The sequence below is a fragment of the Lactobacillus sp. N54.MGS-719 genome (assembly GCF_000980505.1).
GTDB lineage: Bacteria > Bacillota > Bacilli > Lactobacillales > Lactobacillaceae > Lactobacillus > Lactobacillus amylovorus.
Genome location: NZ_LARO01000011.1, coordinates 1 through 46,870, shown reverse-complemented (window position 1 = coordinate 46,870; position 46,870 = coordinate 1). Strand labels below are relative to the sequence as shown.

At 38.0% G+C, this 46,870-nt stretch carries 45 protein-coding genes, 1 tRNA gene and 4 pseudogenes; 31 read left to right on the top strand and 19 right to left on the bottom strand.

Going from position 1 to position 46,870, the window contains the following annotated elements:
• Positions 1-177, bottom strand: a pseudogene (locus tag WS44_RS09880) (transposase); the annotation flags it as partial.
• Between WS44_RS09880 and WS44_RS03570 the strand changes: the two are divergent.
• On the top strand, positions 106-633 hold the full coding sequence (locus tag WS44_RS03570; RefSeq protein ID WP_166484915.1) for a mucus-binding protein: 528 nt from the start codon (positions 106-108) through the stop codon (positions 631-633). The pseudogene WS44_RS09880 and the gene WS44_RS03570 overlap by 72 nt on opposite strands.
• A gap of 103 nt (positions 634-736) precedes the next feature.
• Positions 737-997 (top strand): bacteriocin immunity protein, encoded by a 261-nt coding sequence (locus tag WS44_RS03565; RefSeq protein ID WP_046433162.1) that lies wholly within the window; start codon positions 737-739, stop codon positions 995-997.
• Between the two features lie 255 nt (positions 998-1,252).
• On the opposite strand, the gene WS44_RS03560 is transcribed toward WS44_RS03565, so the two are convergent.
• The 5 genes from WS44_RS03560 to WS44_RS03540 form a co-directional block, all read right to left on the bottom strand.
• Positions 1,253-1,798, bottom strand: a complete 546-nt coding sequence (locus tag WS44_RS03560) for an isochorismatase family cysteine hydrolase (protein WP_046433159.1) — start codon at positions 1,796-1,798, stop codon at positions 1,253-1,255.
• A 9-nt stretch (positions 1,799-1,807) separates the two neighbouring features.
• A complete protein-coding gene (locus WS44_RS03555; RefSeq protein ID WP_014566105.1) occupies positions 1,808-3,241 on the bottom strand; it encodes a nicotinate phosphoribosyltransferase in 1,434 nt (477 codons plus the stop codon).
• A 117-nt stretch (positions 3,242-3,358) separates the two neighbouring features.
• Positions 3,359-4,063 carry an NUDIX domain-containing protein gene (locus tag WS44_RS03550; protein WP_013438497.1) on the bottom strand — a complete coding sequence of 235 codons (705 nt, stop codon included), beginning with the start codon at positions 4,061-4,063 and terminating at the stop codon, positions 3,359-3,361.
• Positions 4,064-4,135: 72 nt separating this feature from the next.
• Complete coding sequence (locus WS44_RS03545; protein WP_013438496.1) at positions 4,136-4,453, bottom strand: PspC domain-containing protein; 318 nt, start codon at positions 4,451-4,453, stop codon at positions 4,136-4,138.
• Between the two features lie 161 nt (positions 4,454-4,614).
• A tRNA-Leu gene (locus WS44_RS03540) sits at positions 4,615-4,698 on the bottom strand.
• A gap of 88 nt (positions 4,699-4,786) precedes the next feature.
• On the opposite strand from WS44_RS03540, the gene WS44_RS03535 reads away from it, so the two are divergent.
• From WS44_RS03535 to WS44_RS03515, 5 genes are all read left to right on the top strand, one after another.
• A complete protein-coding gene (locus WS44_RS03535; protein WP_046433156.1) occupies positions 4,787-6,085 on the top strand; it encodes a serine hydrolase in 1,299 nt (432 codons plus the stop codon).
• A 1-nt stretch (position 6,086) separates the two neighbouring features.
• A complete protein-coding gene (locus tag WS44_RS03530) occupies positions 6,087-6,935 on the top strand; it encodes an NAD(P)H-hydrate dehydratase (RefSeq protein ID WP_013438494.1) in 849 nt (282 codons plus the stop codon).
• A 132-nt stretch (positions 6,936-7,067) separates the two neighbouring features.
• A complete protein-coding gene (locus WS44_RS03525) occupies positions 7,068-7,742 on the top strand; it encodes a L,D-transpeptidase (protein ID WP_013642341.1) in 675 nt (224 codons plus the stop codon).
• A gap of 303 nt (positions 7,743-8,045) precedes the next feature.
• Complete coding sequence (argS, locus tag WS44_RS03520) at positions 8,046-9,731, top strand: arginine--tRNA ligase (protein ID WP_013438492.1); 1,686 nt, start codon at positions 8,046-8,048, stop codon at positions 9,729-9,731.
• Positions 9,732-9,840: 109 nt separating this feature from the next.
• Positions 9,841-10,758, top strand: coding sequence for a class II fructose-bisphosphate aldolase (locus WS44_RS03515; protein WP_013438491.1), 918 nt, complete (start codon positions 9,841-9,843; stop codon positions 10,756-10,758).
• A gap of 60 nt (positions 10,759-10,818) precedes the next feature.
• Here WS44_RS03515 and WS44_RS03510 read toward each other — a convergent pair.
• A pseudogene (locus WS44_RS03510) lies at positions 10,819-11,469 on the bottom strand (Crp/Fnr family transcriptional regulator).
• Between the two features lie 155 nt (positions 11,470-11,624).
• On the opposite strand from WS44_RS03510, the gene WS44_RS03505 reads away from it, so the two are divergent.
• From WS44_RS03505 to WS44_RS03490, 4 genes and pseudogenes are all read left to right on the top strand, one after another.
• The gene (locus tag WS44_RS03505) at positions 11,625-12,179 is read left to right on the top strand and encodes a hypothetical protein (protein WP_046433150.1); all 555 of its coding nucleotides are present in this window, start codon (positions 11,625-11,627) and stop codon (positions 12,177-12,179) included.
• Between the two features lie 144 nt (positions 12,180-12,323).
• Positions 12,324-12,527, top strand: coding sequence for a hypothetical protein (locus WS44_RS03500; protein WP_046433147.1), 204 nt, complete (start codon positions 12,324-12,326; stop codon positions 12,525-12,527).
• A 9-nt stretch (positions 12,528-12,536) separates the two neighbouring features.
• A pseudogene (locus WS44_RS03495) lies at positions 12,537-13,169 on the top strand (GyrI-like domain-containing protein).
• Positions 13,162-14,538, top strand: coding sequence for an MFS transporter (locus tag WS44_RS03490; protein WP_014566101.1), 1,377 nt, complete (start codon positions 13,162-13,164; stop codon positions 14,536-14,538). The pseudogene WS44_RS03495 and the gene WS44_RS03490 overlap by 8 nt, the downstream one beginning before the upstream one ends.
• Positions 14,539-14,601: 63 nt before the next feature.
• Here the strand turns inward: WS44_RS03490 and WS44_RS03485 are convergent.
• Positions 14,602-14,874: pseudogene (locus WS44_RS03485) on the bottom strand (IS30 family transposase); the annotation flags it as partial.
• A 99-nt stretch (positions 14,875-14,973) separates the two neighbouring features.
• A complete protein-coding gene (locus tag WS44_RS03480; RefSeq protein ID WP_013438476.1) occupies positions 14,974-15,726 on the bottom strand; it encodes an MIP/aquaporin family protein in 753 nt (250 codons plus the stop codon).
• Between the two features lie 193 nt (positions 15,727-15,919).
• On the opposite strand from WS44_RS03480, the gene WS44_RS03475 reads away from it, so the two are divergent.
• The gene (locus WS44_RS03475; protein ID WP_046433141.1) at positions 15,920-16,969 is read left to right on the top strand and encodes an alpha-hydroxy-acid oxidizing protein; all 1,050 of its coding nucleotides are present in this window, start codon (positions 15,920-15,922) and stop codon (positions 16,967-16,969) included.
• Between the two features lie 59 nt (positions 16,970-17,028).
• Here WS44_RS03475 and WS44_RS03470 read toward each other — a convergent pair whose 3' ends face one another.
• A complete protein-coding gene (locus tag WS44_RS03470; RefSeq protein WP_046433138.1) occupies positions 17,029-17,886 on the bottom strand; it encodes an RluA family pseudouridine synthase in 858 nt (285 codons plus the stop codon).
• A gap of 90 nt (positions 17,887-17,976) precedes the next feature.
• Between WS44_RS03470 and WS44_RS03465 the strand changes: the two genes are divergently transcribed.
• Genes WS44_RS03465 through WS44_RS03445 form a run of 5 tightly spaced genes read left to right on the top strand, consistent with a single transcriptional unit; the run spans position 17,977 to position 25,071 of the window.
• Positions 17,977-20,034, top strand: coding sequence for a PBP1A family penicillin-binding protein (locus WS44_RS03465; RefSeq protein ID WP_046433136.1), 2,058 nt, complete (start codon positions 17,977-17,979; stop codon positions 20,032-20,034).
• 17 nt (positions 20,035-20,051) lie between these two features.
• On the top strand, positions 20,052-20,402 hold the full coding sequence (locus tag WS44_RS03460; protein ID WP_013438472.1) for a YlbF family regulator: 351 nt from the start codon (positions 20,052-20,054) through the stop codon (positions 20,400-20,402).
• A gap of 8 nt (positions 20,403-20,410) precedes the next feature.
• The gene (locus WS44_RS03455; RefSeq protein ID WP_046433133.1) at positions 20,411-21,625 is read left to right on the top strand and encodes a DNA repair exonuclease; all 1,215 of its coding nucleotides are present in this window, start codon (positions 20,411-20,413) and stop codon (positions 21,623-21,625) included.
• Positions 21,606-24,101, top strand: coding sequence for an AAA family ATPase (locus WS44_RS03450; protein ID WP_046433131.1), 2,496 nt, complete (start codon positions 21,606-21,608; stop codon positions 24,099-24,101). Before WS44_RS03455 ends, WS44_RS03450 begins: the two co-directional genes overlap by 20 nt.
• Positions 24,094-25,071 (top strand): HD domain-containing protein, encoded by a 978-nt coding sequence (locus tag WS44_RS03445; protein WP_046433129.1) that lies wholly within the window; start codon positions 24,094-24,096, stop codon positions 25,069-25,071. Before WS44_RS03450 ends, WS44_RS03445 begins: the two co-directional genes overlap by 8 nt.
• Positions 25,072-25,151: 80 nt before the next feature.
• Here WS44_RS03445 and WS44_RS03440 read toward each other — a convergent pair whose 3' ends face one another.
• The 3 genes from WS44_RS03440 to WS44_RS03430 form a co-directional block, all read right to left on the bottom strand.
• Positions 25,152-26,057 carry a peptidylprolyl isomerase PrsA gene (locus WS44_RS03440; RefSeq protein WP_013438468.1) on the bottom strand — a complete coding sequence of 302 codons (906 nt, stop codon included), beginning with the start codon at positions 26,055-26,057 and terminating at the stop codon, positions 25,152-25,154.
• A 117-nt stretch (positions 26,058-26,174) separates the two neighbouring features.
• Positions 26,175-26,531: a hypothetical protein gene (locus WS44_RS03435; RefSeq protein WP_046433127.1), complete on the bottom strand. Its 357-nt coding sequence runs from the start codon at positions 26,529-26,531 to the stop codon at positions 26,175-26,177.
• A gap of 11 nt (positions 26,532-26,542) precedes the next feature.
• A complete protein-coding gene (locus tag WS44_RS03430; protein ID WP_013438466.1) occupies positions 26,543-26,974 on the bottom strand; it encodes an HIT family protein in 432 nt (143 codons plus the stop codon).
• 91 nt (positions 26,975-27,065) lie between these two features.
• Between WS44_RS03430 and WS44_RS03425 the strand changes: the two genes are divergently transcribed.
• From WS44_RS03425 to murC, 8 genes are all read left to right on the top strand, one after another.
• Positions 27,066-27,809, top strand: coding sequence for an ABC transporter ATP-binding protein (locus WS44_RS03425; protein ID WP_014566095.1), 744 nt, complete (start codon positions 27,066-27,068; stop codon positions 27,807-27,809).
• Complete coding sequence (locus WS44_RS03420) at positions 27,802-29,034, top strand: ABC transporter permease (protein WP_046433124.1); 1,233 nt, start codon at positions 27,802-27,804, stop codon at positions 29,032-29,034. The genes WS44_RS03425 and WS44_RS03420 overlap by 8 nt, the downstream gene beginning before the upstream one ends.
• A gap of 11 nt (positions 29,035-29,045) precedes the next feature.
• Positions 29,046-29,702, top strand: a complete 657-nt coding sequence (gene trmB / locus WS44_RS03415; RefSeq protein ID WP_046433122.1) for a tRNA (guanosine(46)-N7)-methyltransferase TrmB — start codon at positions 29,046-29,048, stop codon at positions 29,700-29,702.
• Positions 29,703-29,767: 65 nt separating this feature from the next.
• A complete protein-coding gene (locus WS44_RS03410) occupies positions 29,768-30,088 on the top strand; it encodes a thioredoxin family protein (protein WP_013438462.1) in 321 nt (106 codons plus the stop codon).
• 19 nt (positions 30,089-30,107) lie between these two features.
• Positions 30,108-30,755: a YtpR family tRNA-binding protein gene (gene ytpR, locus WS44_RS03405; RefSeq protein ID WP_013438461.1), complete on the top strand. Its 648-nt coding sequence runs from the start codon at positions 30,108-30,110 to the stop codon at positions 30,753-30,755.
• A gap of 125 nt (positions 30,756-30,880) precedes the next feature.
• On the top strand, positions 30,881-31,132 hold the full coding sequence (locus WS44_RS03400) for a hypothetical protein (protein WP_046433119.1): 252 nt from the start codon (positions 30,881-30,883) through the stop codon (positions 31,130-31,132).
• A 165-nt stretch (positions 31,133-31,297) separates the two neighbouring features.
• Positions 31,298-33,199 (top strand): SLAP domain-containing protein, encoded by a 1,902-nt coding sequence (locus WS44_RS03395; RefSeq protein ID WP_046433115.1) that lies wholly within the window; start codon positions 31,298-31,300, stop codon positions 33,197-33,199.
• A 51-nt stretch (positions 33,200-33,250) separates the two neighbouring features.
• Positions 33,251-34,564 (top strand): UDP-N-acetylmuramate--L-alanine ligase, encoded by a 1,314-nt coding sequence (gene murC, locus WS44_RS03390; RefSeq protein WP_022087258.1) that lies wholly within the window; start codon positions 33,251-33,253, stop codon positions 34,562-34,564.
• 56 nt (positions 34,565-34,620) lie between these two features.
• Here the strand turns inward: murC and WS44_RS03385 are convergent, their stop codons facing one another.
• The 3 genes from WS44_RS03385 to WS44_RS03375 form a co-directional block, all read right to left on the bottom strand.
• Positions 34,621-35,955 carry an MATE family efflux transporter gene (locus WS44_RS03385; protein WP_013642326.1) on the bottom strand — a complete coding sequence of 445 codons (1,335 nt, stop codon included), beginning with the start codon at positions 35,953-35,955 and terminating at the stop codon, positions 34,621-34,623.
• Between the two features lie 107 nt (positions 35,956-36,062).
• Positions 36,063-37,040, bottom strand: a complete 978-nt coding sequence (locus WS44_RS03380) for an SLAP domain-containing protein (protein WP_046433113.1) — start codon at positions 37,038-37,040, stop codon at positions 36,063-36,065.
• A 98-nt stretch (positions 37,041-37,138) separates the two neighbouring features.
• Positions 37,139-38,653 carry a M1 family metallopeptidase gene (locus tag WS44_RS03375; RefSeq protein ID WP_046433111.1) on the bottom strand — a complete coding sequence of 505 codons (1,515 nt, stop codon included), beginning with the start codon at positions 38,651-38,653 and terminating at the stop codon, positions 37,139-37,141.
• 132 nt (positions 38,654-38,785) lie between these two features.
• Between WS44_RS03375 and WS44_RS03370 the strand changes: the two genes are divergently transcribed.
• On the top strand, positions 38,786-39,763 hold the full coding sequence (locus tag WS44_RS03370; protein WP_013642323.1) for a class III bacteriocin: 978 nt from the start codon (positions 38,786-38,788) through the stop codon (positions 39,761-39,763).
• Positions 39,764-39,842: 79 nt separating this feature from the next.
• Here the strand turns inward: WS44_RS03370 and WS44_RS09875 are convergent, their stop codons facing one another.
• On the bottom strand, positions 39,843-40,001 hold the full coding sequence (locus WS44_RS09875; RefSeq protein ID WP_022087252.1) for a hypothetical protein: 159 nt from the start codon (positions 39,999-40,001) through the stop codon (positions 39,843-39,845).
• A 160-nt stretch (positions 40,002-40,161) separates the two neighbouring features.
• On the opposite strand from WS44_RS09875, the gene WS44_RS03365 reads away from it, so the two are divergent.
• The 5 genes from WS44_RS03365 to purK all read left to right on the top strand — a co-directional run bounded on the left by WS44_RS03365 (position 40,162) and on the right by purK (position 44,894).
• On the top strand, positions 40,162-40,476 hold the full coding sequence (locus WS44_RS03365) for a type II toxin-antitoxin system RelB/DinJ family antitoxin (protein WP_013642322.1): 315 nt from the start codon (positions 40,162-40,164) through the stop codon (positions 40,474-40,476).
• A gap of 17 nt (positions 40,477-40,493) precedes the next feature.
• Entirely contained in the window at positions 40,494-41,375 is an 882-nt protein-coding gene (locus tag WS44_RS03360) for an SPFH domain-containing protein (RefSeq protein WP_013438451.1), read from the top strand.
• Positions 41,376-41,595: 220 nt separating this feature from the next.
• On the top strand, positions 41,596-43,257 hold the full coding sequence (locus WS44_RS03355; protein ID WP_046433106.1) for a formate--tetrahydrofolate ligase: 1,662 nt from the start codon (positions 41,596-41,598) through the stop codon (positions 43,255-43,257).
• Between the two features lie 10 nt (positions 43,258-43,267).
• Entirely contained in the window at positions 43,268-43,753 is a 486-nt protein-coding gene (gene purE / locus WS44_RS03350; RefSeq protein ID WP_022087251.1) for a 5-(carboxyamino)imidazole ribonucleotide mutase, read from the top strand.
• Positions 43,719-44,894, top strand: a complete 1,176-nt coding sequence (gene purK, locus WS44_RS03345) for a 5-(carboxyamino)imidazole ribonucleotide synthase (protein ID WP_046433101.1) — start codon at positions 43,719-43,721, stop codon at positions 44,892-44,894. The genes purE and purK overlap by 35 nt, the downstream gene beginning before the upstream one ends.
• Before the next feature lie 14 nt (positions 44,895-44,908).
• On the opposite strand, the gene WS44_RS03340 is transcribed toward purK, so the two are convergent.
• Together WS44_RS03340 and WS44_RS03335 are read right to left on the bottom strand one after the other, a co-directional pair.
• Entirely contained in the window at positions 44,909-45,766 is an 858-nt protein-coding gene (locus tag WS44_RS03340) for an IS982 family transposase (RefSeq protein ID WP_046433098.1), read from the bottom strand.
• A 297-nt stretch (positions 45,767-46,063) separates the two neighbouring features.
• Positions 46,064-46,870: LysR family transcriptional regulator (locus WS44_RS03335; RefSeq protein WP_046433095.1), on the bottom strand; the 807-nt coding region annotated here is incomplete at its 5' end.

Below are 46,870 nucleotides of genomic sequence, written 5' to 3'. Positions count from 1 at the left end.
ATTACGCATGACGTGTACCAAGCAGCGTTGAAAATGCGCTTTAGGATAGGACTGGCAGATAGCCTCTTTCATGCCAACTACTCCGTCAGACAAGAAGAGCTCTACCTGTTCAAGGCCGCGACTCTTGAAGCCTTTGAGCATTTCGCTCCAAATCTCAATATTTTCAGTAGGCGCAATACAGCAGCTGCCTCAGAGCTTAAGCCTAAAAAAGATCAAAACGATCAAGTTGCAATTATTAACTTTATCGATTTGGACAACAATGGTAAGCAATTAACCTCATCTGGTCCACTTACTGGTAAACCAGGTGAAAGCATTAATGATTTGTACAGTACTGAAATTCCATTGAAGGCAATTGCTCAAACTGGTTATCACGTCGTCTTCAACGGTTTTGATGGTGATGGTCAAATTCAAAAATTTAACAACAATGATTTAATGACACAAGTCTTCACCGTTGGTTTGAGTAAATCAGCTAAGAGTGAAACCAAGGCTAAGGCACCTGAAAAGCAATCTGATGTGGATCTTGATGCAGTCAGAGAAGCAACTATTAATAATAAAGATACTGCTGCTATGGCATTGGGTATCGCTGCAACGATTATTAGCTTGATCGGTTTAATCGGTAAAGAGAATAAGTAAAGATTTAGTTAAAAGGGGACAGGAAAAGTCTCCTTTTTAGTAATAATTAGTGTAAGCGAATACAATTAAAAGGTATAATGTATTTAGAAAGAGGGTCATGATTATGGCTGAAGATGAAGAAAGAATTATCAGAAATAAAATTGAAGAGATTGTTAATCACGATCAAGAAGTTAAGAATAATCCTGAGTTGATGGATATTTTTAGAGTTGCCTATGGCAGGAGGGATGCAGGCAAGCCAATGCAAGTAGTAGCTTTAGCACTTGATAAATCATTGGCTGGCTACATTACTAGTCATGGTCCAGGCGAGACCCCAGACAGCGTCCTAGACTTGCATAAAGAAATGCAGAAGTTGTCGGGAATTTAGATAAATATTAATTACGTGGACTACTTGTTTATAAAGATTCGCGTGAATGCGGATCTTTTTTGTATAAAAATGGCTAATGAAACAAAAATGCAAGTATAAATTTACACTGCTATGCGCTTACATAATTGAAAAATCAATACAAAGCAAAATCTCACTTGTGAAACATAGCCATAAAGCCCGTCATATCGAGCTTTTTGACAAAATAAAACAAAAATCCACACATAGTGTGGATTTTTCGGGTTAGTTATTCACAATTTAGACCAACTTAGCACCTAATGAATTCTTGAAATGATCCAGTGCCCATTGTTGCCCATATTTAGTGAAGGTAGCAACTGCATCGGTTGGAATCGTAATATGATAATTTAGATTATAAGCTGCAATGGCGGTGTGCAAGACACAAATATCGGTGCAATCACCCGTTAGCCAAAGATCGCCAATTTTTCTTTCTCTTAAGTAATTATCTAGATTGGTGTTTTGGAAAGAAGAATAACGATTCTTGTTGAACTTGTAAACTTTGTCGCTATCTTTGTGGACATCATACCAAGTTTTGATTTTGCCATACAATTCTTGTCCAGAAGTGCCAATAATATTGTGTGGTGGGAAAAGTTTGTATTCGGGACTAAATTTATCGTGAGTGTGACCATCTGTAGGGAAGATCACATAATCACCATTTTGATAAAACTCATCAGCTAATTCTAGAATGTGACCCTCAATTGCTTGCCCAGGTTTACCACAAGTTAGTGCACCGTCATCAGCGATGAAATCATTAGTGTAGTCGATAATCAGTAGTGCTTTAGTCATAATTTACCTCTATATGTTTCTGTATTCTGAAATCAGTTTTTGTTGTAAGTCGGCTAAATTCTTTGTCAAAAAGACAGGATAACGATCAGGGTTAACTAGACGCTTAGTAGCTGTTGGTAATTCTGCGATTTTTTGATGAGCGAATTTTTGAATGGCAAAAGTGTCAGTTTCAATATCTTTTTCATGATCAGGAGTTAAAATTTCACTCAAAAGTGGTTTAGCTACAAAGTCTTTTAATTCAACTTTGTCGCAAGTGGCATATACATCCGCATTGACTGCAGAAATAGTGTCACCGATTTGTTCATCATTTAATGCAATGACATCAGCAAAAGCCTTATTAGGTTCATTTTTCTTATAGAGACGGTAAACTTGCTTATTGCCTGGCAAAGTAATCTTTTCACGACTGTTACTAATCTTGATCTTAGGTTTCCATTTACCGTTGTTCTCAAGTTCAGACATTTTGTAGACACCGCTTAAAACTGGGCTAGATGAACTCGTAATCAAACGTTCACCGATACCAAAGTTATCAAGTGGTGCGCCATCTTCAAGTAAAGCTTTAACGATGTGAGCGTCTAAAGCATTGGATGCAGTGATCTTAGCGTTAGGGAAGCCTGCATCGTCTAACATCTTTCTAGCCTTTTTGGCTAATTGAGTAATATCACCAGAGTCAATTCTGATGCCAACTGGTTCATGACCAGCAGCACGTAATTCTTTGAATACTTTGATAGCGTTTGGAACACCAGAATTTACCACATCGTAGGTATCAACTAATAATGCGGCTGTGTCAGGATAAATTTTGGCCCAAGCTCTAAATGCAGTTAATTCATCCGGAAAACTTTCAATCCAAGCATGAGCCATTGTGCCAGCTGCTGGTACATGGAAAAGTTTAGCGGCTAAAACGTTAGAGGTGCTGCTGCAACCACCAATGATTGCGGCACGAGCACCGTAGGTTGCAGCGTCAGGACCTTGAGCACGGCGAGCACCAAATTCCATGACTGCACGACCATCAGCTGCATTTGTAATTTGCCACGCTTTAGTAGCAATTAGTGATTGATGGTTAATAATGTTTAATACTAATGTTTCCAGTAATTGAACTTCCATTAATGGACCAGAAATAGAAAGAATTGGTTCTTGTGGCATAACTGGTGTACCTTCAGGGATAGCTTTAACGGTACATTGATTTTTAGCATGTTCAAGATAATCGAGAAAGTCAGCGGAGAAGTGTTTCAATGAGCGTAAGTAGGCGATGTCATCGGCAGTAAAGTGCCAGTGCTTGATTTCATCTAGTGCTTGCATTAAACCAGCACTAACTACGAAACTACCATGGTCAGGAACGTTACGGTAGAAGACATCAAACCGTGCTTGCTTATTATGTGGCAGAGTTTGAAAATAGCCGTTGGCCATTGAAAATTCGTACATATCTGTTAAAAGTTCATGATACATTTTTCTTATTTGCTCCCTATTCTTTTAAGTATAATTTACTTTAATTACTTTAAAAATAAAAGTATAATCAACTTTTATTAGTGTCGATTGTAGCACGTTATTTAGCGAGTGCAAGTTTTAACGCAATTTAAAGATCTTAGGTGGTCGGCCAGAACGCTTAGTAGAAGCTGTTCCTACTTCTTCAAAAATGTTTTTATGGGTTTTCTTAAAGTTAGAATTATCAATTTTGTCGACTGTAGTTTTTAAGAAAATAGCGTAAACTTCGCGTGCTTGTCGCAGAGTAAATGTTGGTCCTAAGATTTGAAGTACTGTTGGTTGGTAATCTAGCTTGTTCTTAATTCGCTTGATAGCTGCAATTACGATTAGATGGTGATCAAAGGCAAGTTTAGATTGTTCGGTTAAGGTTAGATCAATATCATTGTTTTTTAAATAAAAATGTTGGTCCTTAAAATTAAATGTGAACCATCTTGCTTCTGTTGCACCATAGCCAGGCTTAAGTTGTGGCATAGCGGGCAAAAAAGTCATATAAGCTAAAGCTAGTGCACGTTCACCACTAACTCGATTAGGGTCAGTAAAAGTAGCCAACTGTTCAGTGGCACCATGAGGGATGGACATGCCAATTTTATCTTTAATCAGTCGGATACAAGCAGCATCTGCACTTTCATTTCTACGTAACAGAGTTTCAGGCAATGCCCATTTATTCTTAAAAGGTTCATTAGCTCGTTTAATTAACAAAATTTGAGGCAAATGAGTGTTAGGATTGAAACTCCAAATGATATTCGTAATCGTAATTAAAGGACGAGCAACAATTTCTTCATCCAAATAAATCACCTCGAAAAAAGATCATTCAAATACGTAACTACGTAAATTGAATGATCAAATTTTTATTAAAAATTAGTTTTTATTATCTTGATTATCGTTTGAATCTTCATCATGATTATCTGACTTAGTAAAGTCACCGTTCATTGTGTTAGGCCGACCTATTTGATAATCAGTTTCATGCTTTTCGACTCTAGGTGAAACTTCATTGGCTTCAGGCATTACCATTGCTGCAATAATATAAAGTGCAGTGCCCGGGAAGAAACCAGTGAAGATAATTAAAGCAGCACCAATGATTCTTACCCAAGTCGGATCTACATTGAAGTAGTTAGCAATTCCACCAAAAACACCAGCTAAAATTTTGTCTTGTGATTTAGTTAATCTTTTTTGCATAATAATAGCCTCATTTCTAATCTCGCTATTGGTTACTTGTAATTATACAGCATAAGGGATGCGAAAGGCATTTGGAGGATTAAAATATAAAGCTTTGTGTAAGAAATATTATTTATCTTTTTGTAAAATAAAAGGTCTAGCATTTACTAGACCTACCTTTATGCCCGCTAAAGGATTCGAACCTTCACTCAGTCACCTGAACAGCGACCTGAACGCTGCGCGTCTGCCAATTCCGCCAAGCGGGCATTTTTCTCATGTACATGAATAATCATACCAAATATTTGGTAAAATGTAAGCATAAATATACTTTATTATGCAAAAGGATGGAATTTCATGTTTTTTAGTAAAAAGATAAAACGAACTTTTATTAGTTTTGTTGCTGCGATTTCGTTGATTTCATGTGGGGCGGTTTTCACAACGCCAGTACATGCCGACGCTACTAGCAGCTACCAAGCTGATCAACTTAATTTGAACGTTAAGTCTGCTATTGCTATCGATAGCGATTCCGGTCAAATTTTATACGCCAAAAATGCAGATAAAACCTTACCAATTGCTTCAATGACCAAATTGGTCACTGTTTATTTAACTTTACAAGCAATTAAGAATAAGAAGTTATCATGGGACCAAAAAGTAAAGCCAACCGCTCCAATCGTGAAGGTGGCTAACAACACTGAATATTCAAATGTACCACTTAAAATGGGACATTCTTACACTATCAGACAACTTTACCAGGCAACGTTAATTGAATCAGCTAACGGTGCCGCAATGCTTTTGGGTCAAACCATTGCCGGCTCACAAAAAGCTTTCATTAATCAAATGCGTGCGCAAGTTAAAAAGTGGGGCATTGAAGATGCCAAAATCTACACCGCTTGTGGTTTACCTAATGGTAATTTAGGCAAGGATGCTTACCCTGGCGTTAACAAGAACGATGAAAACACTATGTCAGCCAAAGACATGGCAATTATCGGACAAAACTTGATCAAGGATTTCCCAGAAGTTTTGGACACAACTAAGATTGCCCACTTAAACTTTAAGGATGGCAATAAAGTTACTAAGATGGCTAACTTCAACTGGATGCTTAAGGGTCTTTCTCAATATGACGAAGCATACCCAGTTGATGGTTTAAAGACTGGTACCACTGATGCTGCAGGTGCTTGCTTTATCGGTACAGTTGAACACAGTGGTGCGCGTTTGATCACTGTAGTTATGGGTGCACGTCACCAAGACGGTACCGATCCATCACGTTTTATCCAAACTAAGAAGTTGATGAACTTTATTTTCAACAAGTATCGTCCAATTACGATGACTGCTGGCAGTCAAATGAATGGTGCGAAGTCAATTAAGGTTACTGACGGTGACAACGCAACTACTAACTTGGGCTTGAAGAACAGAATTACTATTTGGGATCCAGCAGATGACAAGACTTTAGTAGCTAGCTTAGATAAAAAGACTGTTGAAGCACCAATTACCAAAGATCAAACAATCGGCAATTACCAATTCAAGTCTGGCAATGAAAAGATTGTTTCTTTGTCAAACCCTAACGGCATGAATGTTAAAGCAAAAGCCTTATCAGCTAATGGTAAAGTCAACTTCTTTGTAAGAATTTGGCGCTGGCTTTTCGGAGGCAGATAAAATGACAGAAATTACTGAAGCGATATTAAAAAAGGTTATTACGAAGAGATCAAGTGATACGCATAAGGGCGATTATGGTCGAATCCTTTTAATTGGCGGTGGCGAAAACTATGGTGGCGCCATTATTATGTCGACTTCAGGAGCGGTCAATAGTGGTGCAGGACTTACCGCTGTCGCAACCCATCCGGTCAATTTAACTGCGCTTCATGCACGTTTGCCTGAAGCAATGTTTATCGATTGGCGGGATGCCAAGCTGGCTAATTTGATTAAAAATATGGACGTCGTGGTTTGTGGACCTGGGCTTGGCATGTCCGATTTAGCCAAGCAAATTATGGTTATTCTGAGAAGATGTACTTCAGAAAAACAAACGGTAGTCCTAGATGCCAGTGCGCTTGACTTGATTAGTCAAGATAAATCGCTTTTACCAACGAATGCAGGTCATTTAATTCTTACGCCCCACCAAATGGAATGGCAGAGACTGAGTCAAATTAGAATTCCATTTCAAACAGATAGTGCCAATATTGATGCTTTGAACCAACTAATTCCAGATAGTAATGCGATGTTGGTTTTAAAATCAAATCATACCCATATCTATGATGGCAAAGGTCAAGTTTTCGTTAACCCTTTGGGCAATCCAGGTATGGCAACTGGCGGCATGGGCGATACGCTTGCCGGTATTATCGGCGGCTTTGTAGCTCAATTTGGTCCAAGCGTCGACACTGTTCTGGCAGCTGTTTACATTCATTCTCTAGCTGGCGATTTAATTAATAAGGATAACTACGTTGTTAAACCAACTGAGGTTTCTAAAGTATTGCCTAAATTAATGAAAAAGTATTCAGAATTATCGTAAACATGTTAAAATTTTAAGTATAGTAAAATAGCATCCCGATTCAGGGATGTTTTTTAGCGTAACGCTTTAATATGCGCGAAGCATTAATTATAATAGTTAAGATTATTTTTAAAAAAGAAGATTAACACGTTTATGAAGAAAAACATTATTATTGGAGTGGCCAGTATCGTATTGGCTTTTGGAGCAATTATCGGTTTAGCTAACGGTTGCGCACCAAAGTCTGATATCTCTCAAGAAGCAGCTACCATTCAAAGTAAGACGACTAAACCAAAGAAAAAAGCTAAGAAAAAGGCTAAACAAAATACAGAAATTTTTCGTCCATATAAAGATCCTAAGGATTTAAGAAAAGAAGGCACTTGGCGTCAAAAGAGTGAGACTAAGAAACATCCTAAGATTAGTCCAACAGAAAAAGATTTAACTTTACGTGTCTCACTTGAAGGCAATCGTACTTACTTGTTAAGAAAAGGTAAGGTAATTTACACCATGCTTTCTACTGGCGGTATTTTCAAGAAGGGTAAATCTCTCACGCCAACGGGTACTTACAGTATTCAAGGCGGACGCGGCGATAGTTTCTTCAATTATAATTTAGGAGAAGGGGCTAACAACTGGACAAGCTGGAGTCCTGATAATGTTTACTTATTCCACTCTGTACCTACTAAAGGTGATGGCAGCTACAATTTAAAGGAAGCTGCTAAATTAGGTAGAACGCAAGGCTCTCACGGCTGTATTCGTTTAAGTGTTCCTGACTCTAAGTGGATTATGGATAATATTCCTAATGGTACTAAAGTAGTCATCAAGAATCATTAAAAAATTAGCCAGATATGCAAATGGTCATATCTGCTTTTTTCGTTAAAATTTGTGGCACGCCTTTATCATTCCTGTTATAATCATCTTTGCTAGTAGGTTAAGAGTAGTAGTTATTTTTCTGTTTTAGCGAGTCCAAGTTGGTGGAAGTTGGATATCAGAGAATAATGAAGGCGTGTTTAACTGATTAAAATAATGATTTAAATAAGCGGATACTTTGTATCAATTTGAGTGGTACCGCGGGTTAGTAACTCGTCTCTTTCTAGATAATAGAAAGAGGCTTTTTTATTTGAAAAGAGGAAGAAAATGGACTTTAAAAACGAAGTAGTTGATTTAGTTTCAAGCCAAGTTGATTTGCCTAAAGAAAAAATTGCTGCATTAATTGAACGTCCAAAGAATGCTAAGATGGGTGACTATGCTTTTCCAGCATTTATTTTGGCTAAGACTATGCACAAGAATCCTGCAATTATTGCCAAGGATATTGCTGAAAACTTAAGCAGTGATGACTTTGCCAGCATCCAAGCTGTTGGTCCTTACGTTAACTTTGCCATTGACCATGAAAAGCTTGTTTCATCAACTTTGAAGGATGTTTTAGCTGAAAAGGAACACTACGGTGATCAAAAGTTAGGTGAAGGCAACGTTCCAATTGATATGTCATCTCCTAACATTGCTAAGCCAATGTCAATGGGGCACCTTCGTTCTACTGTAATTGGTAACTCAATTGCCAAGACGATGGAAAAAGTAGGTTATACTCCAATCAAGATTAACTACCTTGGTGACTACGGTACTCAATTTGGTAAGTTAATTGCTGCTTACAAGCACTGGGGTAACGAAGAAGACGTTAAGAAAGACCCAATTATGAGTCTTTTCCACTACTACGTAAGATTCCACAAAGAAGCAGAAGATAATCCAGAACTTGACGATGAAGGTCGTGAATGGTTCAAGAAGCTTGAAGATGGCGATCCAGAAGCCGTTAGATTATGGAAATGGTTCCGTGAAGTTTCACTTAAGGACTTCAAGCGCATTTACAACGAATTGGGCGTAACTTTTGATTCATACAATGGTGAAGCATTCTTTAACGACAAGATGCAACCAGTTATTGATGAATTGAAGGAAAAAGGTCTTTTACACGAATCTCAAGGTGCACAAGTTGTTGACATGGGACCTGACGAAAACCCAGCAATTATCGTTAAGTCAGATGGTACTTCAATTTACTTAACTCGTGATTTAGCTGCTGCTGAATGGAGAATGAAGGAATACAACTTCGTTAAGATGCTTTACGTTGTTGGTAACGAACAAGCGCAACACTTTGTTGAACTTAAGACTGTGCTTAAGAAGATGGGTTACGACTGGGCAGACGAAATCCACCACGTTCCATTTGGTTTGATTACTCAAGGCGGTAAGAAATTATCAACCAGAAAGGGTAACGTTGTCTTCCTTGATCAAGTATTGAAGGATGCAGTTTCTCTTGCTAAGAAGCAAATTCAAGAAAAAAACCCAGATTTGGCTAACCAAGACCAAGTAGCTCATGATGTTGGTGTAGGTGCCGTTGTTTTCCACGACTTGAAGAATGATCGTCTTGATAACTTCGACTTTAACTTGGAAGAAGTCGTTCGTTTCGAAGGCGATACTGGTCCTTACGTTCAATACACCAATGCTCGTGCTCAAAGTGTATTGCGTAAAGCTGCCGCGATGGGCGAAAAGCCAAGTGACACTGATTTAGCTCTTAATGATGATTGGGCATTTGCCGTAGCTAAGGATTTAGCAGACTTCCCAAGAATTGTGGCTAGAGCTAGTGAAAAGTTTGAACCATCAGTAATTGCTAAATATTCTCTTGATTTAGCTAAGAAATTTAACAAGTACTACGCAAACGTGAAGATTTTAACTAAGGACGATAAAATTGGTGCTCGTCTTGCCTTAGTTCAAGCTACATCAATCGTCTTGACTGAATCACTCAGACTTTTAGGCGTAAATGCTCCTAAGGAAATGTAAGCAAAATCGTGAAAATTTAAAAAATAGCGCTTACATTTTGTGAAAAATTGTTCATAATAGAATTATTAAGGTACAATATGCTTGTAAGATATTTAGGAGGTATTTTTTTATGGCTTATTTTGACAACGGTAATCAAATCTTTAAGGATGCTCGTAGAAACCACTATGCTGTAGGTGCTTACAACACTAACAACTTGGAATGGACTCGTGCAGAATTGCGTGCTGCAGAAGAAACTAGAACTCCATTGTTGATCCAAGTATCAACTGGTGCTGCTAAGTACATGGGTGGTTACAAGTTCGTTAAGGACATGGTAGCTGACCAAATGGATTCAATGAACATCTCAGTTCCAGTTATTTTGAACTTGGACCACGGTGACTTTGAATCAGCTAAGGAATGTATCGCACTTGGTTACTCATCAGTTATGTTTGATGGTCACAAGCTTGATACTGAAGAAAACTTGGCTAAGACTAAGGAAATCATCAAGTTAGCTCACGAACGTGGTATTTCAGTTGAAGCTGAAATTGGTAAGATTGGTGAAAACCAAGGTGCTGACGGCGGTGAATTAGCATCAGTTGAAGACGCTAAGACTTTCGTTGCTGCTGGTGTTGACAAGCTTGCTTGTGGTATTGGTAACATCCACGGTGTATACCCAGAAGGCTGGAAGGGCTTGAACTTCGACCGTCTTAAGGAAATTGCTGAAGCAGTTCCAGAAGAACCACTTGTATTGCACGGTGGTTCAGGTATTCCTGAAGACCAAGTTAAGAAGGCTATTTCACTTGGTATCGCTAAGGTTAACATCAACACTGAATTCCAATTAGCATTCCAAAAGGCTACTCGTGAATACATCGAAGCTGGCAAGGACTTAGACAAGGGCAACAAGGGTTATGACCCACGTAAGTTGTTATTGCCAGGTACTGAAGCTATTACCGACGCTATGAAGGAAATGATTGGCTGGTTAGGTACCAAGACTATTGATGACGAACTTAAGGATGCATCATTCGACCGTTCATCATTAAACGAAGAATAATCATTTGATTATTAATTAAAATAAAGCTCAGCTTTTGCTGGGCTTTATTTTTTGCATAATTTATCTTTTCACATTAATCCAGCGACCATGAACTTCAATTTTGCCATCTTTTTCTAGTTCTTTTAACTTACGACTGAATGTCTTCGGCGTAATTCCTAAATAACTGGCTAAGTCCTTTTTCTTTAGTTCTAATTTTACTTCATTTTTGCCTTGCTCATTGGCAAGGTCATTCAAGTAAGCTAATATCCGTTCTTTGGCATCCAAGGTGTTTCTAAGCACCGAATTATGTTCAATTGCGACTAACTTTTTACCGAAATTATTTAAAAGCTTCAATGACAAATCTGGTGTTTTCTGCAAAAGTTTTTGAAAATCTGCGCGGTTAATTGAGCAAACCCAGGTGTCCTCCACAGCTTCAACAAAGTTTTCATTTTCGCTTTGTTTGAATAAATGTTGTTGTCCTTCAATGTCACCTTTTTGAAGTATACCTAGCACGACTTCCATGCCATCTTTTGATAGGTTGTAGACTTTTGCCTTTCCCTGATCGATGACAATCATGCCATCTTTACTATCATCAGGTTATCTAATAATACTTCCTTTAGGAAATTTCTGTTGGTGTTCAGAGACGGCTACTAATTTTTTCTTTAAATCTACGGGTAAATCTGTAAAAAGGGTTGCTTTGCTTAAACAAGCGACAGGGGAATGTTTTGTCATAAAAATCATCTTTTCTAATTTTCTTGATTTAAATCAATTTTGTCATAATAACTTCTTATTATAATTAATTGCGACAAGCCTTAAGACAACGAATTGTAACTCAAAGGTTGTATGATGATTTTGAAAACATCAGAGTATAGAAAGGATTCATCAAGATGAAAAAATATATTGCACACATTACCCCATTAAATGCAGATAAGATTGGCTGCGAAGCTCACGGTACAGCTGAATTTACTGAAGATGGCGATAAGCTTCATGTTAAAGTAGAAATGTTTGATACTCCTAAGAATATTGAACACTGGGAACACTTCCATGGCTTTCCTGATGGTAAGGAAGCCAATGTTCCAACCATGGCTCAAGACAAGAATCATGATGGCTTTATTGATTTGCCAGAAACTGAAGAAGTATCAGGTACAACTATGGTGCCATTAGACGATGCACCACAAGATATGAACATCCCTCACGATGGTTATCCTGTTGCAGACGAAAACGGTCATTACGAATACGAAATCGATATTCCATTGGAAAAATTACAAGCTAAGTTCAAGGATGCCTTTGGTACTGAAGATCTTCAATTAGATAAACGTGTAGTTTATGTACATGGTGTACCAAAAGACCTTGAATTACCTGACACCGTTGGTGGTTGTGTAATGAGCTACGATGCTCATACAACTTTGCCAATTGCTGCAGGTAAGATTGAAGAAGCTTAATAAATATAATCCTATTCATAAGTTACTGTAATTTCTGAATAGGATTTTTTCATGCATAAATTTGTATAAATTGAGCCGACCATCAAAGAAGTATAGAATTAGATGTATCTTAATGAAAGTATTAGAAAGTGTAGCAACATAGATATGAGTAAATACGATCAATTGTGGCAATATATTAAAGACAACAAAACTGGCGACTTTGAGCTTTCATTTGATGAAATCGAAAAAGCAGCAGGACTGCCAATCGACCATTCATTTTTGCATTATAAGAAAGAACTGCCTGACTATGGTTTTGAGGTAAAAAAGATTTCACTCAAGAACAAGACAGTTAAGTTTTATCAATTATAAAGGCAGGACATGGCATACGATTTTAAAAAAGAAGAAAAGTAGTTTTATCGTCCAGGCAAAAAGCCTGAATTAATTGATGTTCCACAGATGTAATATATTGCTGTTCAAGGTCAAGGCGATCCAAATCAAGAGGGCGGAGAATACAAGCATGATCTTGTATAGTTTAGCCTATACAATTAAAATGAGTAAAAAGGGCTCACATCAGATTAAAGATTATTTTGACTTCGTGGTTCCACCGCTTGAAGGATTTTGGTGGCAAGATGGCGTTAAAGACATTGATTATGCTCATAAAGAAAGATTCAATTTTATTTCCTGCATTCGGATGCCTGAGTTTGTGACAGATGAAGTTTTGGCTTGGGCTAAAAAAGAAGCTGCAATTAAAAAAGGCTTGGATTTCTCACCAGTAAAATTACTTGTTTTGACAGAAGGAAAATGCGTATGCATCATGGTAGTTATGATGATGAGCCTGCTACTATCGCTAAGATGCATCAATTCATTGCTAAAAATGATTTGGGATTAGACTTTTCAGATCAGCGTCGTCATCATGAAATCTATTTATCAAATCCTCAACGTACAAAGTTAGAAAATTTAAAAACGATTATTCGCTTGCCAGTTAAAGAAAAGAAGATGAAAAATGACTAAAAAAGTTACGCCACGTTTGGTGATGGCGATTTTATCGGCAGGGATGCTCTCATTTTTGGGAATCCTTGATGAAACGGCAACGACAGTTACTTTTCCAATCTTGACTAGAGACTTTGCAATTACTACCGATCAAGTTCAATGGGTTAATACCCTGGTGTTGCTAGTGATTGCAACGATTGTGCCAATTAGTTCACAGATAAGGTTGAGAATTCCTACCAAAAAAATATTTATTCTAGGAGTTTCATTATTTATATTGGGCTTACTGATTGATATCGTTACTCCATGGTTTGATCTTTTGTTAGTAGGTCGAGCCTTGCAAGGAATTGGTACCGGTATAGGCTTGCCGCTGATGTATAACATTATCTTGGCTGAGGTGCCAAAAGAAAAGCTGGGCTTCATGATGGGGATTGGAACGATGATTACCGCTTGTGCCGTAGCCTTTGGTCCGGTGTTTGGTGGTATCGTGACTGATGCGCTTAATTGGCGCTGGATTTTTATCATTTCACTGTTTCTGATAGTAATTAGTTTACTAACAGGAATCTATTCAATTCGCCAGATCAATCCTTTGCAGAAGGTGAAGATCAAGTACGGTCAATGGCTGTCTCTTGCTGTTGCTTTAGTTTGCTTAATGCTAGGCTTTACTCGAATTGCCAAATATTCATTCCTGTCAGTTCCAGTTTTAGGCTTTTTAGTTTTAGGAATCATCAGCTTATTAATTTGGCTAAAAATATCTTGGTCCGATAAGGAAGCCTTGATTAGTCCTCAATTATTTAAAAATTTGCGTTTTAGCATGCAACTAATTGCCTATTGTTTTGCTAAAATTGCGACTTTGGCCTTAGGCTTCATCTTTCCAATCTATGTGCAAGCCGTTAATCATGGATCCGTTTCTCTGGCTGGTTGGATTACATTTCCAGGTGCGGTGATAAACGCCTTGATGGCAGCCTTAGCAGGAAAGCTGCTCGATAAAAAAGGTGCGCGTTTGCCGATCATTATTGGCGTAATTGCCAGTCTAACTAGTTTGATTTTGATGAATATATTAGCACCACTCAGCAGTATTGCCATTGTATTATTGTATGTTCTTTATTATGGCGGTTATGGGATGTGTTTTGGCAGTCTGATGACCAGTGGATTGATTACTTTGAGCAAAGCCAACCATGCCCAAGGCAATGCGATCTTCAATACTTTGCAGCAATTTTCTGGAGCACTCGGAACTGCATTAGCTGGGACTTTGATTGCGATTGCACAAAATAATCATGTAGGTAATGGTACGGCAATAGGTTCTAAGTGGACGTTTATGGTGCTGCTTGTGCTGATAATTGTTAATTTAGTCCTTGCACTAGTATTTGTACCGAAGAAGAAAAGTAAATAGTAAAAGGTTAAATTTATGACTTTAAAAAATGCCTGAATTGTCAATTTAAGTGCAACAGTTAGGTTATGAAGAGATATATTGCTTGAAGAGTTCTTCTGCCGTGTGATATTGGAGGATTCGGCGATGCTTGTGGTTAATGGCATTAGTTGCTTGTTGAACATAAGTAGCTATCTTGTCTTTCATGCTTTTACCCTTAGGGAAGAATTGACGCAAAAGACCGTTGCAGTTTTCATTTGTGCCTCTTTCCCAAGGAGAATACGGATGAGCAAAGTAGATCTGGCAATTCTTAATTTTTGTCATATCCGCAAACTCAGAACTGTTGTCAAAAGTAAGAGATAGTTGTATCAACAAGAACAGGCTAAAGCGACTAAAGAAGCTAAATAAAAAGATCGATGATCTTCGTTAAAAAACGGTGATCATCGATCTTTTGTTTTTCTATAATCCAAATGCAATCTTGTATAACAATGCACCGCAGATACCACCAGCAATTGGAGCAACTACTGGTACCCAACCGTAGTCCCAGTGAGCAGAACCCTTATGAGGCAATGGGCAAAGTGCATAAACGATACGTGGACCTAAGTCTCTTGCAGGGTTTAATGCAGGACCGGTAGGACCACCAACAGCCATAACCAATGCGGTGATTAAGAAACCAACACCGAGGTTGGCAATATCTTCTGATTGCTTGAAGAACATGCCACGGTATAAACCAACGGCTACAAACAAAAGAATTGCTGTACCAACAAATTCAGTGATAAAACCGTTTAACTTACTGTTGGCAGTATCACCAGTCGCAAAGCTGGCAAAAACAGCGTCATCACTAGCAGTTCTCTTAATGTATGGCCAGTAAACAGCCACTAATATAAGTTGGCCTACGATTGCACCAAGCATTTGAACCAAGATATATGGTAGAACTTGATCCCAAGGGAATGCACCTGCACATGCTTGTGCAAGGGTTACGGCCGGATTCAAGTGGTTACCTGAAATTGAACCGAATAACATCGCAGGAAGCATGACACCAAAACCAAAGCCAAATGCGATTAAAAGCCACCCACCATTGGCTTGTCCATCGCGGCTATTACCTCCAGTATCACGCAATACTGAGTTGGCAACTGAACCGTTACCTAAAACTACTAAAATAATCGTACCGAAAAATTCGGCCAAATACTTTATCATCCAAGTATGTTCCATAATAGATACTTTTTACTCCTCTAAAAAAAATAAGTGAAAAATACACACAAGATTGAATTATACACTATATTGAGAAAATAGATATGATTATTTTAAAAATTTCAAATATTTTGCTCAAAAACAGATCTTTCTTACTTTTTTGTTTTTTCTAGTAGAATAATTAGTAAGGAATTTTTTAGAAAAGGCGTAAAGAATGAGCGAAGAAAATAAAAATGATGTAGTAACTGGCGCTTCCGAAACTATTGATGCTAGTTCGGGTTCTTCAATGTTAGAACATGAAGAACCTAAAAAAGAAGAAGCCACTAGTCCATGGCCTGGTCCAAAGGGTATGATCCCAGTAACCAGTGGTAAAGCCGACGATGCTAATGTCCATAACCGTGTCTTCTTAGACAATATCTTGGTGGAAATGCGTGTAATCGATTCTGTTGAACCGGATTTGACTACAACAATTTTGGGTAGAAAATATGCATCCCCATTAATGCCGGCTGCAGTTTCGCACTTGAATAAAGTGTTAAGTGATAAAACGAGAAAGCCAATGCAAGAAAAAGCAATGGCCGCTCGCAACATGGATTTGCTTAACTGGATTGGTATGGAAACCAACGAAGAATATGGTGAAATTGTCAGTCAAGGCGGGGACACAATTCGCATTATCAAGCCTTTTGCTGATCATCACAAGATTTTAGATGAAATTAAATTTGCGGAAGATCATGGTGCCGTTGCCGTAGGTATCGACATCGACCATATTGCCGGAAAAAACGGCAAATATGACGTTGTTGACGGTATCCCTTTAGGTTCAATTACAATGGCTGATTTAAAGCATTATGCAGAGAGTACCAAGCTACCGTTTATTGCTAAAGGCGTGTTGTCTGTGACCGATGCTTTGAAGACCCGTCAAGCGGGATGCAAGGCAATTGTAGTTTCACACCACCATGGTCGCGTACCTTTTGGTGTTCCACCTCTAGCAGTTTTGCCTGAAATTAAAAAAGCACTTGTTGGTAGTGGCATGGAAATTTATGTTGATGGTTCTTTGATGACAGGTTATGATGCATATAAAGCTTTAGCCATGGGTGCTGATGCTGTATTGATTGGTCGCGGAATTTTGTCAGAACTTCTTCAAAACGGTACTAAGGCAGTAGAAGATAAGCTCAAGCAAATGAATGAGCAATTGGCAGAAATGATGATGTACACTGGCGTTAAGGATACAAAGTCATTTGATCCTGATGTTTTGTATTATCAAAAATAAAATAATATCGATAAATAAGAACAGTAAAAGAAAAGGAGATTGCACTTGCAATCTCTTTTTTACAGCTCAATCTTTTCAGCAGGCAATTTAACCTGTAATTTTTCAAAAGAAAACGGCTTAATCAATGAAATTTCGTAAGCATCAAGAGCTAGATTTTCTCTAGCAAAATCTGGATTGTATAAAGGATCACCAACGATCGGACAACCGATTGCTGACAAATGAACTCGAATCTGGTGAGTTCTTCCTGTTTCAAGCGTTAATTTAACTAGGGCAGTATTGTTATCATATTTTTTAAGTAATTCATAGTGGGTTACAGCCCTTAGACCATCGCTGCGAGCCATTCTTTTTCTTTGATCATCAGGATCCTGACCAATAGGAAGATCAATAGTACCGTTTTTCTTTAATTTATCCGCATGAATAACTTTAGCCAAATATTCACGATGAAAAGTTTTATTAGTGAGTTCTCGATTCAAAATAGGAACAACTGCCGGATTTTTAGCCACCAAAAGCAGACCGCCTGTAAGCATATCGAGTCGATGTACGATGTACGGACTGCTAGCTAAATAAGTAGCACAATCATTCAATGCTGTATCAGTTTCATTTAAGTTAGGGTGAGTTTTCTGCCCCTTCTTTTTATTAATGATCAATAAATTATCGTCTTCGTAGATAACGTCAGGCATTCGTCTACTTGCAGGGTAAGTTTGCTGCATTGAATCAATTTGATCAAGCACGATATCAATTTTGTCACCTGGCTTAACCAATTCATTGAAGTAGCGGTATTTACCATTAATGGTTACATTTTGCTCGATTCTTAAATAATGGCGCCATTTTCTAGGGATAAGTAATTTACGCAGGACCTCGTTAACTGGTAATGGATCAAGATTTTTTGGATAAAAAAGTGTAAAATTATAAACCATAAATATTTCCTAAGTCTGCTTCAATTCTAAACGTGTGTTTTAGTAATTATGATACAATTTTCTTGTTTCTAAAAAGGAGCAATGTATTTAATGAATAATGACCAACCAAAAAGAAGTGGCTTTAAGGATGCATGGCATCGATTTGATAGTCGCTTCTTTATCGGACGCTGGATTATTTTAATCCTACTCACTTTAATACTTTTAACTTGTACATATTATACAATTAAAGTTAAAACTTCGAACATCTCGAATTTAAAGGCGTCACTTTCAACTACAACAACTATTTACGATTATAAGGGCAAAAAAGCAGGTTCCTTATATTCGCAAAAGGGTTCGTTTGTAGAATATGATAAAATTTCGCCAAATATTCAAAATGCGGTCATTTCAACAGAAGACCGTACTTTTTGGACGAACCCTGGTTTTAGTGTTAAAGGTATGGTTCGTGCCGCCATTAGTTTGGTTATTCACCATGGTCAAGTTACCGGTGGTGGTTCCACATTAACGCAGCAGCTGGCTAAGAATTCACTACTTACTCAGCAGCAGACCTTTTCACGAAAATTAGAAGAATTGTTCTTTGCAATTGAGATCAACCATGTTTATTCCAAAAAAGACATTTTGACGATGTACTTGAATAACGCCTATTTTGGTAACGGTGTCTGGGGCGTGCAAGATGCTAGTCGTAGATATTTTGGTAAAAATGCTAGTGATGTAACTGTCAGTGAAGCTGCCACTTTGGCAGGGATGCTGCGGAATCCTAGTTTCTACAACCCTGTAGACCATATGGCTAATGCACTGTCACGTCGTAATTTGGTTTTGAGCTTAATGGCTGATAATGGCAAAATTACTTTAGCTCAAGCCAAAGCTTATTCAAAAGAAGGCTTAACTTTAAAGAATACCTTTAAGAATAAGGATGGCTACCGTTACCCATACTTCTTTGATGCTGTTGTAGATGAAGCAATTAGTAAGTACGGCTTAACAGAAGAGCAAGTAATGAATAAGGGCCTCAAGATTTACACTACCCTTAACCAAAATTACCAAAGCAAGATGCAAGATACCTTTGAACAAAGCTGGCTTTTCCCACAAAATGGTTCAGATGGTACCGAAGCCCAAGGTGCCAGTGTGGCAATGGATCCTAATACTGGTGCCGTACGTGCAGTTGTTGGGGGACGTGGACAACACGTCTTCCGTGGCTACAACCGTGCAACGCAAATGAAGCGTCAGCCTGGTTCATCGATCAAGCCGCTTGCTGTTTACGCACCAGCTCTTCAAAATGGTTATCATTATGATTCAGAGCTTTCCAACAAACTGCAGAAATTTGGTAAGAACGGTTATGAGCCACACAACGTTGATAATGGCTACTCTGATAAGATTCCAATGTACCAAGCCTTAGCTCAAAGTAAGAATGTTCCTGCTGTATGGCTGCTTGATAAGATTGGGGTTAACAAGGGTGTTCAATCTGTTGAAAACTTTGGTATTAAGGTGCCAAAGAGCGATCGCAATCTTGCTTTAGCCCTTGGTGGTCTTTCATCTGGTGTATCACCATTACAAATGGCCCACGCATATTCTGCCTTTGCCAATAAGGGTAATTTGCCTAACAATTCTTACTTTATTACTAGAATTACAGATGCCAGTGGTAATGTTTTAGCAGAAAATGGCAATCCGGGCACACACCGTATTATTTCTGAAAATACGGCAAAAGAAATGACTACGATGATGCTGGGCGTATTTACTAACGGTACAGGTCAATCTGCTCAACCAAGTGGCTACCGTGTTGCTGGTAAAACTGGTTCAACTGAAGTGCCTAACTCATATGGTTTTGGTACTAAGGACCAGTGGATTGTTGGTTATACTCCTGACATCGTTGTCGCAACTTGGGTTGGTTTTGACCGAACCAGTAGACAGCATTATATGCAAGGAATTTCCGAAACAGGAATTACTAGACTATATAAAGCCGAAATGGAAGGCATTCTACCGTATACCGCTCAGACTCAATTTACCGAAAAAGCACCTAACCAGATTGTGAAAGATAATGGTTCAAACTTTGATTGGACCGGCGGATTAGGGCAAAAAATTCAAGATGGTATAGGTTCTGCAGGACAGAAGATTAATGAATGGTATAATAGTGTGAAAGGCTTATTTGGCCAATAAAATTTAGGAGGACCATGATGGTTAACGTTTACGATTCAGCTAACAAATTAGCAGAAGATTTGACACAAACTGATCAATACAAGGCTTTACAAAAGGCTATTAAGGATGTAGAAGAAAACGACGAAAGCTCAGCTATGTTCAAGAAGATGGATGAACTTCAAGCTAAGATTTTGCGTGCTCAACAAGCTGGTCAACCTCTTGCTGCTGAAGATCAACAAGCTTACAAGGACTTGAACGACCAAGTACAAAAGAACGATTTGATCGTTAACATGCTTAAGTCAGAACAAGCTTTATACGACTTGCTTAACGACATCCAAAAGACTTACTCAAAGCCAATTAATGATCTTTATGAAGACCTTAGAAACTAGAACTCGCGATGAAATTTATTCACTTTGCGGATGCGCATTTAGATAGTCCATTTCGTGGGCTATCTTTTTTGCCATCTAAGGAATTTAACCAAATATATCAAGCGGCCGATCAATCATTAACGAGAATTGTTGATTTGGCTTTAAAACAAAATGTTGATTTAGTCTTAATCGCTGGAGATACTTTTGATAGCAACACGCCATCTCCAAGAGCACAGCTATTTTTTGCCGAACAGATAAAAAGGCTGACTGATCAAAAAATTCAAGTGGTGATGATTTTCGGTAACCACGACCACATGAAAAAAGCAGATCTACTAGTTACTGAAACACCTTATTTCAAATTATTGGGTAATGGTGAAAAAGTGGAGAAAGCCACTTTTGCGACAAAAGCTGGTTTTACTTACGATGTAATCGGCTTTTCATATTTGAATAACCATATTACGCGTGACATGATACCTGATTTTCCTGCAAAGGGACAAAATTATACTTTTGGATTAATGCACGCACAAGAAAAAGCACAAACTAATAATGTTTATGCACCATTTACTACTAGTGAAGTGCAGAACCTTAATTACGATTATTTTGCCTTAGGCCATATTCACGCACGCAATAACTTGTCAGAAAATCCATGGATTGTTTATCCAGGTAACATTCAGGGGCGTCACATCAACGAAATGGGCACTAAAGGTTGCTATCTTGGCGAGATCGATGAACAAACTAAGAAGACAAGCATTGAGTTTAAACAAACTAGTCCAATTATTTGGCAAGCTGTCGAAATCAATTTGGAAGGTGAAATCGATAAAGCTGGTTTGCAGACAAAAATCATTGAAGTCCTTAATCAAATTAAGCAAAAGACTTACTTTAGTTTAACCATCAAGGGTGCACAATATTTGACTGAAGAAGAGCGAGAACTGACTGCAGATACTGATTTTTGGCAGACAATCTCGCAAAATTTGCCATTTGCTTCTCAGCTAGTTGACGTTCGTTATGAAACCAATACCAGTTTGGAATTAAATGAGAATGATCAAAAGGCCTTTGAAAAAGCCAAGGCGGAAATTTTTGATGTAGATGAGTTCAATCAAATCGTAAACGACTGGAAGAAAAAAGATCCAGAAGCAGCTGCACTAGCAGAAGATCCTAAATTTATTGAGGCTGTTAAGCAATTAACCGAAGTAAAGCTAATGAGTAAATTGAAAGGAATTAAAGATGAGACTGAAACAAATTAAAATGATCAATTTTGGCCAGTTTTCTGACAAGTCTTTTGATTTACCTAGCAAAGAAATAAACGTCTTCTTTGGTGCTAATGAGGCGGGAAAGAGTACGACGGTAGCTTTTATTAAGCAGATCATGTTTGGCTTTCATTTGCGCAGTAATTCGTCTCCGTTTTTTGAAGATTATACGCCGTTAGCTCATGTGAGTCCGATGGGTGGCAGTCTTGTCTTTGAAGCGGACGATGGCGAATATGAATTAGAGCGCTTGTATGCCAAAGGCGATAAGACTAAGCGTGGTATTTTAACCGTTAAAAAAGATGGGCAAGTAGTGCCCGAGAGTCTCTTTTTCGATCAAATTCAAAAAATCGATGGTTCGTTTTATGCCGACAGCTTTATCTTTAATCAAGAAATGCTGGGTCAGGTAAGCAGCTTGAGTCAAGAAGACTTGCTTGAACGTATTTATTACTTGGGTGCAGCCAATAGTGGTAAATTGCTTGAAATGCGTGATGGCTTTGAAAAAGAAGCTGGCAAGTTGTTTAAGAAGACGGGTAAAAAGCCAGAAGTAAATCGTCTGCTTAAGCAAATGGAAGACGATCGTGACAATCTGGCTCAAACACAAGCAGAGTTTGGTGATTATGAAGAACTTGATCGTGATTTAACTGCTAAAAGTGACGAGTTAAAGAGTAAGCAACAAGCTTTAGAAAAGCTGCAAAAAAGGGCGCAAGAGTTGCGTGACCTGCAAAAAGAATTAGGCAATTACCAAACTTTGCTAGATTTGCAAAAGCAAGTTAAGGATACGCAGTTTGATAGTGAAAATTATCAAAAAGCGCAAGATATCATGGCGCAAGGTCGCAATTTGCAAAAGACGATTAAGTCTTTGAAAGAGCAATTAGCTGATCTGAATGATAATAATCAGGCTGATTTGTCAGCTAGCAAAAAGCTTGTCCAACAAAAGCCGCAACTACTTCAATGGCAAGCAGAATACAAATCATGTTTGCAAAAAGCTGATGAACTCAAACAAGAAAAAGAACAAATTCTTGCTTTATCTCCTGATACCAAGCAAGTACTAGACTTGACGCCAGAGCAAATCAAACAGCTGCAAGCAGATTATTTAGCTTTGCCTAGACAAGAAAATCGAGTTGAAGCTGCTCCTAATTCCAATGATAAACTCTGGTATGTGATTGGTGCTGTCCTAGCAGTCCTTGGTTTGATCTTACTGGTTATGATGGGAACAGTTGGCGTGATCGCCTTAATTACCGGCCTAATCTTTCTTGGTGCAGGCTACGTTAAAGGCAATAACGCCAATAAACAAAATGCCGCTATTTTGGAAAAGCAAAAACTGGTCGCACAAAAGCGCCAGAGATTTGGGCAACAATATGGCTTGAATCCTGATAATTTGGATATTAATAATCTGGTGGCTAATGCCAACCAGTATCACTTAAAAGAAAACGCTGAGAAGGCAAATAATGAACAACTGAGCCAGATTAATCAAGAAGTCGCCCAATTAGCCGCAAATGTGCAAAATACGCTGAAAAAGCCAATTGAGGATGATTTTAGCTCCGTTTTAAGTGGAATTGATGAACTGGAAGAAAAGATTGACCACAGTCAAGAAATTGGTCAACGAAGAATGACGATTTCGTCTGCTTTAAAGCAAGACCAGCAAGATTTGAAAGAATTGGGTTTGCAACTTCAAACTTTGTTTGCTCAAGCTAATGTCAAAAATATGGCCGATTATGATGCTGTGTACAAAGATTCATTAGAGCAAGCCAAAATTAGGATGCAGGTTGAAGCACTTAAGAAGAGCTTAAACGATGATTTAACTCAATTGACAAAGACTAATCCAGCTGAATTAGAGCAGCAATTGCATGAATTGAATGATCAAATAGCTGCAGCTAATAATGAAGTCAGCGATTTACAACAACAAAACGCACAAGTACAGGTTAAGTTGAATAATTTGGCTGATTCAACTGCAGTATTTGAAGCGAGACAGGATTTGGCCAATACCGAAACTAATTTTGAAAGCAGTAGTAAGGAATATTTGGCTAACTTGCTTGCAGCTAAATGGATTGGTCGCTCACTTGATTTAGCTTCAAATGAACGTTTTCCAAAGATGCTCAAAGCAGCTAAAGAATATTTGGCTTTGCTTACAGGTGGACGTTACGTTGATCTTGAACTCGGCAAGAAATTAACGGTCATCAGAAAAGATGGTAAAAAGCGTGATGTTAAGTACTTGTCTCGCGGTACGGCTGAACAACTCTACTTTGCTTTAAAGTTAGCCTTTGTCGAACAAATTAAAGATGAAATCAACTTGCCAATCTTAATCGATGATTCGTTTGTTAACTTTGATGACAACCGAATTAAATATATTGAACAGTTGTTGAAGAAGATTAGTGAAAATAATCAAGTGCTGATTTTTACAGCGCAAGAAAACCTAGTCGATAAATTAGGAATCCAGCCTTTAACTTTTACGAAAGGAACTGAAAATGCTTAAACGACTCTTAGATTATAATGATGGCGAAGAAATGGATATTGTCGTTTTGATTAAAAAATCGCAATTGCGAAGAAATAAAAAGAATAAGCTTTTTTTAGCAATGCAATTCGGCGATGGATCAGGCGAGATTCGGGGCAACTTTTGGGATGCAACCAATCAAGATGCGGCTACCTTTAGTACAGGTACGATTGTAGAATTGAACGGTAAAAGAGAAGAATACCAAGGCCGTCCTCAAATTCGCATTTATAGTTTAAGGGTGGTTGGACCACAAGAAGGCTATGAGTTAGATCAATTCGTTAAGTCAGCTCCAGAACCGATTAATGATATGCATGTCGAAATTAATCAATTTGTTGATCAGATTCAAAATAAAACTTGGAAGACGATTGTTCAATATTTGTTAAAAAAGTGGGGTAGACGCTTCTTTGATTATCCTGCAGGAAAGAGTAACCACCATGCAGTGCGCGGTGGACTTGCTTTTCATACTTTGTCGATGCTTAAGGATGCGAAGGGTTTAGCTGATAATTATGAACAGATCAACCGTTCACTGCTTTATGCTGGATGCATCTTGCACGATATGGGCAAAGTGCTTGAACTAACAGGCCCAGCTGCAACGCAATACACTACCGAAGGTAATTTAGTTGGTCACTTGGTACTTATCGATGAACAAATTATGCTAGCTGCCCAAGACCTTAAGATTGACCTTGAATCAGAGGACTTGCTTTTACTTAGACACATGGTTTTGTCCCACCATGGCCGCTTGGAATATGGTTCACCTAAGTTGCCAGCTCTTCTGGAAGCAGAAATTTTGCACCGCATCGATGATATGGATGCCATGGTTTATGCAGTCACGAATGCTTTGCAGCATACTGGTAAAGGAACGTTTACTGAGCCACTGCTTAGTCAAGATGGCAGAAGATATTATCGTCCAAAATATGATCCAGCTTTAGATCATGCCAAGCATTTGGAATAAGAATAGACAAAAATAAGAGGTTAACTTCAAAAAGCTAACCTCTTGTTTTTTTGCTAATATTTACTAACTAAATATTTTTATTACTTAGTAGCACTAGTAGTTGAAACGTATGATGCTAATACGTCCTTCAAGTCGCTATCCTTGATTGAAACATCAGCACGCTTCAAAACAGTTGAGATAACGTCCTTCATAGTTGCTTGGTCTTGAGCCATTGATGCGTAAATTTCGTCATCGATAGCCTTCTTGTGATCAGCAAACTTACCCTTAGCTGGGTGGCTGATCATCTTAATTACGTGGTAACCAGATTGTGACTTAACTGGAGTTGAAGTTACTTCACCAGTCTTAAGCTTAAATGCAGCTGTCTTGAATGATGAGTCAAGAGTATTGTCAGTTGAGTCAAATGCAGGAAGCTTACCAGCCTTGTTCTTAGTAGCAGTATCAAGTGAGTACTTCTTAGCTAAGCTCTTGAAGCTCTTGCCATCTTTCAATTGTTTGATGATGCTTTGAGCAGTTGACTTCTTAGCAACCAAAATGTGTTGTACAGTTACCTTAGGTTGGTAGCTCTTCCAAGCTTGTTGTTCTTGCTTCTTAGAAATCTTCTTAATGTGCTTTAATGCTTGTTCAGAAAGAAGGTTAGTCTTTAAGTTTTCCTTGAAGCTTGAAGCAGTCATACCGTTTTGTTGTAAAACAGCACTAAATTGTGAGCCGTATTGCTTCTTGTAGTTGTTGTATTGCTTGTCAACTTTCTTTGATGAAACGTACTTGCCGTATTGTTGTTCCAAAGCACGGTTGATAATCATGTTAGCCAAAGTTGATTTACCAGCTTGTGACTTCTTCATTTCATCGTAATATTGTTGTTGAGTAATCTTACCACCCTTGTAGGAAGCAACAGTAGAATTACTACCACCGTTAGAACAAGCAGCAGTTGATAATGCAACACCAGCTACAGCTACGACTGCAGCAATTTTTTTCATATAACTCTTCATATAATTAAATCTCCACATCCTTAAATAAGTAACTGTCAACTAATATACCATAAAAATGACCAAATCGTTTTTAAATAGCGAATATTCATAGAAAAATCAAAATTTCTTTAAATTTTCTTAGGCCTTTTCGTCGTTTTGATCGTCTGAACCAGTAAATGAGTTCAAATCTTGGTTAACTTCTTCACCTTTTTGCTTCATGCGATCAACTGTAGGTTGAATATGTCTAGAATATTTTTCAACATCATCACTGATATCGCTAATAGTGCGTTGTGCTGCAGGCAATTGTTCGCTTAATTCACGACTAGCTTGCTTGACATTTTGCAATGCAGTAGCAAAACGATTGCTTTCGTGTTTTAAGGCATCGAATTCAACTTTCAATGGTTTGCCAGGACGATTGCCATCGCTGTCCTTCATGCATGAAAAAACAAAGCCAAAAGCAGCGCCAAAAACTGTTCCTAATAAAAAGCGTTTCATTTGTTTACTCCTTAAAATTGGGCTTTAATCTTATCAGCAACTTCGTTGTATTTTGCTTCGTCGTATTTGTCAGCGTTGTTGCGAGTCATGAGCTTCAAACCATCGCCTTCAAAACGAGGGATAAAGTGAATGTGTGAATGCATAACTACTTGGTTAGCAGACTTACCGTTGTTAGTGGTGATGTTCATACCTGTAACGTTAGGAAAGGCCTTCTTGATTGCATTGGCAATTTCAGGAATGTATTGCAAGTATTGTTGTGCATCTTCTTTGGTGTAGTCAAACAAGTTAACGATATGCTTCTTTGGCACCATTAAAGTATGACCTGGGTTTACTTGTGAGATATCCAAGAAAGCCTTAACGTCGTCGTTTTCAAAAACGGTGTAACTAGGAATTTCACCGCGAATAATTTTACAGAATAAACAATCATCTACTAATTTTTCCATAATATATACCTCTTGTGTTTGAACTTTAGTTTCTTATTAAGTTCATGCTATCATACTATATGTAGAAATTCAGTAAAGAAAGATAGGAAAAATGACATTAAAAATTGAACATTTAACTGGAGGCTACACAGGTGTCCCGGTTATTAAAGATATAAATTTAGAAATTAAACCAGGTGAAGCTCTGGGCTTAATTGGTTTAAATGGGGCCGGTAAATCAACCACAATTAAGCATATTTTAGGTTTGCTTAGACCGCAAAAAGGTAAGATCACTTTAAACGACGTAGTTTTGACGCAACAACCAACGAAGTTTAAGCGTGAAGTGGCTTATATTCCTGAAACACCAATTTTGTATCCAGAATTGACATTAAAAGAGCATTTGGAATTGACCATGCTTAGCTACAAATTGGATGAAAAGAAGGCTTGGGAAAGAGCACATGAACTGCTTAAGATGTTTAGACTTGATGACAAGCTGGAATGGTTGCCAATCCACTTTTCAAAAGGGATGCGCCAAAAGGTAATGATCGTTTCTGCTTTTTTAGCAGATACAAGTTTGCTCGTGATCGATGAGCCATTTACAGGACTTGATCCTTTAGCCGTTGCTAACTTAATTGATTTAATTAAAAAGGCAATTGCTAACGGCAAAATGGTGCTCATGACTACTCACGTTTTAGCCGATGCACAACAAGCCATTTCAAATTATGCTGTTTTAAACAACGGTACGATTGAAGTTATCGGTAGTTTACAAGACATTCGTGAACACTACGGCTTAAAGCCTGATGATCCATTTGACAAGTTGTACTTGGCTTTGAATAGAGAGGATCATGGCAATGCGTGAGTTAGCTAAAAAGAGATTGAATGAAAATCTCAAGCAATCGGTTAAGTATTTAACGCTTGTTTTCAATGACTTCTTTATTTTGGCTTTGATCTTTTTAGTTGGTGCATTGATGTTCTGGTATGCCGAAGCAATGAAAACTATGCCAACTAATTTGTGGTTTTATAAGCCACTGACAGGATTCATCTTATGGCTGCCTCTTTTAACGGGACGATTCGTTACTTTGATTAAAGAAGCAGATATGCAGTTTCTGTTCACGCAAGATGAGCAGATGAATGAATATTTGAAGCCTATGCACAGATATAGCTTGGTTTTACCATTCATTTTAGAAATCTTGCTTGCAGGTATTGTCTTCCCATTCGCTACAGTTAAAGCAGGCATTAGTGTTTGGAGCTATATCTTGTTGGTGCTCGCTATGCTCTTTATCAAAGATACGGAACTAGAGATTGAAAAAAGTAATCTATACTTTGGCAAAAAGCTAAGTTTTGGACTAGTTAGTTTAGTTGCCTTGCTTATTGCAATTCTTTCCGCTTATTATCCAATGGTAGGTTTGGCTTTAGGTGTAGTTGGAACTATCTTATTTGCGCCTAGCTTTAAGCCATCGTTTGGCGATAAGATGAATAAAAAGCTGCTCTTTGACTGGCACTATGCTGTAGAAAGCGAAAAGGCTAGAAAAGACCGTGTTTATTCAGTCTTCAGCATGTTTACCGATGTCGAAGAAAAGCAAGTAAGCATCAAGCGAAGAAAGTACTTGGACTTCCTTTTGCCTAAGTCAATTGCTAAAGAAAATCCTAACTTGTTCTTATACAGAAGATCACTACTTAGAAATCCAGAGTATTTGAACTTGCTGGTTAGAATGACCGTCTTCGCAATTTTGATTTCATGGTTAGTGCAAGATTGGCGCTGGGCGCTTGGCTTATCATGCTTGGTGATCTTCTTGACTGTTTACCAATTATTGCCAATGGCAACCGAATTCGACCGTAACTTTATGTATCGTGTTTACCCAATTGAACGTCAAGATCGTGGCAAGGACTTGGTCAAAGTATTAACTTTAGGCTTGCTGATTCAATGGGTGTTAATCAGTATTTTCTGGTTATTGTTATTGCCAATTAATGTAAACTTATTTGAAGCAATTGGTATTTTACTCGTGTTTACCGCATTGGTAGTTGCCACTTACTTGCCAAATCGCGTTAGAAAAATGAATCAAAAGAATTTTGGAATTAGATAGGGAATAGAGAAATGAGATTAAGAAATAAACCTTGGGCTGTAAAGCTTGTTAATGATCATCCTGAAAGTGTGTTGCAAAACCCAGATCCTGATAAGAAGATTGATTGGGCTGAACGTTTTGGCAATGATCATCCAATTGAAATTGAAGTAGGATCAGGTAAGGGTCACTTTATTACTACCTTGGCTGAAATGCATCCCGACAAAAACTACGTTGCTTTAGAATTGCAAACTACTGCAGCTGGTATTATCTTGCGAACTAAGCTTGAAAAGGGCTTGGATAACTTGCAAATTTTGCGTGGGGATGCGGCTGATATTAACTGCTTCTTCCCTGAAAATAGCACGAATGTCATTTACTTAAACTTCAGTGATCCATGGCCAAAGACCCGTCACGAGAAGCGTAGATTGACTTATAAGAGCTTTTTAGTTAAGTATCAACAAGTCTTGACTAAAGACGGTCATATCGAATTTAAAACTGATAATTCAGGCTTGTTCGCTTATTCTGTGCAAAGTATGAATAATTACGGAATGTTCTTCGATTTTGTGAGTGTTGATTTACACCATGAAAAGCCAGAAATCGTTGAAAAGAACATTGAAACTGAATATGAGCATAAATTTGTGGCAAAGGGCAATCCGATTTATGCATTGCATGCTCATTTTGAAACCAAGTAGTTTGCAAAAAGCCAGCATTTTTGTATAATACTTGTAAAAAGTAAGAAAGAATAGAGGCATAAAAAATGGAAGAAATTAAAGCATTAACTGAAGACAAGTTACAAGAAATTACTAAGTCTGGTCGCGTTGTTTTGGAATTTTCAGCAGCATGGTGCCCAGACTGCCGCTTCCTTGATCCATTTTTGCCAGAAATTGAAAAGGATTTTTCAGAAGCTAAATTTTACAAAATTGACCGCGACGACTCAATTGACGTCGCAAAAAAATTAATGATTATGGGAATTCCTTCATTTGTTGTCTACCAAGATGGCAAAGAAATTGGTAGACTAGTAAATAAGGACCGTAAAACTAAAGATGAAGTAGAAAAATTTTTGCGATCACTTGACTAAAAGAGGAGATTTAAAAAGCATGATTACTAGTACTAATAAAGAAGCTTATCCTAACACTTTGATCGTTATCTTGGGTCATGATGAAGGACGCAGCTCATTCGAAGAAAAAGAAGACGTTACTCGCGTAACCAACGATGAAGGTAAGACTATTGGTTATAACTTCTTCAACGTTGATAAGTTGATTGACTTTGACAAATTGCCAAATGGTCCAGTTAAGCTTTCAGATGATGAACTTGAAGCTCTTAACAAGAAGCTTGCTGAAGCAGGCTTTGACGACAAGTTAGCATACGGCAAGCCAACTCTTGTTTACGGCTATGTTAAGACTTGTGAAAAGCACCCTGACTCAGACCACCTTCACGTAACTACTGTTGAAGTTGGTAACGGTGAAGAACACCAAATCGTTTGTGGTGCTCCTAACATTGCTCAAGGTCAAAAGGTTGTTGTTGCACTTCCAGGTACTTTGATGCCAAACGGTCAACAAATTTGGCCAGGTGAATTACGTGGCGTTGATTCATACGGTATGATTTGTTCAGCTAGAGAACTTGGCTTGCCACACGCACCTCAAAAGCGCGGTATCATGGTTGTTCCTGACAACTTTGAAGTTGGTGCAGAATTTGAACCAACTAAGTGTGACGAATTGATCGCTAGTGGTGAAATCACTTTATAATTTGAAAAGGCATTAGGCTGCTAAATAGTAGTCTGATGCTTTTTTTGATACGTTTTAAAAAAAGTACGTTTTGCTAAACCTTTTTGTAAAAGCAACTACAATAAGAGTTGAAGAAGGCGTTTTTTATGACAAAGAAATATGAAAAAGAAGTCAAAGAAGCAGAAAGCGTATTAGAAGATAAGAATTTAACTGACAGTGAAATCTCACAAGAGTTAATTGATAAAGATAATCCGACCGAAAATGTTAAACCATCTGAAATTGATTTCTTACGTAAAAAGCCAGATCTAGCAACTCAAATTGATTTTACATTGTTAGGTGACCTTGCTGGATTGTCCAAGGAAGCTAAAGAAGAAGCAGCAGTTGCTGTAGCTAAATAAAGTTAAATAGAAGATATTGTAATAGGTCAATATAGATAAAAGAAGCGTTGAGAAAAAATCTCAACGCTTTTTTTGCCGTAAATCAAATTCCATCTTGAAATAACTAATCAAGGTATAATGAAACTGTAAAAGTTATTGAAACAAAGCCACAAGGGAGTGGAGAAAATGAAACTCAATAATAAAATTTTATCTAGTGCAGCGGCTGTTTTAGCAGCAGTTTCTTTAGGTTTAATAACTTCTCAAACAGTTAATGCACAAAGCATTACTTTACATAAAGGCTACGATAAAACTGCAACGCCTTATATTAGACAAAAGGGCGAATTTATCCATGCAAATAAGAGTATCAAGATTAAGAATTATAAATTCTATGGTCAACCTACTTTAACTAAGGGTGACAAAGTGGTTTATGCTAGTGCCACAACACCACGTCTTATTAACCAAGAACCTTATTACTATATCGGCAATGGTGGATATGTCAAACAAAATAATGCGTATGTAATGAAGGGCGATACATATGTACTTACTAGAAATTCATATGTCTACGATAAAAATGGTAAGAGACTGAAGACCTACCGTGGCAAGCGTGCTTACTTGCCATATAACACTAAGATTAAGTCTCCAAACGGTGAGGAATACTACCGTAAGCCTTATACTTACTACAACATTGGCAAGAACATCTATATTCAAAGTGACCAAATTGCTAAATTAAATGGCAAGGGAGTTTTATTCGTTTCTCAAAATAGTTCCGTTTATAATTCTCGCGGTCAACGTCAAAGACAAGTAATTAAAGCAGGTCGATTAGTACCATATGCTGGTAAAGTTCAGGACAAAGATGGCCAATATTTCTATGTGGCTAATAACAAGAACCATACTGTTCGTTCACTTAAAAGCTACAAGATTAAGGGCAACTATTACTTCAGAATTGGTAAGAATCAGTACATCAAGGCTAACAACGTAAATGCCATTAATGGTAATGCTCTTTATACCAAATGTCCTATCAAGGTTAAGATTGTTGCCGATACACTTGCTTACAATCAAGACTTCCAACAAATCAATAAGCTGTACAAGAAAGGACAAACTGTAACAGCCGATATGGTGGTTCAAACCGGTATGGGAGACTATACTGCTTCTTACTATCGTGTAAAGGACGGTAAGAATCCAGTTTATATTGACACTGGCTTATATGAAGAAAGCAGTCCAGACGTTCCTTATGTTTGGAGTGGTGATAGAGGTCCAACTTTGGCTAAACAATATCTTAGCGGCGAAGATGTGTACAACATGCGCTATAGCGTAGCTGACTTCAAGATAGGTCAAACTGCTTTCTACAATGTCAACGGTGAAAAGGTTGATACTAAATTTGACGGTGATGAAATGGCAGTTAACCAAAAGCTTTATTTGTGGGATGCCAAGGAAAACAAAGCTGAATTGTACTACCATGTTCAAAACTCATTGGTTTACAAATCAGGTGCAGAAGACGATCGTCAAAATACTGCCTACAGCAATCTTTATGTCAAAGCTAGTGATGTAGCGCTTAGCGGTCGCAAGCTCAAGATTAGCAACACAGAAGCTGAAGCTAAAGCCGATAGCGCATTAGCAACTGCTAGTGAAAAGACTTCACTTACCAATTCAATTTCTGATGAAAGCACAGTTAAGGCTTCAGATAAGTATCGTCTAGATACTTGGGTAAACCGTAGCTTGTATGATCAAGCAGTAGAAAATGCGAAAACTGTCGCAAATGATAAAAATGCAACTAAGGCTACAGTTAACGAAGCTTTATGGCAAGTTAATTTTGCTAAGAAAAACTTGAAGGGTGCTAAAGTAAAAGTAAAAGACATCAACAACTTAACGCCACTAGAAGCACAACAAGTTTTGAACTTAATGCGTCAAGCCTACAATAGTGACAAGCCATATCCAATGGTTAGCGTATATCAAAAGTGGGCACACAAGCCAGGCTATTATCCAGCAGAAGGTTGGAAAGGTAACCAAAAGACAAGATATTACTTAATCCCAAGCAGCGGGGCTAAAAAAGTACTTCTAAAGTTCTCTGATTTTGCTACGGAAAAATGAAATAATGTTAGAATAAAAGACGAGTATTTTTAACATTATGGAGAGTTAAATATGTTAGATAAAAACAAACAAATTTGGTTTATTGGTATTAAAGGAACCGGTATGGCTTCCTTAGCACTACTTCTTCACGACTTAGGCTACAACGTTGCCGGTAGTGATATTGAAAAGTACACCTTCACTCAAGTTCCACTTGAAAAAGCTGGTATTGAAGTTAAGGACTTTGACCCAAGCAACATCAAGAGTAACGATGAACAAGTAATCGTTAAGGGTAACGCCTTCAAGGAAGATAACCCAGAAGTTAAGGCATGTCTTGATAAAGGCGTTAAGTGGCAAAGCTACCCAGATACTGTTGAAGAAATCGTGCAAATGCATACTTCAATCGGTATTTCAGGTACTCACGGCAAGACTTCAACCACTAGTCTTTTGTCACACGTTTTAGGTGAAGTTGCACCAACTACTTACTTAATTGGTGACGGTCGTGGTAAGGGTGTTCCAGACTCACGCTTCTTCGTTTACGAAGCTGATGAATACCGTCGTCACTTCTTGGCATATCACCCAGATTACCAAATTATGACTAACATCGACTTTGACCACCCAGACTACTTCAAGGATCAAGACGATTACACCAGCGCATTCCAATCAGCAGCTGATCAAACTAAGAAGGCATTGTTCGTATGGGGCGATGACAAGCGTCTTCAAAGCATTAAGACTGATATTCCTAAGTACACTTACGGCTTTAACGATACTGATGACTTCCAAGCTACTGATATTAAGAAGTCAACTACTGGTTCTAAGTTCCACGTTTTAGCTCATGGCAAGGATCTTGGCGAATTTGAAATTCACTTATTTGGTGACCACAGTATCTTGAACTCAACTGCTGTTATTGCGGTTGCTTACACTGAAAAGGTACCAATGGATGATATCCGTGATGGTCTTCTTACCTTTAAGGGTGCTAAGCGTAGATTTAGTGAAAAAGACTTTGGCGACATTGCAGTTATTGATGACTATGCTCACCACCCAACTGAAATGCGTGCAACTATCCAAGCTGCCCGTCAAAAGTTCCCAGACAAGAAGTTGGTTGTCGTCTTCCAGCCACACACTTTCTCAAGAACTAAGAAGTACCAAAAGGACTTCGAAGAAATTTTACGCGGTGTAGATAAGGCTTACGTAACTCCAATTTATGCTTCAGCCCGTGAAGCTAATGGTGATATTTCAAGTGAAGACTTGGTTAAGAATATCCCAGGTTCAGAAGTGATTGACTTAGATAATATTGCTGACTTAACTAAGAATAAGAATTCTGTCATCGTGTTCATGGGTGCCGGCGATATTCCTAAGTACGAAGATGCTTTTGAAAAGTTGCTTTAATTGAAAAACAGGCATAAAAAAACTGTTCTCTACAAGAGAGCAGTTTTTGTCTTATCTTAATTTTTGATTTTATCTTTGAAATCCAGACTCTTTTCATAAATAAAGTAACCAATGATACAAGTGATTACATCACTGACTGCTTGAGCCCAAACAATACCATGATAACCAAATACAGCTTTCATGATCTCTAGTGCGATGAAATAGACAACGCCTTGGCGAGTGATGGCCATGATAAACGCTGCCCATGCATTACCAACTGATTGGAAGACGGTAGTGTAAACTAAAATGATACCAACGATTGGTGTGGTAATAATAGTGGCAATTAACATATAACTACCAGCGTTGACGATATCTGGTTGATTCATAAATAGAGCGGTGACTGGACGAGCAAATAAAATTAATAATCCGCCTGAAATTACAGCATAAACAACTTGCACAAGAATATCGAAGTTTAGAATTTTCTTTAATCGTTTCCAGTTTTTAGCACCATAGTTGTAACCAATTAAAGGTTGTGAACCAAAGGCAAAACCAACGATTACCAAGATAACGATACTGTAAATCTTTTGGGTGATTCCCATTGCGGCAACTTTGTTTGCACCGTATAGAGCTAAAGATGAGTTAAGAAGTGCCATGCCAAAGCTTTGAGCGAAGTTGGTGATTGAACCGGGGATGCCGATTGCTACGATATCTTTGATTGTTTTGCCGCTAATTTTGCTATATTTTAGCTTTAATTTGATGTAGTCAGTTTTGTATAAAACGTAGTAAATGAGAATAGCATCAGTGACTAGATAACCTGTAACGTTGGCAATCCCAACACCGATTGCACCCATTTTGAAAACAAACAAGAAAATAGGATCAAGGATGATAGCTAAAATGGTTCCCGTCATTGTAGCAACCATTGCTTGGGTAGCTAAACCTTCTGTTCTGATTAAGTTCTGCGGAATGATTGAGAAGATAATTGGCGCAGCGCCAATTGATATTACACGATAAAAATCGGCAGCATCTTGATAGGTGGCAGCTTTTGCTCCTAAAAGATGAAGAATCGGATTTTCAAAAATTAGTAAAATGGCTGTTAGTATTAAACCAGTAACAAATCCACCGATCATACAAAAACTGCTTACACGTTTACTTAATTGATAATTTCTTTCACCGAATAGCCGTGAAATTAGTGAAGATCCACCGAGCCCAAAAATGTCAGAAACAGCGATTAAAAAAGTAAAAAGTGGAGCACCAATCGTAATTCCTGCTACTAGATTTGTATCACCCGTTTTGGCAACGAACATCGTGTCTGCCAAGTTGTAGATCATGGTAGTGATCATCCCTAAGACGACCGGTAATGCTAGCTTAAAGTAGACCTTTTTAATCGGCGCTTTAGCAAATAATTCATCCATAAATTTTCTCCCACATTGAAAAAAGCGACCTAGAAAGATACTTTGAGGTAAACCTCACGATTCTAGGTCGCTACGTTATATCATTTATTTAATTTTAGCATATTGTGTTAATTTGCGAGGTGATTATCTAAATTAAAGTTACCTTGAAATTCATCAGTAGTGCTTTCTTGATCCATACCATATTCGGCATCGTCGCCCCAGTAAATGTATTGTGCGTTTTTACCTTTGGTGCCAGCAATTCTGAAGTAAAGGCCAGCTTCATCACCTTCACCAGTGGTCTTGGTGGCATCTACCTTAACTTTTTGACCAATCTTGAGCAACTTGCTGGTTGACTTAAGCTTATTATTCAAAACATGGATTTTGTTTAAAATAGTGGCGGTAGTAGTACCAGAAGCTTGGTAAAGGGTGTTGCCGTTGACAAAGCCAACATTTGAAGCATAGATATAAGCGCCATTACCTAAGGCGTAGAATGGCTTGCCCTTGATAGTGGTTGTGTTCAAACTTCTCTTTTTAGATCCGCTAAGATTTGAGAAGTAGTAAAATACGTCATTCTTAGTTGTGGCGTGGGTTTTAGCTGGTGTTTTAACTAACATATATTTAGGGATGAGTGACAAACCATTGAAAGTAGTGCGGTGACCGTTTTTATCATAAATGCGAGAGTTGGAACTCAAGATTAAAACATTTTGTCCATCCATTGAGCTAACATTCAAAGATTTGATGTAGCGTTTTTTACCGATGTTAACGTAAGAAGCGGTAGTGTAGTGGTAGTTCTTAGAAGTTTTTGCATCTACTTTTTTACCTTGGATCAGGATAGGCTTGCCATAATATTTAAAACTTGAGCCTGATTTAATCGTTGAAGCAACAGTCATCTTCTTGCCATTGACTTTTTGGGTAGTGGTAGTGGCATTGCCTTTGCTGTTGAAGACTTGGATAGTACCGTTAAAAGACTTCTTGAGGGTGACCTTACCTTTTTGTGATTGCGTAGCGGCTTGGACTGTGTGAACGGGTTGATTGAGAAGAGCAGCTGCTGGCGCAACACTGATTAATAAAGCTGCTGTGATAGTTGCTAATTTTTTAGTGTTCATATTTAATCTCCTTTGTAATAATCCCATAAGTTGATTTTAGCACTTATGAGACTATAAAAATAACCTCGAAACTCAAACATTTTCGAGGTTATTTGATTTTATTCACTTAAGTACTTTGGATCAATAAATTTATTGATCACGTCGTTAACCTTCTTTGAATTATCATACTTGCGGATAATTTTCAAGAAGTCTTGCGTGGTTGCTTGCTTCAAGTAGTAAGTTTGGTAGTAATCGTGTAAAGCATCAAAGAACTTGTTTTCACCCATGGCTACTTTTAAAACAGCAGGGAAATCCATGCCAAGCTCATATGCCATGTCTTCAGTATCAACGCCCTTTGGTGGATTATTAACAGGGTAGTTGATGTAGCTGGCCTTTTGATTCTTATTAATGAATGCGTTGGCATTTTCTCTCAAGATCTTATTAGCACGCTTTACATTCTTGCGACTGTAGAACTTACTGTGCATAAGTTTAGCGCAGTAAGCTTTACTCTTAGTGTAGGTCAAATCATAAACACCATTTTCAAGAAAGTTGGTAAGACCTTCGTCAAGCCAAGGTTCCATGTATTCGTCGCTACCAACAGTGCCGTAGAACCATTGGTGACCAACTTCGTGAGAAACGTCTTCAGTTAATTCATCGTATCTGAAGATTGGGTGCTTCTTTTGTAAAAAGCCACTAGCGTCGATCATAATCAAACCAGGATATTCCATACCGCCGGTGTCTTTGCCAAGTAAACCTTCAGTAATATCAATTTCTTTGTAAGGATATTTACCGATCTTCTTGGTAAAAATGTGGAAACTGTCTTGGGCAGTCATCAAAGCAAGCTTGTTGTATTGCTTGCTGTTTTTGCTTGCAAGGTAGTAGTCGTTGATTCTTACGCCGTTTGCATAAGCGTGGTCAACCTTGAACTTGTTGGAAGCAGCGATTGCGACCTCACGCATGTTGTTGGCGGTAATTGTAGTTTTGCCATTCTTGGTTGTGCTTTGACCAGAAGCGGCAACTTTGTAGCTCTTTGGTGCGAAGAAGCTAACGTGGAAGTTGCTGATAGCACTGTTGCGGTTTTCACCAGCATCGTAGTATGGGTGATAATTCCACTTACCGTTGCGATAATCGCTTAAGTATGGGAAACAGAATGACAGGTTATAAACCTTACCGCCGTTGATATTTTGGTAGCCAAAACGATCTTGTCTCTTAGGCACGCCGGTAACTACGTTAACCGTTAAATCAGTGGATTCACCGGCGTTCAAATTCTTGTTAACAAATAAATTGCTCTTGTCTTTACCGGTAGTGTAAGAAAGCTTTTGACCATCTGATGAAATGCTTTTAACTGAAGTTGTCGCATTTCTTGTAGCCTTAAAATGCTTGTGGTCGTATTTCAACACGCCGCTAGCAATATTTCTAACCAATAAATTTTTAACAGGTTCATTGCCGTTATTAACAACGTGCATGGTAACTTTTTCTGTTAATTGATTCTTGCGGGTGTTCAACTTCACGGTCATGTTGTAATTTGTTGCCTTGATCGTAGGATCAGCCGCAGCTTGAACTTTTGAGTTGAAGTTAAATAATGCCGCAATGGTTGCTGCACTCGACAATAAAAGTGTTGTTCTTCTTTTCATAATTTTCCCTCCAAGAAAAATTTACTCTAATTATTGGAAGTTATCAGCATAAAGTCAATCTATTTTTTGATGATAGGATATAATTTATGTATAAGTGAAAATGAATAGATATAAAGAAAGAAGATAAAGAAAATGGTTAGAAGTATTACACCTCATTTGGTTTATCGCTTGAATGGGATGCACCATGTTGTAGCACAAGTTGGTGTAGTAAATGGTGATCATGTTTTTGCCTTGCAACTTCTTCACAGTGCACATGATGTGTTGGTTTATAGAAAACATGAAGGTTTAACTAAGAACATCGATTATACTGATCCACACTTAGTAATGATGGGCTTTGGCCACACGCAAACCTGGGTACCAGCTAATGACAAGGATGAATATTTCGTAGGTGCTAAACCAAATTCAGGCAACTGGACTACTCAAATTGCACGAGTAAAGTACCCAAGACTTTTACCAGAAAGATATACTTCAAATACACAACTTCCACGTTTGTCACACTTGAATCACGTAACCGACGTTCCTTATGATGGTCATGATCACTTGCACAGAGTAGAAGCTTCAGTTTCACCAAATGGCAAGTACTTCATGATTGCTTCAATTTGGGATGATGGCTCAGGTCACTTTGGTTTATTTGATTTAAACGAGGTAAACCAAAAGTTAGACGAAAATGGTACTAAGAATACACCAATTACTGACTTGCACTGCTTGAACGCTTTCCACATTGATAACTTTGATAATCCAAGCGTTGCTCCAAATGAAGAAACACCACAAATGATCGACTCAGTTCAAGGCTATGCTATTGACGATGACAAGAATATCTATATTTCTAACCAATTGTCACCAAAGATTAACCATGAAACTGGTGAAGTAACTACTTGGTCACGTAAGATTGTTAAGTTCCCATGGGGTGAAACAAACAGTGATAACTGGCAAGTAGCTATGGTTGATGGTATTGATTTACCAGATCGTTACAGTGAAATGGAAAGTATTCATGTTAATGCCGCAAATGATATTTACTTAACTGTAGCTTACCACCAAAAGTACATTAAGGGTGGAGAATATAAGTTAAGAACTTTGGAAAACCAAATTTTCCATATTACTGATTTGTAGAATAATAAAAAATTTAACCAAGTAAAAAAGTGCTGATGTGTCTTTGCTTATGAAGACTATCAGCACTTTTCATTTCATATTAATCAGTAATTCTTTCTTTACCAACAGCACGTTGTTCGGAAGGATTATAACCTAACTCTTCAATTTCTTGTCTTTTTTCTTTGTTATTGATTTGAGGAAGAATATCCCAAAAGTTAGACTTGTTTTTCTTAATCTTTGAATTTCTGTTAGTTTTCATTGTTGTTTCCTTCATTTTCACTTTCTATAAATATAAGTATACTCTGAAAACAAAACCTATTTTTAGCTATTAAGATCGATTAATTCAAAGCAGCAAAAATATATGCAATTTATATGCAAACGATATATAATAGCATCAAATTTAGAAAGGAGTAAAAATTATGGCAGAAAAAACAACAGGACTTTATGTCAGAATGAATCCAGAAAAGAAGGAAAAGGCAGAAGCTATTCTGAAAAAGCTGGGGTTAAATTCAGCTACGGCAATTAACATGTTCTATGATCAGATTATTCTTCATAATGGTATTCCTTTCAGAGTAGAGATTCCAAATGCATGGGATAATTTGGATCAAATGAATAAATATGAATACGCCAAACTGCTTGACGAGCGCCTGAACACATTGACCGGAAGGGAAGATTTACTTGGAGATATCGCCAAGAGGCTTGATGCGGAAAAGAATGAAAAGAAAGACAACTAAGTTTTGAGGTAAAAATTATGATAGCAAGAATTATTATTGGCATTATTGTTGTTTTAGTTATTGTGTATGTTTGTTGTGGTTTTAGAATCGTTCCACAAAATAATGAAGGTTTGGTTGAAACCTTGGGTAAATATTCTAAGACAGTAAAAGCTGGATTTATCTTTGTCTGGCCACTTTTCCAAAGAATTCGCAAAGTTCCATTAGCACTTCAACCACTTGAAATTTCTAAGTACTCAATTATTACCAAAGATAACGCTGAAATTTCTACTAGTTTAACTTTGAACTACTTGGTCACTGATTCATACCGTTACTTCTACAACAACACCGACTCAGTTGAATCAATGGTGCAATTAATCCGTGGTCACTTGCGTGACATTATTGGTCGTATGGATTTGAACGCAGCCCTTGGCTCAACTAAGGAAATTAACGATCAACTTTTCACTGCAACTGGTGACCTGACTGATATCTACGGTATCAAGGTCGTTCGTGTCAACGTTGATGAACTTTTACCAAGTGCTGAAATTCAACGTGCCATGGACAAACAACTTACTGCCGACCGTGAAAAGACTGCCGCAATTGCTAAGGCCGAAGGTGAAGCTCGTACCATTGAAATGACCACTAAGGCTAAGAACGATGCTTTGGTTGCTACTGCTAAGGCCAACGCTGAGGCAGTTAAGACGCAAGCTGATGCCGACGCTTACCGTGTACAAAAGATGCAAGAAGCCTTGTCAAAGGCTGGCGAAGGTTACTTCAGAAACCAAAGTTTGGACAGCTTTAACCAATTGGCTCAAGGCCCTAACAACTTGATCGTGGTTGGCAAGGATGAAATGACCGACTTGGGTAAGGTTCCTGCTTTGAAAAAGGTGTGGGATGCCAGCGACGATAAGAAAGATGAATAAATAAAAATTAGCTCAATTCTCAAATGAGGATTGAGCTTTTTTCTAAGTAAAGTCAAGTACCATAAGGTATTTGACTTTTATTTTTGAATAAATAAAATATAGTTCGTAAAATATAGCTTTGCAAATCCTTATATAGTGATGTATTGTATTAATATAAAAATAAATAAGAACGATATTATAAGTATTAAGTAATATTGTACGGTATATGAAAGGAACAATCATGCCAACTGACATTGAAATTGCTGATGCAGCCAAAATGCAACCGATCACTGAAATTGCCCAAAAGTTAGGCTTGTCTAGTGATGATATTGAACAATATGGTCACTATAAAGCTAAGATCAACTTGCCTGTTAAGGAAATTGAAGGCAAGAAACACAAATTGATTTTGGTGACAGGTATTAACCCAACTTCTGCTGGTGAAGGAAAATCCACTGTTTTAGTTGGCTTGGGGGATGCGCTTAACCAATTAGGCCATCAAACTACCATTGCCATGCGTGAACCATCAATGGGACCAGTCTTTGGGATCAAAGGCGGTGCAACAGGTGGTGGCTATAGCCAAGTTGTCCCAATGGAAGACATTAATTTACACTTCACTGGTGACATGCATGCCTTAACTTCTGCTAACAACACTTTGGCGGCTCTAATCGATAACTACATTATGCGCGACAATGCTTTAGGACTTGATCCACGCAGAATCATTTGGAAGAGAGTCGAAGACGTTAACGATCGTGCTTTAAGAAACGTGGTTACTGGACTCGGTGGCATCATGCAAGGTGTTCCTCGAGAAACCGGCTTTGATATTACCGCTGCTTCAGAAATGATGGCCATTCTTTGCTTATCTGAGAGCTTGCACGATTTAAAGAAGAGAATTGGTCGCATCGTTGTTGGTTATACCTATGACAAGAAGCCTGTTACCGTTGATCAATTGGGCTTCACTGGTGCAATTACACTTTTATTGAAAGATGCTATTAAGCCTAACTTAGTTCAAACTTTGGATCACACTCCTGCTATTGTTCACGGCGGACCATTTGCCAACATTGCTCATGGCTGTAACTCAGTTTTAGCTACTCAAATTGCGCTAAAGACTTCTGATTATACCGTTACTGAATGTGGCTTCGGTGCAGATCTTGGTGCCGAAAAATTCTTGGATATCAAGCGACCAGTCTTAGGCAAAACACCGGATGCTGTCGTGATTGTTGCTACAGCTCGTGCGCTTAAGCTTAATGGCGGAGTAGACAAGAACGATTTAACCGAAGAAAATCTTCCTGCCTTGGAAAAGGGAATGGCTAACTTACGCAGACACGTTAAAAACATGCAAAATTATGGTTTGCCAATCGTTGTTGCGATTAACCATTTCACTAGCGACACTGAAGCCGAAATCAAGACTATTCAAGATGCCGTTGCCGAAATGGGTGTAAAAGCAATTGAGGTTGATGCTTGGGCAAAAGGTGGAGAAGGTACGCAAGATTTAGCCAAAGAAGTTGTCGAACTTGCAGATCAACCTGCTGGCTTCCATGAATTGTATAAGAGTACTGACTCGATTGAAGATAAATTAACTGCAGTTGCTACCAAGATTTATGGTGCTAAGCGTGTAGTTTTATCTAACAAGGCCAAAAAGCAAATTAAAACTTTTGATAAACAAGGCTGGAACACTTTGCCTGTATGTATTGCTAAAACACAATATTCATTTACTGATGATCAAACCAAGTTAGGTGCCCCAACCGATTTTGACTTCCATATTCGTGATCTTGTTCCTAAGCTTGGTGCAGGATTCATCGTTGCTTTGTCAGGTACCATGATGACCATGCCAGGTTTGGCTAAGCACCCAGCTGCAGAAAACATGGATATTGATGATAATGGTCAAATTACAGGACTATTCTAAAGGAGAAAAAATGGCTGAAGTAAGCGTAATTATGGGTAGTAAGTCAGATTGGTCAACGATGAAGCATGCTTGCGAAATCTTAGATCAATTTGGTGTTAGTTATGATAAGCACGTTATTTCTGCACACAGAATGCCAAAAGAAATGTATGATTTTGCCCAAAATGCTGAGAAAAATGGCACTAAAGTAATTATTGCGGGTGCCGGTATGGCAGCTCATTTGCCTGGCATGACTGCCGCAAATACCGTGATTCCAGTGATTGGTGTTCCCGGTCAAACTAAGGCATTAGGTGGCATGGATTCTCTTTTATCGATTGTTCAAATGCCAACCGGTATCCCTGTAGCTACCACTGCCATTGGTAATGCTGGTGCAAGCAACGCGGCACTTCTTGCACTAGAAATTTTGGGAATTAGTGACGAAAAAATAAGACAGCAATTGAAAGACTATCGCCAAAAGATGCATGATGAAGCAAAAGAAAGCAGTGCGGAACTTGATTGATCCAGATTTTATTGAACAAGGAAAGACTATTGGCATCATTGGAGGCGGACAACTAGGTCAAATGATGGCTTTGTCAGCCAAGTATGGTGGAATGAAAGTCATCACCTTGGATCCAACGCCAGACTGTCCTTGTGGTCAGGTGGCTGACAAGCAGATTGTGGCTGAATATTCAGACGTTAAGGCAATTGAAGAGCTGGCTAAAGAGAGCGACGTATTAACGTATGAATTTGAAAATGTCGACCTTCAAGCTTTAAAGGATGTTGCCGATAAAGTGAAAATTCCTCAGGGGACTAATCTGCTTTATATCACTAAACACCGACTGCGTGAAAAGAACTTCCTGCGTAGTGCCGGTTGTATGACTGCGCCATATTTGCTCGTTAAAAATATGGCGGATCTAAAAGAGGCGATTAAAAAGATCGGCTATAACTGTGTCCTTAAAACCTGTGAAGGTGGCTACGATGGCCACGGCCAAGAAGTTTTAAAGAGCGATGCCGATCTGAAAAATAATGCGCATATCAAAGAAATTTTAGCTACGGGAGACTGCATTCTTGAAGGCTGGGTGCCATTCAAAGTTGAAGCTTCTGTCATGGTCGCAAGAAATGCAAAAGGCGAAGTGACAGTTTTCCCAGTTAGTGAAAACTACAATGCCGATGAAATTTTGCATATTAGTATTGTGCCAGCACGTGTTTCAAAAGAAATTTATGCTAAAGCACAGGCTATTGCTAAGCAAATTGCAGAAGCAATTCATTTGCGCGGTATTTTGGGTGTGGAGCTATTTATTCTGGATAACGGTGATATTTATGTCAATGAACTAGCACCACGTCCGCATAATTCAGGTCACTATTCGATTGAAGCCTGCAATTTTGACCAGTTTGATATCCATGATCGTGCTATTTGCAATTGGCCGTTGCCTAAGATTAAGCTGTTGTCCAAAGTGGTAATGGTGAATGTTTTGGGTCAACATGTAGCCGGCGTAAGAAAAGTCATTCCTGAAAAGAGCAACTGGCATTTTCACTACTATGGCAAGGCCGAAATCCGTCATAATCGTAAAATGGGTCACGTTACAATTCTTACTGACGATATTGAAAAAACGTTGCAAGAAATTAATGACACCCATATTTGGAAAACAAAAGTAAATTAATCTTACGCGTGGTGCTAGTTAAATCGTTCTAGACAATATGCCATATTATAAGCTAAAATAGCTATTTCTAGCCGCTGTTGAAAGCCTACTGGACTTCTTGCTCGATTATTCTCAGCGTTGTAATAACTAAGCAAAGAAAAGTCGCTTTCAATGCTTCTTCTAATTGCCATCAATTGATGATCATTATGCCCTCTAGCTCCTTGCATATTTTTACGATATGGCGTCCAAAGCACATATCCCATGCGCTTTAGATTAGTAGCTAGATTTTTGCCTAAATAACCTTCATCTCCTAAAAGATAATGGTTGGCTGGATGAGCATTGATCATCAATTCTACTGTCTCTTTGGCATCATGTACTGACGCTTTAGTAACTGCATAGTCAAGCAGATAGCCATCATCGCTTACTATTGCGTGGACCTTGAAGCCATAATAATAGACTTTCTTGGTTGCTTTATAACCAATATCAGCTACGCCCCGGAAGATCTTGACACGATAATTGCGAACAGGCTGGCAAACTGGCACTGGGAAACTATCAATAATCAAAAATTCTCCAGCTGTCTTTACTTCTTGATTCCAAGCCTGACGGATACAACGAATTAGAGGCAAGAGCATTCGAGCTCGACGGTTAAAACGAGAATGAGATAAGCCAACGAAGAATTTACAGAATCTTCGTTGAGATTCAATTCCAATTTCAGTTTGCCAAATGAGCATCGCTAAGATAGAACTATCAGGAAGCTTGGTCTGATCAACATTTTTACGATGTTTAAGTCCATCAGGCGCATAAAGCTTATACAGCGAGCGACAAATCACATTTAACCGATTAAAACTAACTTGTAAATGGTGAGAAAAACGCTTAAGCTTGAGATAGTTCAATTAGATCAGACTCTTTTCTATTTAAATTACTTACAACTTGAGTCTAGTCTAATTGGACTTTTTTATTAACTAAAACGATTTAACTAGCACCACGCGTTTGTACATATTAGTTTCCACCTTTTTGTTTTTATTTTGTGGTGATTTAATAATATCAAGGCTGGAGCTAAAAGTATACAAAAAGAACGTCGAGGCAAAACTCAACGTTCTTTTTGTATGATCTGGAAAGTAGTTTTTTCCCAGACACTTCTTTTTTTATCTTCATTAATAATTTTCAGTTAGAAATAATGGTTTAGAATACTATTTATCGTTTAAAAATGCATTGGCGGAGTTCTTAATTATATTTAATACTCGCTGAAAATAAGGTCTATTATCCAGTTCACGATTGTATGCAATACCAAAATAATAAGTAACATCACTATTCAGAGGAATATAAATAAAATCAGGATCGTTCTTATCTGCCAAGATGTCGGGTATAATTCCTATTTTTGCATCAGATTTCACTTTTGAGGCAATAGTCATAAAATCATATTTTTTTGTGTAATTAATGTTATTTTCATTAGCCAGCTTAAATGATAATTTTTTAATTGAGGGCAAAACTTTTTTACTTGACCATAGAATAATTTGACGATTTTTGACATCTTTGAAATTTAAAACCTTTTTGTTATGTAAAGAATCTTTTCTTTTGAGCATGACTGAAAAACCCATCTTTTTAAGTGGAAGAAATTTAATGTCTTTTGCGTTATAAAAAGCATCTTCCTCGAAACATAAAATGTTCAAGTATTTTTCACGTAGCAAGTTTATTAATCCGGTTGGTGTATTTGGATCTATAACTTCCACATTTATAGAGACATGGTTTAATTGACCAATCTGATCAATTGCTTTAGGTAAAAATTTGCTCTCTGTAGGTGTATCCGTAAAGCCTAAAGTTAAAGATAAACTATTTTCTCTTAAATCGCTGATTGTGTCATCTAATTTCTGAGCTATTGGTTTAATTATTTGGTAAAAATAAGCTCCTTTATTGGTTAATTTAATATGCTTATGACTACGATCAATTAATTTAAAACCTAATTCTTTCTCCAAACGACTTATATTTTTAGATATTGT

Coding starts and splice junctions, on each gene's coding strand:
- WS44_RS03420 (WP_046433124.1), top strand. CDS start 27,802: ATGCGTGAGTTAGCTAAAAAGAGATTGAATGAAAATCTCAAGCAATCG.
- WS44_RS03360 (WP_013438451.1), top strand. CDS start 40,494: ATGATAGCAAGAATTATTATTGGCATTATTGTTGTTTTAGTTATTGTG.
- WS44_RS03490 (WP_014566101.1), top strand. CDS start 13,162: ATGACTAAAAAAGTTACGCCACGTTTGGTGATGGCGATTTTATCGGCA.
- WS44_RS03470 (WP_046433138.1), bottom strand. CDS start 17,886: ATGGTTTATAATTTTACACTTTTTTATCCAAAAAATCTTGATCCATTA.
- WS44_RS03525 (WP_013642341.1), top strand. CDS start 7,068: ATGAAGAAAAACATTATTATTGGAGTGGCCAGTATCGTATTGGCTTTT.
- WS44_RS03560 (WP_046433159.1), bottom strand. CDS start 1,798: ATGACTAAAGCACTACTGATTATCGACTACACTAATGATTTCATCGCT.
- WS44_RS03380 (WP_046433113.1), bottom strand. CDS start 37,040: ATGAACACTAAAAAATTAGCAACTATCACAGCAGCTTTATTAATCAGT.
- WS44_RS03400 (WP_046433119.1), top strand. CDS start 30,881: ATGACAAAGAAATATGAAAAAGAAGTCAAAGAAGCAGAAAGCGTATTA.
- WS44_RS03530 (WP_013438494.1), top strand. CDS start 6,087: ATGACAGAAATTACTGAAGCGATATTAAAAAAGGTTATTACGAAGAGA.
- murC (WP_022087258.1), top strand. CDS start 33,251: ATGTTAGATAAAAACAAACAAATTTGGTTTATTGGTATTAAAGGAACC.
- WS44_RS03460 (WP_013438472.1), top strand. CDS start 20,052: ATGGTTAACGTTTACGATTCAGCTAACAAATTAGCAGAAGATTTGACA.
- WS44_RS03375 (WP_046433111.1), bottom strand. CDS start 38,653: ATGAAAAGAAGAACAACACTTTTATTGTCGAGTGCAGCAACCATTGCG.
- WS44_RS03545 (WP_013438496.1), bottom strand. CDS start 4,453: ATGCAAAAAAGATTAACTAAATCACAAGACAAAATTTTAGCTGGTGTT.
- WS44_RS03505 (WP_046433150.1), top strand. CDS start 11,625: ATGAAAAAATATATTGCACACATTACCCCATTAAATGCAGATAAGATT.
- WS44_RS03445 (WP_046433129.1), top strand. CDS start 24,094: ATGCTTAAACGACTCTTAGATTATAATGATGGCGAAGAAATGGATATT.
- ytpR (WP_013438461.1), top strand. CDS start 30,108: ATGATTACTAGTACTAATAAAGAAGCTTATCCTAACACTTTGATCGTT.
- WS44_RS03425 (WP_014566095.1), top strand. CDS start 27,066: ATGACATTAAAAATTGAACATTTAACTGGAGGCTACACAGGTGTCCCG.
- WS44_RS03500 (WP_046433147.1), top strand. CDS start 12,324: ATGAGTAAATACGATCAATTGTGGCAATATATTAAAGACAACAAAACT.
- WS44_RS03395 (WP_046433115.1), top strand. CDS start 31,298: ATGAAACTCAATAATAAAATTTTATCTAGTGCAGCGGCTGTTTTAGCA.
- WS44_RS03430 (WP_013438466.1), bottom strand. CDS start 26,974: ATGGAAAAATTAGTAGATGATTGTTTATTCTGTAAAATTATTCGCGGT.
- WS44_RS09875 (WP_022087252.1), bottom strand. CDS start 40,001: ATGAAAACTAACAGAAATTCAAAGATTAAGAAAAACAAGTCTAACTTT.
- WS44_RS03565 (WP_046433162.1), top strand. CDS start 737: ATGGCTGAAGATGAAGAAAGAATTATCAGAAATAAAATTGAAGAGATT.
- WS44_RS03480 (WP_013438476.1), bottom strand. CDS start 15,726: ATGGAACATACTTGGATGATAAAGTATTTGGCCGAATTTTTCGGTACG.
- argS (WP_013438492.1), top strand. CDS start 8,046: ATGGACTTTAAAAACGAAGTAGTTGATTTAGTTTCAAGCCAAGTTGAT.
- WS44_RS03365 (WP_013642322.1), top strand. CDS start 40,162: ATGGCAGAAAAAACAACAGGACTTTATGTCAGAATGAATCCAGAAAAG.
- WS44_RS03455 (WP_046433133.1), top strand. CDS start 20,411: ATGAAATTTATTCACTTTGCGGATGCGCATTTAGATAGTCCATTTCGT.
- WS44_RS03440 (WP_013438468.1), bottom strand. CDS start 26,057: ATGAAGAGTTATATGAAAAAAATTGCTGCAGTCGTAGCTGTAGCTGGT.
- WS44_RS03475 (WP_046433141.1), top strand. CDS start 15,920: ATGAGCGAAGAAAATAAAAATGATGTAGTAACTGGCGCTTCCGAAACT.
- WS44_RS03450 (WP_046433131.1), top strand. CDS start 21,606: ATGAGACTGAAACAAATTAAAATGATCAATTTTGGCCAGTTTTCTGAC.
- purE (WP_022087251.1), top strand. CDS start 43,268: ATGGCTGAAGTAAGCGTAATTATGGGTAGTAAGTCAGATTGGTCAACG.
- WS44_RS03535 (WP_046433156.1), top strand. CDS start 4,787: ATGTTTTTTAGTAAAAAGATAAAACGAACTTTTATTAGTTTTGTTGCT.
- WS44_RS03410 (WP_013438462.1), top strand. CDS start 29,768: ATGGAAGAAATTAAAGCATTAACTGAAGACAAGTTACAAGAAATTACT.
- WS44_RS03515 (WP_013438491.1), top strand. CDS start 9,841: ATGGCTTATTTTGACAACGGTAATCAAATCTTTAAGGATGCTCGTAGA.
- trmB (WP_046433122.1), top strand. CDS start 29,046: ATGAGATTAAGAAATAAACCTTGGGCTGTAAAGCTTGTTAATGATCAT.
- WS44_RS03355 (WP_046433106.1), top strand. CDS start 41,596: ATGCCAACTGACATTGAAATTGCTGATGCAGCCAAAATGCAACCGATC.
- WS44_RS03465 (WP_046433136.1), top strand. CDS start 17,977: ATGAATAATGACCAACCAAAAAGAAGTGGCTTTAAGGATGCATGGCAT.
- WS44_RS03555 (WP_014566105.1), bottom strand. CDS start 3,241: ATGTATCATGAACTTTTAACAGATATGTACGAATTTTCAATGGCCAAC.
- WS44_RS03370 (WP_013642323.1), top strand. CDS start 38,786: ATGGTTAGAAGTATTACACCTCATTTGGTTTATCGCTTGAATGGGATG.
- WS44_RS03435 (WP_046433127.1), bottom strand. CDS start 26,531: ATGAAACGCTTTTTATTAGGAACAGTTTTTGGCGCTGCTTTTGGCTTT.
- WS44_RS03385 (WP_013642326.1), bottom strand. CDS start 35,955: ATGGATGAATTATTTGCTAAAGCGCCGATTAAAAAGGTCTACTTTAAG.
- purK (WP_046433101.1), top strand. CDS start 43,719: ATGAAGCAAAAGAAAGCAGTGCGGAACTTGATTGATCCAGATTTTATT.